General features: G+C 64.2%; 33 protein-coding genes. 16 read left to right on the top strand and 17 right to left on the bottom strand.

The window, feature by feature from the left end; genetic code table 11:
- From SE91_RS19300 to SE91_RS19330, 7 genes are all read right to left on the bottom strand, one after another.
- On the bottom strand, window positions 1-9,231 hold a 9,231-nt coding region (locus SE91_RS19300), incomplete at its 3' end, for a non-ribosomal peptide synthetase (protein WP_082813761.1).
- A 42-nt stretch (window positions 9,232-9,273) separates the two neighbouring features.
- Entirely contained in the window at window positions 9,274-10,242 is a 969-nt protein-coding gene (locus SE91_RS19305) for a TauD/TfdA family dioxygenase (RefSeq protein ID WP_061851205.1), read from the bottom strand.
- Entirely contained in the window at window positions 10,211-10,966 is a 756-nt protein-coding gene (locus SE91_RS19310; RefSeq protein WP_082813762.1) for a thioesterase II family protein, read from the bottom strand. Before SE91_RS19310 ends, SE91_RS19305 begins: the two co-directional genes overlap by 32 nt.
- Before the next feature lie 21 nt (window positions 10,967-10,987).
- Complete coding sequence (locus SE91_RS19315) at window positions 10,988-11,215, bottom strand: MbtH family protein (RefSeq protein ID WP_061848704.1); 228 nt, start codon at window positions 11,213-11,215, stop codon at window positions 10,988-10,990.
- A 380-nt stretch (window positions 11,216-11,595) separates the two neighbouring features.
- Entirely contained in the window at window positions 11,596-13,980 is a 2,385-nt protein-coding gene (locus SE91_RS19320) for a TonB-dependent receptor (protein ID WP_061848705.1), read from the bottom strand.
- 386 nt (window positions 13,981-14,366) lie between these two features.
- The gene (locus tag SE91_RS19325) at window positions 14,367-15,389 is read right to left on the bottom strand and encodes a glycoside hydrolase family 5 protein (protein ID WP_082813763.1); all 1,023 of its coding nucleotides are present in this window, start codon (window positions 15,387-15,389) and stop codon (window positions 14,367-14,369) included.
- Window positions 15,386-16,696: an O-antigen ligase family protein gene (locus SE91_RS19330; RefSeq protein WP_061848706.1), complete on the bottom strand. Its 1,311-nt coding sequence runs from the start codon at window positions 16,694-16,696 to the stop codon at window positions 15,386-15,388. The genes SE91_RS19325 and SE91_RS19330 overlap by 4 nt, the downstream gene beginning before the upstream one ends.
- Window positions 16,697-16,922: 226 nt before the next feature.
- Between SE91_RS19330 and SE91_RS19335 the strand changes: the two genes are divergently transcribed.
- Complete coding sequence (locus tag SE91_RS19335; RefSeq protein WP_061848707.1) at window positions 16,923-18,059, top strand: GNAT family N-acetyltransferase; 1,137 nt, start codon at window positions 16,923-16,925, stop codon at window positions 18,057-18,059.
- Window positions 18,060-18,088: 29 nt separating this feature from the next.
- Here the strand turns inward: SE91_RS19335 and SE91_RS19340 are convergent, their stop codons facing one another.
- Window positions 18,089-19,312: an FAD-dependent oxidoreductase gene (locus SE91_RS19340; RefSeq protein ID WP_061848708.1), complete on the bottom strand. Its 1,224-nt coding sequence runs from the start codon at window positions 19,310-19,312 to the stop codon at window positions 18,089-18,091.
- A gap of 76 nt (window positions 19,313-19,388) precedes the next feature.
- Complete coding sequence (locus tag SE91_RS36385) at window positions 19,389-19,688, bottom strand: hypothetical protein (protein ID WP_156489677.1); 300 nt, start codon at window positions 19,686-19,688, stop codon at window positions 19,389-19,391.
- Between the two features lie 87 nt (window positions 19,689-19,775).
- Between SE91_RS36385 and SE91_RS19345 the strand changes: the two genes are divergently transcribed.
- Complete coding sequence (locus tag SE91_RS19345) at window positions 19,776-21,122, top strand: lipopolysaccharide biosynthesis protein (protein ID WP_061848709.1); 1,347 nt, start codon at window positions 19,776-19,778, stop codon at window positions 21,120-21,122.
- 42 nt (window positions 21,123-21,164) lie between these two features.
- Here SE91_RS19345 and SE91_RS19350 read toward each other — a convergent pair whose 3' ends face one another.
- Complete coding sequence (locus SE91_RS19350; protein WP_061848710.1) at window positions 21,165-23,255, bottom strand: exopolysaccharide transport family protein; 2,091 nt, start codon at window positions 23,253-23,255, stop codon at window positions 21,165-21,167.
- 284 nt (window positions 23,256-23,539) lie between these two features.
- On the opposite strand from SE91_RS19350, the gene SE91_RS19355 reads away from it, so the two are divergent.
- Together SE91_RS19355 and SE91_RS19360 are read left to right on the top strand one after the other, a co-directional pair.
- Window positions 23,540-24,715, top strand: a complete 1,176-nt coding sequence (locus tag SE91_RS19355; RefSeq protein WP_061848711.1) for a glycosyltransferase family 4 protein — start codon at window positions 23,540-23,542, stop codon at window positions 24,713-24,715.
- A gap of 29 nt (window positions 24,716-24,744) precedes the next feature.
- Window positions 24,745-26,289 carry a glucosamine inositolphosphorylceramide transferase family protein gene (locus SE91_RS19360; protein ID WP_061848712.1) on the top strand — a complete coding sequence of 515 codons (1,545 nt, stop codon included), beginning with the start codon at window positions 24,745-24,747 and terminating at the stop codon, window positions 26,287-26,289.
- On the opposite strand, the gene SE91_RS19365 is transcribed toward SE91_RS19360, so the two are convergent.
- From SE91_RS19365 to SE91_RS19395, 7 genes are all read right to left on the bottom strand, one after another.
- A complete protein-coding gene (locus SE91_RS19365; protein WP_061851207.1) occupies window positions 26,267-27,946 on the bottom strand; it encodes an FAD-dependent oxidoreductase in 1,680 nt (559 codons plus the stop codon). The two genes, SE91_RS19360 and SE91_RS19365, sit on opposite strands and share 23 nt — an antisense overlap.
- Window positions 27,947-27,992: 46 nt before the next feature.
- Complete coding sequence (locus SE91_RS19370; protein WP_008554528.1) at window positions 27,993-28,460, bottom strand: MarR family winged helix-turn-helix transcriptional regulator; 468 nt, start codon at window positions 28,458-28,460, stop codon at window positions 27,993-27,995.
- Between the two features lie 164 nt (window positions 28,461-28,624).
- Entirely contained in the window at window positions 28,625-29,572 is a 948-nt protein-coding gene (locus SE91_RS19375) for an ABC transporter substrate-binding protein (RefSeq protein WP_061848713.1), read from the bottom strand.
- 84 nt (window positions 29,573-29,656) lie between these two features.
- Complete coding sequence (locus SE91_RS19380) at window positions 29,657-30,694, bottom strand: ABC transporter permease subunit (RefSeq protein ID WP_061848714.1); 1,038 nt, start codon at window positions 30,692-30,694, stop codon at window positions 29,657-29,659.
- Window positions 30,687-32,210, bottom strand: coding sequence for a sugar ABC transporter ATP-binding protein (locus SE91_RS19385; protein ID WP_061848715.1), 1,524 nt, complete (start codon window positions 32,208-32,210; stop codon window positions 30,687-30,689). Before SE91_RS19385 ends, SE91_RS19380 begins: the two co-directional genes overlap by 8 nt.
- 130 nt (window positions 32,211-32,340) lie before the next feature.
- Window positions 32,341-33,786, bottom strand: coding sequence for a xylulokinase (xylB, locus tag SE91_RS19390; RefSeq protein ID WP_061848716.1), 1,446 nt, complete (start codon window positions 33,784-33,786; stop codon window positions 32,341-32,343).
- Between the two features lie 12 nt (window positions 33,787-33,798).
- Window positions 33,799-34,722 carry a LysR family transcriptional regulator gene (locus SE91_RS19395; protein WP_061848717.1) on the bottom strand — a complete coding sequence of 308 codons (924 nt, stop codon included), beginning with the start codon at window positions 34,720-34,722 and terminating at the stop codon, window positions 33,799-33,801.
- 107 nt (window positions 34,723-34,829) lie between these two features.
- Between SE91_RS19395 and SE91_RS19400 the strand changes: the two genes are divergently transcribed.
- The 12 genes from SE91_RS19400 to SE91_RS19455 form a co-directional block, all read left to right on the top strand.
- The gene (locus tag SE91_RS19400) at window positions 34,830-35,153 is read left to right on the top strand and encodes a Dabb family protein (RefSeq protein WP_061848718.1); all 324 of its coding nucleotides are present in this window, start codon (window positions 34,830-34,832) and stop codon (window positions 35,151-35,153) included.
- Window positions 35,150-36,229: a maleylacetate reductase gene (locus tag SE91_RS19405; RefSeq protein WP_061848719.1), complete on the top strand. Its 1,080-nt coding sequence runs from the start codon at window positions 35,150-35,152 to the stop codon at window positions 36,227-36,229. Before SE91_RS19400 ends, SE91_RS19405 begins: the two co-directional genes overlap by 4 nt.
- Window positions 36,230-36,233: 4 nt before the next feature.
- Window positions 36,234-37,601 (top strand): amidohydrolase family protein, encoded by a 1,368-nt coding sequence (locus SE91_RS19410; protein WP_061848720.1) that lies wholly within the window; start codon window positions 36,234-36,236, stop codon window positions 37,599-37,601.
- Between the two features lie 21 nt (window positions 37,602-37,622).
- Window positions 37,623-38,525 carry an NAD(P)-dependent oxidoreductase gene (locus tag SE91_RS19415; RefSeq protein WP_061848721.1) on the top strand — a complete coding sequence of 301 codons (903 nt, stop codon included), beginning with the start codon at window positions 37,623-37,625 and terminating at the stop codon, window positions 38,523-38,525.
- A 15-nt stretch (window positions 38,526-38,540) separates the two neighbouring features.
- Window positions 38,541-39,425, top strand: coding sequence for an intradiol ring-cleavage dioxygenase (locus tag SE91_RS19420; RefSeq protein WP_061848722.1), 885 nt, complete (start codon window positions 38,541-38,543; stop codon window positions 39,423-39,425).
- A gap of 55 nt (window positions 39,426-39,480) precedes the next feature.
- Window positions 39,481-40,875, top strand: coding sequence for an FAD-linked oxidase C-terminal domain-containing protein (locus SE91_RS19425; RefSeq protein WP_061848723.1), 1,395 nt, complete (start codon window positions 39,481-39,483; stop codon window positions 40,873-40,875).
- A gap of 10 nt (window positions 40,876-40,885) precedes the next feature.
- Entirely contained in the window at window positions 40,886-42,409 is a 1,524-nt protein-coding gene (locus SE91_RS19430; RefSeq protein WP_061848724.1) for a sugar ABC transporter ATP-binding protein, read from the top strand.
- Window positions 42,402-43,352: an ABC transporter permease gene (locus SE91_RS19435; RefSeq protein WP_061848725.1), complete on the top strand. Its 951-nt coding sequence runs from the start codon at window positions 42,402-42,404 to the stop codon at window positions 43,350-43,352. Before SE91_RS19430 ends, SE91_RS19435 begins: the two co-directional genes overlap by 8 nt.
- Window positions 43,349-44,326: an ABC transporter permease gene (locus SE91_RS19440; RefSeq protein ID WP_061848726.1), complete on the top strand. Its 978-nt coding sequence runs from the start codon at window positions 43,349-43,351 to the stop codon at window positions 44,324-44,326. Before SE91_RS19435 ends, SE91_RS19440 begins: the two co-directional genes overlap by 4 nt.
- Before the next feature lie 42 nt (window positions 44,327-44,368).
- Window positions 44,369-45,343: a sugar ABC transporter substrate-binding protein gene (locus SE91_RS19445; RefSeq protein ID WP_061848727.1), complete on the top strand. Its 975-nt coding sequence runs from the start codon at window positions 44,369-44,371 to the stop codon at window positions 45,341-45,343.
- Window positions 45,344-45,414: 71 nt separating this feature from the next.
- Window positions 45,415-45,702, top strand: coding sequence for a YciI family protein (locus SE91_RS19450; protein ID WP_061848728.1), 288 nt, complete (start codon window positions 45,415-45,417; stop codon window positions 45,700-45,702).
- Window positions 45,703-46,206: 504 nt separating this feature from the next.
- Window positions 46,207-47,081 (top strand): class I adenylate-forming enzyme family protein (locus SE91_RS19455; protein WP_197489487.1); only part of this gene is annotated, 875 nt, incomplete at its 3' end.

Genomic DNA, 47,081 nt, shown 5'->3' on the forward strand with positions numbered 1-47,081 from the left:
AACAGCCGCCGCACGCACGCCGCGCTGCTCGAGCAGGCGCGCCTCGATCTCTCCGAGCTCGATGCGGAAGCCGCGGATCTTCACCTGCTGGTCGGCGCGGCCGACATATTCGATCACGCCGTCGTCGCGCCAGCGCGCGAGATCGCCGGTGCGGTAGAGGCGCGCGCCACTGTCGCTGAACGGATCGGGGACGAACCGCTCCGCCGTCAACGGACGGCGGTTCAGATAGCCGCGGGCCTGACCAACGCCGCCGATGAACAGCTCGCCGGTGACACCGACGGGAACGATGTTGAGATCGGAATCGAGGACGTGCGCGGACCTAACACCGACGGGCCGCCCGATTGGTGCAGGCTGGTGAGATGTCAGCGCGGCATCGTCGACGATCCATGCCGTCGGTGCGATCACCGTCTCGGTCGGACCGTAAGCGTTGACGAGAAGATCGACGTCCACAGCATCGCGGAATGCCCTGACCCCGGTCTCGGACCAGGCTTCGCCGCCGACGATGCAGACCCTGATCGCCAAGCTGCGCCCGGTTTGCCGCAACGCCGCGCTCAATTGATCGGCATAGGCCGGCGGCAGGAAGATCGAGGTCACCGCATTGCGGGTGATCTCGCTGACGAGGTCGTCGACCAGGAGGCCGGGTTTCGAGGGCAGAACCAGCGATCCGCCCGTCATCAGCGGCACCAGCCATCGCTCGTGCGCGATATCGAAATTGATCGATGCTGTCTGGAACTCGCGGTCGCGCGAGGTCATGCGGTACAGCCGGCCGATCGCTTCGCAATGCATCGCCAGCGGCCCGCGCGCAACGCCGACCCCCTTTGGCAGCCCCGTCGATCCCGACGTGTAGATGACGTAGGCAAGGCTATCCGGATGGATTTCGACGTTGAGGTTCCCACTGTCGTCACCGACGGACGGCGTCGGCTCCTCGATGCAGAGCGCTTCGACCCCAGCTTCCCGCAGCACCGGCGCAAGCGGCTCGAGCAGCGCGCCTTGCGTCAGGACAAGCGCCGCGCCGCTGTCGCGCAACATGTAGGAGAGCCGCTCGGCCGGATAATCCGGATCGAGCGGCAGGTAGGCGCCGCCGGCCTTCAGGACTGCGAGTAGCGCGATGATCATGTCCGGGCTTCGGCTCAAAGCAATGCCGACCAGCCGATCCGCACCGAGATTCCAGAGCCGAAGCCGCCGTGCCAGCGCGTTAGCACGCGCGTTCAACTCGCCATAAGAGAGGCGTTGGTCGCCCCATAGGATGGCAACGGCGGACGGCGCCTGCGCGGCCTGCGCTTCGATATGCGTCACAATGTCGGCACAGGGCGATGCCGAGGTCAGATGCGCTGCGCCGCTCCATTCGAGAGTTCGCCGCGCGTCCCGATCGGCCGCCGCCCTGAGATCACCGACCACGCGCTCCGCATTCGCTGCGATCTGTTCCAGCAATCCATGCAGAACGTCGCGAAGGCGCAGGATCGCCGCCTCGTCGAATCGGCACGGATCATAATTGAATTCGATGTTCAGCCTGTCACGTGCGGCGAACACCGCAACCGCCAGCGCATAGTTCGTCGGGGTCACATGCGCGACACGTCCCAGCCGCGGGCCACCGTCCCCGCCCCGCAGCAATCCTCGGTCGATGGGATAGTTCTCGAACACCAGGATAGTGTCGAACAACGGTTGTCCCGCATGGCCGGCGAGACGCTGAATGTCGTAGAGCGGCGTCCAGCCATGCTCGCGCAGCGCCAGGTTCTGCTCCTGCAATTGGCGCAGCCAATCGCCGACGATTCCTTGCGGGTTCGGCGCATCGACGATCGGAAGCGTGTTGATGAAGAGGCCCACCATCTCTTCCGAACCGGGCAATTCGGCCGGTCGGCCCGATATGGTCACGCCGAAGCAGACCGCAGACTGCCCCGAATGACGCCGCAGCAGCTGTGCCCATGCGCCCTGTAGGAGCGTATTGAGCGTCACGCGTTCCTGCTTTGCAAATGACTTCAATCGCTCGGTGAGCGCCGCGTCCATCGAAAGTCCAACACTTGCGTGGCCTTCGGCCTGGGATGTCTTGGGAGCCGCCAGTGTGTTCGCAAGCCATGTGGGAGTCTCGAGCCCCGCCAAGGCCTCGCGCCAGAACTTCTCGGCGCTCTCGCGATCGCGGCTCTGCAACCATGCAATGTAATCGCGATAGCTACCCTGCACGGCCGGTAGCGTGCCGCCGCTCACCTGCTGCAACACCTCCGCAACCAGCCTTGCGGAGCTCCAGCCATCGACGAAGATGTGATGATGAGTCCAGATCAGCCAGTGACGGCTGTCATCCAGACGTATCAGGCGAATGCGCTGGAGGGGCGGCTGTGAAACGTCGAAGCCCATCTCGCGATCGCGCCGGGATGTCTCGGCCAGAGCGGCTTCCATATCCACACGCGATCCGTCGCGCCAGTCCTCTTCGACGAACGGCACCGGCACCTGGCGATACACCACCTGCTGCGCTGCGCCCGACAGGTTCTCCCAGACAAACCCGGTCCGCAGGGCCGCGTGCCGGTCGCTGACCGTCTGCCACGCGGCTTTCAGCTGGCCGGCATCGACGCCGAACAGCTCGAGCCCGACCTGATTCACATAGGCATCATTGGCACCGTCGCGCAGCGCATGGAACAGCATGCCCTGCTGCATCGGCGAGAGCGGATAGATGTCCTCGATACCGCGAAGATCGAGAGTCCCCGCCAACCGATCGAGATCAGCCTGGCCGAGCCCGGACAGTGGGACATCCGATGGCGTGAGGCCGGACGCCCCCTTGCAGCAATGCACGACCAGCTCGCGCAGCGCAGCCTCGTACTGCGCTGCGAGCCGCTCGACCGTCGCGAGCCGGTAGCGTTTGCGTCCATATCCGAACGATAATTCCAGCCGACCCTCACGCACGAGGCCCGTGATGTTCAGCCAGCCGCGCATCGGCGCCCTGGCGCTGCGCGAGGGACCTGCGCTCTCCGCTGCGAAGGTGAATTGCTGGGCGGCGCCGATACTTGCGTCGAACCGGCCGAGATAGTTGAAGACGATCTGTGGCTCCGCCAATTGCGCCAGGGCATTGCGCTGCTGCTCGGAGCCGATATGGCGCAGCACGCCATAGCCGAGCCCCCGATTCGGAATCGCGCGGAGCCTCTCCTTCACCGCTTTGATCAGTGACGCCTCGTCCGCCGCTGTATCCTTCAGCCGCACCGGGAATGCCGTCGTGAACCAGCCGACGGTGCGGGATACATCCGCGTCCGCGAAAATATCCTCGCGGCCGTGGCCCTCGAGCTCAACGGTGAGCTCGTCGTGCCGGCTCCAGCGCGACACCGCGCGCACGAGGCCGGCCAGCAGGAGATCGTTGACCTGGGTCCGATACGCGGCTGGCGCCTGTTCAAGCAGCTGCGAGGTCAGGTCGGCATCGAACACCAATGATACCTCGCCGCCGTCGCCGACGCGATCGACGTCGCCATGATCGTCGTCGCATGGCAGGCACACGCCGGCATCACAATCCAGCCAGTATGGCAATTCGGCCGCGAGCTCCGCGGACGCCGCATAGGCGTGCAGCCGCTCGCTCCACGAGGCATAGGAGTCGCTCTTCGGCGGCAGCGCGACGGAGCTGCCAAGTTGCAGCTGGTCATAGGCCGACGCCAAGTCTTCCAACAGGATCCGCCAGGATACGCCATCGACGGTGAGATGATGGATCACGAGCAGCAGCCGTTGGCTGCCATCCGCCAAGTCCATGCCGACGGCCCGCAGCAGCGGTCCCGTCGATAGCGAGAGACTTTGCTGCGCGGCGCGGGCGAGCTCAGTGATCTCCGTCGCGCCACCGGCACCCGCATGAATCCATAGCAGTTCGGACGACACCGGCGGGGGCCCCTGTTCCGCCCGCCAGGCGCCGTCCACCTGCCTGAACCGCAGGCGCAACGCGTCGTGATGCTCCACGAAGGCGGCGAGCGCGCGCCGCAGAGTTTCCCAGTCGACCTGCATCCGGGGCAGCAGCAGAACCGCCTGATTCCAGTGATCCCGATTGTCGATGTCCTCGGCGAAGAAGCGCGCCTGGATCGGCATCAGATGGCGCATGCCGGACCCCGAGCCGCCGCCGGCTGACGTTTTCGCCGCCGGCTTCTCCTTCTTGGTCGTTCCCCCCGATATGACGGCGACAGTCGCCAATCCGGCGACCGTCTGCTGGCTGAAGATCTGCTTCGGCGTCAGCCGGATGCCGCGCTTGCGCAAGCGGGCGATGATCTGCAAGCTCAGAATCGAATCGCCGCCAAGCTCAAAGAAATTGTCGTTGCGGCCGACTCGCTCTCGACCGAGCACCTCGCACCAGACCGCCGCGATCGCAACTTCAATATCCCCGGCAGGCGCGGCATAGCCAGCAGACGCCGCCTCTCCAGCGGGCTCTTGCAAGGCGCGACGATCGACCTTTCCATTCGGCGTCAGCGGCAGTCGCGCCAAGGTGACGATGTGCGACGGCACCATATAGTCTGGCACGATCGCAGCCAGCTGTTGCTTGATCGCATCGGCCTGCTGACCAGCGCTGCCCTCAGGCACGCAATAGGCGATCAGCTCCTGGCGATCGGAATTCGCCCCGATCTTGCGCGGAACGACTACCGCATCGTCGATCCCCGGCAGCGCCTTGATGACGCGCGCGACCTCGCCGGGTTCGACGCGATAGCCGCGCAACTTGATCTGGTCATCGGAGCGGCCAAGGAACATCAGCCGGCCTGCGCCGTCGCAGCGGACACGATCCCCGGTTCGGTAGAGACGCTCGCCGGCTATCCCGAACGGATCCGGCACGAAGCGTTCCGCAGTCAGGCCCGTGGCCCCGCGATAGCCGCGCGCCAGCCCGGCACCGCCGATATAGAGTTCGCCGGTGACGCCGATCGGCACTTCGTTCAGCGCGTCATCCAGGACATGAGCGCGCAGATTGGCAAGAGGCAGCCCGATCGGAACCAGGCCGTCCTCGCGTTCCGTGGCGCACTCATGCGTCACCGCACCGACCGTCGTTTCCGTGGGCCCGTAATGATTCAGAATCCGGCAGCCCGGCCGCAAGCGCCGGACTTCGTCCAGCAGTGCGCCATCGCACGCCTCGCCACCGAGGACGAGGGCATCGCGGGGGATAAGATCGGCCGAGCGCGAGGCCTGAAGCAGCCCTCGCAGATGGCTGGGCACGATCTTGAGAATGTCGACCTCGCCCTCGTGCATCGCCTGCGCAAACGCATCGGCGTCGAACACGGCCTCCGGCGACAGCAGATTCAGCGTCGTGCCGGATGCGAGCGCGCCGAACAGGACGGTGTGGCCGAGGTCGGCCGCCACCGTGGAGACCATCGCCATGCTCGCTGTCGGGCGGGGCTTCAGGCGTTGCAGCAGAGCCTGCACGTAATTGGCCAAGGCGCTATGCGAGACGCTCACGCCCTTTGGCGCGCCGGTCGATCCCGACGTGTAAATGACATAAGCAGTCTGCTCCGGATGAATCGTCCCGCCGACCGGCAGGCTCGATAGCTCCTCGCGCTCGGCTTCCGCCGCCGCATCGAGCACCAGGCAATCGAGCTCGCACGCGTCCGCCAGTTTCTCACCCGCTGCCAGCACGATCCCGATGCCGCCGTCGGTCAGGATGCGGCGGATGCGCTCCATCGGCCATTTCGGATCCAGCGGGACGTACGCGCCGCCGGCCTTCAGCACACCGAGCAAGGCGACGACGAAGGGCGGCGAGCGCTCGATCCACAGCGCGACCGGTGTCTCCCGCGCCACGCCCTTCGCGATGAGGGCGTGCGCGATACGGTTTGACCGCTGCTCGAGATCCGCAAAGGACATCTGCTCCCGGCCGCATCGGATGGCGATGGCGGCCTGTCGATCGGCGGTTGATGCGCGGTGCAGGCTGAGCACATCCGTGAAGCGGAAGGTCGCGGCCTCACTCGGCACGGCCTGCCGGTGCTCCTCGTCAATGACGAAGTCCGATATCCGCCGCTCGGCATCGTCGGCAATCTGGCACAGCATCGAGCTGAATTGCGCCGCCAGTCGCGCGATGGTCGGTCGATCGAACAGATCGGTGGCGTAGTTGAACGTCACCTTCATGCCGGCGGCGCCATCGATGACGTCGAGCGCGAGATCGAAATGCGAACCCGCAAGATCGATGATGTCGATGTCGGCGCTGAGCCCCTCGACGCCAGCGAAACCGCTCGGCGCGGACATGTAATTGAACTTCGCCTGGAACAACGGATTGTGGCCACCGCTGCGTTCGGGCTTGAGGCCGTCCACCAGCATCTCGAACGGAAGATCCTGGTGCGACAGCGCCTCGATCACCGATTCCTTGACCTGCTGCAGCAGCCTCGGGAAGCTCGCTTCGCTGGCAATCTCGGCCCGCAGCACCAGCGTATTGACGAAACATCCGATCAGCCGTTCGAGCTGCGCGTGCCGACGTCCCGCGATCGGCACGCCGACGCGCAGATCGTTCTGTCCCGTATAGCGATGGAGCAGCACCTGATATGCGCCGAGCAGCAGCATGAAGATGCTGACGCGCTGCCTTGCCGCGATCGTCCGCAGCCGGGCGGCGAGCGCGCCGTCGATGGCTAGACCGATCGTGTCGCCGGCATGGCTCTGGACCGCCGGGCGCGGCCGATCATGCGGCAACGCCAGGACCGGATGAACCTCGCCGAGCTTGGCGCGCCAATACGACAGCTGCCGATCGCCCTCGCCGCCCGCGAGCCAATTTCGCTGCCAGGCTGCGAAATCCGCATAATGAATCGCCGGGATCGGCGGCGCGCCAGCGCCCTGGCCGATGCCACTGCGATAGAGGCCGGCCAGTTCTTCCAACAGCACGTCGAGCGACCAGCCATCGACGATGATGTGATGAGCCAGCAGCAGCAATTCATGCGCGTCGTCCGCAAGCTGAAGCAGCACCGCGCGCAGCAACGGCCCGTTCACGAGATCGAATGGCTTGTCCAGCTCGGATTGCTTGAACATCGCCGCGCGATCAGAGCGCTCCTGCGCAGGATGAGACCGGAGATCCTCGTGCCGGATGCCAATGCTCATGACATCGTGGATGATCTGCGTTCCGCGTCCGTCCCTGGCGATGAATGTGGTCCGCAAAACCTCGTGACGACGGACGATTTCGCTCAAAGCGCGCGACAGCACGGCATGATCGAGCCGTCCCTTCAGACGGATCGTGCTCGCAACGGTATAGGCTGTCCCGGCCGGATCCATGTTCCAGAGGAACCAGAGCCGCTCCTGTGCGTGCGACATCAACGCGCGATCAGACGCGGCCGCCCAAGGGATCGGCGGCAGCGTCCGGGCGGCACCGGTCCCTGCCAGAGCATCGATCCGATCGGCGAAGGCGGTCAGCGTTGGCGCGTCGAAGAAGGTGCGCAGCTCGACCTCTACGTTCAGACGGTCGCGGATCGCAGCGGCGGCCTGGCCGGCGGCTATCGAATTGCCGCCAAGAACGAAGAAGTCGTCCTCGCGATGCACCGCCGCCACGCCAAGCGCATCGCACCAGATCGAGGCGACGGTACGCTCAGTAGCGGTCGCCGGCACCGTCAGCGATCCGCTGCCGCGGCGCCGTCCCTTCTCGAACACCATGAAGCTGTCCAGCGTGTTGTCGGCAAGGCGCGCTGCGCAGGCAGACCGCTGCAACTTGCCGCTCGTGGTCAGCGGCATGGCCTGCGGGTTGAGCAAGACGATCACGGCCGGATATTCCTGCGCCTGCCGCAGCACAGCCTCACCGATCGCATGCGCGAGCGCTTCCGGATCGCTGCGCTTGAGCACGGCGCGGCTGAACTCCGCTGCCAAGCCAATGGCCTCACGCCCGTCCATCTCGACGGGAAAAGCGGCAACCCGCCCCCTGCGGACGGATTCGACCTCGGCTTCGACGGCCTGCTCGACATCGGTCGGGTAGACATTCTGGCCGCGAACGATCAGCAGATCCTTGAGGCGACCGGCCACGACGAGCGCATCATCGCGAATGAACCCGATGTCGCCGGTCCGCAGCCAGCGCACGCCGTCCCGCTCGACGAAGGCTTGGCGCGTCGCCTCCGAGTTATTCCAATATCCCGATGCAACACTTGGGCCACTCACCCAGATCTCGCCGACCTCACTCGACCCGGCTACGGTCGATCCATCGACGCGCATGATGCGTGTGTCGTGGCCTGCGGCGGCTCGACCGCACGCCACGAGGTCGGTTCCCTCGCTCGCACTCGCGATACGACCCGCGGCGAGCTCCGCAGTATGGAGCGTATAGCTCACGGCCTCGGCCGTGATGTCGCCCGCAGTCACCAGCAGCGTCGCTTCGGCGAGGCCATAGCAAGCCGTCAACGCTCGCCGATTAAACCCGGCTCGCGCGAACCGGCCACCGAACTTCTCGAGGGTGGTCCGGCGGACGAACTCCGAGCCGGAGAACGCAAATTTCCAGCGGCTGAGGTCCAGCCGGCTGATTGTCTCATCCGAGATGCGGTCGGCGCAGAGTGCGTACGCGAAGTCGGGGCCACCACTCAACGTGCCGCCGTGACAGTCGATGGCTTCGAGCCAGCGCCGTGGCCGCTCCAGGAAGTTCCGCGGCGACATCAGCACGCCGGTAAAGCCCGTGAACAGCGGATTCAGAAGCCCGCCGATCAGTCCCATGTCGTGATAGAGCGGCAGCCAGCTGACAAAGACATCGTCCGGCGTTCCGCCACAGGCCGCTTCGATGGCACGCTCGTTGGCCGCCAGATTGCCATGGGACACGCAAACGCCCTTCGGCTGCGAGGTCGAGCCGGACGTGTACTGGAGGAACGCGATCGCATCGGCGGCGGGTCTCGTCTCGCGCCAGTCCGCCGCAAGATCAGGCGAAATCGTGTCCACCGCAACCAGATGCACGTCGCCGAGTTCGGGCAGCGCCGCTTCGATGAGACCGCCCAGAGCCGTCTCCACCAGGATGAAGCGCGGCGCGGCATCCCGCAAGATGCAGTGGAGACGTCCTGCATAACGCTCGGGACCGCCCTCCGGCGGATAGGCGGGAACGGCGATCACGCCCGAATAGAGGCAGGCATAGAATGCCACAGCATAGTTGATCCCGCTCGGCAGCAGGATCACCGCCCGCTCGCCCGCGCCGCCCATCTGCTGCAACCACGCCGCAAGCGCCCTGATCCGCGCGTCGAGCGCTGCGAACGTCAGCTCGCCCGCGACGTCGTCGCCTTCGAGGAACCGCAACGCCACCTTCTCCGGTCGCAAGGCAGCGTGCTCTCGCAAACGTTCGACGAGGTTGGATCTGTCCATGTTCTCGAATTCCTGTTCGGCCGCGCCGAAAATTCCCGCCGATCACCGCTGCCGATGAGCTTCCGCCATGGCGACGATCACCTTGCGCGGTCCCTTGAATGGGGCACGGGCGTGCGCGGTGAGCATGTTGTCGAGCATCACGACGTCGCCGGCCTGCCAGGGAAAGCTGATCTTGTGCGTCTCGAGAACGGTCCGAACCGTCGCTAGCGTCTCATCCTCGATTCTCGAGCCATCGCCATAGAACACGTTGCGCGGCAGATCGGCTTCGTCATCGACCACGTCGAGCAGGCTCTCGCGCACCTCCGGCTCGAGATTGGAGACGTGGAACAGATGTGCCTGGTTGAACCAAACCGGGTCACCCGTGACCGGGTGCTGCGCCGTGCCCTGACAGATCTGGCGCGTGCGGAGCTCGCCATCTTCCTTCCACTCGCATTCGATATCGTGTCGAGCGCAATAGGCCTCCACCTCCGATCTGGAATCCGTGCCGAACACCTGCTCCCAGTCGACGTCGAGGCCGTTGCCGTAGTTCCGCACATACATCACGCCCTTCTCGGCGAACCGTTCGCGAATGGCCGTCGGCATGTCGCGATAGATGGCGCGACTGTCGGCGATCGGTGTCTCCCCGCCTTCGAGCGCCGGCTGCATGCAATAGAACCAGATCTTCATCGGCCAATCGCGGGTGTAGGCCTGCTCGTTGTGCAGCGGGATGTGTTGGTGCGGCGGATATTCCGTGGACGTGTAGACCCCGGAGGTCACCTGCGAGCGCGGCGTCGATCCGAACTCGTAGGTGAGCAGTGGGTGGCCGAAATCGGCCGCGAAGGCCCGAAACGCATCAGGACCGTCGAGCGAGAAATCACGGAACACGATGCCGCCGCTGTCGGTCAGGTACCGGTCGATCGTCTCGCGCAGCATCGGAAGGGCTTCGCCCAGCGGCTGCCCGGCCTCACCTGCCTTGAGCAGCATGGGAAGAGTTTTGCCCTCAATGAGTGGCTGGACGGAGAACGCGCTCATGATCATCGCTCCGATGCAAACCGATTGATCGCCCCGATAGCCGGGCCAACGCTGCGCCGATCCGGTCGATCAGCTCAGCCTGCTGCGTGTGAATGAAGAAGTGATGCCCCGGCAGGATGTCGAGCGCGAACGACGCCGAGGTCTCCTGGCGCCAGGCCTCGAGTGCCTCGCGGCCGGTTTCGTCGTCCGCTCCGCCAAACACGTGCACGGGGCACGGCAGCGGACGCCGCGGCCGGTAGACATAGGCTCCGCACATCAGGAAATCGGCGCGCAACACCGGCAGCGCGGATCGCATCAGCTCCGTATTCGACAGCGCCTCGTCGGGCGTGCCCTGAAGATTGCGCAGCTCCTGGATCAGCGCTTCATCGCTTAGCGGTTGGCGCCACTTGCTGCCGTCCCGCACCGCGGGCGCTTCCGCGCCCGAGGCGAAGAGAATGGCTGGCGCAGGCGCCCCGCGATCGAGCAGGCCGTGCGCAAGCTCGAACGCGACCACCGCACCGAGGCTGTGCCCGAACAACGCATAGGCCCCATCGAGCTGCGGGGCGAGCTCGCTCGCGAGCTGAGCTGCCAACTCGCGCGGATCGGTCGCCAGCGGCTCGTCCATGCGCGCGCCACGCCCTGGCCACTCTACCGGCCGAACGTCGATCCACGACGGCAGCAGCCTGCGCCATCGCGCATAGAACATGGCGCTGCCGCCGGAGTAAGGCAGACAAAGAAGCTGCATCGGACGACCGGACTCCGCTGACTACGTCGACTGCCGAGGCGACGAGCCGTCCATGAACTTGCGCAAGCTGAGCGGACGCATGTCGGTCCACACCTGTTCAATGTGGTCGAGACATTCCTTCTTGCTGCCGGTCTTCCCCACTGCCGTCCAGCCGGCCGGAATCTCCTTGAACGTCGGCCAGATGGAATATTGCTCCTCACGATTGACGACGACGGTGAAGGTGACGTCGTCCCTGTCGAACACCATCATGGCTCGGTCCCCTCTTCGGAAAGCGAAAGCAGAGACGTTTGACTAGGTCAGATGCCGACGAGGGTCAAAGCAATATCGACGCTACTTTTTTTAAGACCTCAAAATTGGCGACGGACGAGCACAATGCAACCTCCGCGCTTGCGCACCAACACGCGGGAAAATATCGCGATTTCAGAACACGACGCGGATTGCTGCAATTCTAACTGCGCACGGAGGAACTTCTACGATGCGGCAAGATCGCCTGTTATGTCGCGAGCGGTGTTTCATTGTGCTGTCATCAGTCCCGACAAGTGCAGCTGGCTGACTATCGATCAAAGAAAAGGCCGCCGCGGATGAGATCCGCGGCGGGCAAGTATCGGAAGTGTCGTAGGACGCTGTGTTCAGAAATTGAACGTCGTCGACAGGAGGTAGGTGCGTGGGGCACCGAGTGTGAGCACGTTGCTGTAGGCGGACGCCCAGTAAGCCTTGTTACCAACATTCTCGATGTTCGCGCGTACGACGATCGGCTTTCCATTCCAAGGCGATAGGAAAGTGTAGCGGGCGCCTATATCGACACGCGTCCAGTCTGGCAGCGCGACCAAGTTGGCCGTGTCGTAGTACTGCGAACCGGTATAGATCACGCGCCCTGTAAGCGTCAGTCCCGGGACGAACCAGGTATCCCATTCCGCGCCGATATTGGCGCTGACCGTCGGAACACCGATCGCGACCTTGCCGTCCGTATTGCTGCCGTTGGCCGCTCTGGGGGTATCGATCTGTCTGCCGTCAATCAATGTCACGCCACCGAGCAATCGAATATCGGGCGTAATTTCGCCAAACACGTTGAGCTCGGCACCGACATTGCGTTGCTTACCATTGGGCAGTTGGTACTGCAGCCCACCTATGAAGGTCGAGATGATGCTGCGCTGCTCGATCTTGAAGAAACTTACAGTCGTCGTGAACCGACCCGTGTCGAACTTCACGCCGCCCTCGACCTGCATCGTCTTGTTGGGCGCAAACACGTCGCCGAGGTTCCTGAAGTTCGCGCCCGTTACGACATGAGGCGTCTGAAGGCCTTCGACATAATTGGCGTACAGCGAAATGCTCTCGACCGGCTTCACGACAAGGGCGTAGGCAGGTGTTATCACCGACGCCTCTTGATAAGGCCTGCTACCTGTGCCCGGGGCGATAAAATTCGTAACTCCGGTGCCTGCCGTCTGATGACGCGCAGCGATGGTGAACTGAATACGATTATTCAACATAGACATCGTGTCAGCGATGCCGAAGCTTTCAAGCTGCGCATTGGTTCTCTGGTTCGCGGCGAGCACGTTGAAAACCGGCTGAGCGAGATTGGTCGGCTCGTTATACAGATTCCAGTAGAGCACACTCTGCGTCGCCGGCGACGGATTGAGCGGCGTCACGACTCGCTGCCTATAAGTTCGATCATTGATCGCATAATTCATGCTGACCGCATGATTGATGGGGCCGGCGTCGACATTCGCCCGAAGACCTGCTTCCCCCGCGTATGTCTCGAATCGCTCGCTGCCGGCAAGTGGATTCGATCTCAGTCCACCGAGCTGGAAAGGACCCGTATTAGCCCCTGGCACAGCATTACTGATGATGGGCGATGGGTACTTATAGTTGATGTTGCTGTCGTGATAGCCGAAGGCGCCGTAGGCAGTCAGCCAATCAAAGACGTCAACCTCTCCACGCGCAGTCGTGAAGAAATCCGTCGGTTCGTAGTAAGCCCACGGCACCTGGAAATTAGTTCCAGCTTTCGGCGGTGGCGGAAGAATGGGAGAAGCAAGACTGAAGAAGCGCAATGGCGGCTTGAGAACGTCGGCCTGATACCCAATGTCGGCTTCGAATCGGGCGTTCTCGCCTCGATAGTCGAGCCCCAGCACCGCATTGCCGAATTCGTCCCTCTGGCGATTCCAGGGCGTATTTCCATTTGAATAGGTGCTGTTCAGCCGCACACCCCACTCCTTATGCTCGCCGTAGCGCCGACTGACATCGATATGCTCACCAAACTGCGACTTCGACGAATATGTCCCGGTGATGCGGGTGATATCCACGTCAGGTGCGTGCTTGGTAATCAGATTAACCGTGCCGCCAACCGCGCCGCCACTCGTCGCTCCCGTGCCGCCTATCGTCATACCATTGAGCACTGCGCTGGGCCCTTTGAGGACCTCAACTCGCTCGATGAAGTTGGCGCCGGTGGAGTAGTACGGCGCAATCCCCGCAAGGCCATTCAAGGCAAAGTCGCCACTATCGTAGTAGAAACCACGTATAAACAGACTGTCTGCACCGCCGCCTGCGGCCTGGACGACGCGAACCGAGGGATCATTCGCCAGGACATCACGGATCGTTCTCGCCTGCTGATTCTGTATCAGCTCCGCCGTGTAGCTCGTCTGGTTGAACGGCGTATTCATCACGCCGCGATTGCCGAGAAACCCGAGACTTCCGCCGGTTGCGACCTGGCCGCCTGCATATGCCGGTGGCACCGTGCCGACCGTGCCGGTCGCGGGCACCACATAGGGAACGGGCGCCGCCTGGCGCGGAGCCGCCGCGGCGACCGATCGCTGTCCCCGCGAGGCGCGCGTCGACTGTGATCTCTGGACCGGCTGATGAACTCTTGGCTTGGGAGCATCCACGGTCACGGGCGGCAGATTCGTCTGTGCAAGCGCCTGCTGTAATTCACCTGACGATTCCAGTGACAGCGCGAGATAACTCACCGCTCCCAGCGATAGCGTCCGCACGATTTTCCTGGCCGAGAGTTCACGCCTCATTATTGCACCCCAATTCCCACTCGCAAGCACGTCCCCCGCGCTTCCTAACATACGAGGGTGCTGCGAGAAGGGATTGGGAACTAGAAGTTATCTAAGGTTGTACGGCTAACCATCACGATAAAAGAATCGATGTCGACGTCGAACGACGTCATGGATCATCTTCGAAGACTTCTAATTTCAAATCGTTCTAATCATCGATTCGCATGCGACACTGCGTCATATCGTGATGAATTTGCGATCCAGTCGAACAGGTTGCGCATCGCCCACATGAATACTCCCGCACCGATTGCTATCGGCACACCGCGGAGATCGCGACGCCATTGGTGCGATTTGCAATCCTCTCGCCGTATGAAGACCAGAGTCGTACAGGCAACAGAAGCGCCGGCTCAGCGCAGCAGCGGAACCAGCGCACGCAAAATATCAGGCTTCCAGGCCTGACGCGCGCTGTCGAAAGCCGCGAAGTCATGGTCGAACTGCCAATATGCCCACGACCAGCCGAGCCTGTCGGCGCTCCTCGCCACGAATGACAGGTATCTCAGGCGACTGTCGGATGGCGCTCTCTCATACACCCCGAACTCGCCGAGATAGATGGGACGCTTCTCCTTCTCCGCCCACAGCCTGACCTTGTCGAAGTCTGCGGCGGCCTTCGCTTCGTCGTTCCGGCTGCCCCAATCCAGCGGTCCAATCTTCGAGAATGTTTGCGACCATGGCGCGCCCTGATGCGTGAACTTAATCGGCGCGTAGTAGTGGAACGTCACGATCAGGTTGCGGTCGTCGGTTGGCAGAACCAACTCTTCGATGGGAATCTCATCGACATTGAGAACGGCGGCGATGACCGGCCGATCGGGATTGGTGCGTCGGATGATCTCGAGAGATTCATTGAGAAGCGTATTCCAGCTGGACGACGTCATTTGTCCGCCCGGCTCGTTCAGGACCTCGAAGACGAGCGTCGGATATCTTCCGGCATAACGCTCGGCGATCTGCCGCCAGAACGCCTTGAGCTTCGGTGCGCATTCGGCAATGTCGCGCTGGCAGATGTGAGTATCGTGCTCGTCGAGGATGGGAATGAGGCCCCGCGCAAGCACTTCCTCGATGACGGTGTCGAGCCGCCTGAGAACGATCTCGTCCAGCACGTTCTCCGGGCCCATGAACTTGAACCCGAAGAAATTGATCCTGACGTGCGCGAACCCGGCCTTCTTGATCGCCGTCAGATTGTCGAGGCGGAATGGCGCGCTCCGACCGCCCTCCCAGATGCCGTCATAGCCGAGAATGTTGATGCCGCGCCCCAACTTCGGGACGTTACGGGAAGCTGCCTGCTCGGCGCCGTGGGCGGCGGACGCCGCTGAGAGGAAGAACGCCGCCACGGCGAGATTGAGGCCTCGCAGACAGGCAGTCCGGATGGCGGTCATCTCGCGTCCATCTCCACAGATTGCAATTCCGGTTCGGGCACGGGCCTGCACGTGGCAAGGAGGAACGCGACCAGGAGGACCGAGGTGAACATCGTCGAGCGAATAAACGTCGTCTCCGTGAAATTGGTCTGAAAGCTGAGGACCACGAATCCGGTGATGAGCGCGCAGTGCGATCGCTCGATCGATCTCGTCGAGATCAGGTACAGGATCTTGTTCGAGAACAGAAGGACGCTCGCGGCGAACAGCACATATCCCAGAAACCCGGTCTCCATCAGGATCGTGATGTAGCCACTGTGATAGTTGTCCAGCACCCAGCCGTGGTTCTGCTCGAAATAGTCGTAGATCGACGGCACCGTCCAGAAGCCGTTGATGCCGAAGCCGAGCAGTGGCGCATCGTCGAAATGGCTGATGGCGTAGTGCCAGATGAAGGTCCGCTCGGTGAAATCGATCTTCGCATCGCCGACATGAATCGAGTCATATCCGGTGACGTAGAAATACAAGAACAGGATGCCGGCCAGAATGCACATGACGAACGGCAGGGTTGCATAGACCCTCATGCAGCCGACCGACCACATCGACGTCACGAGCAGTGCACAGGCTGCCAGGGCGACGGCGCCGGCCCCGCGCGATTCCGACGCGAGGACGCACGTCGAGGCCACCAGGAAGACGACGAGAAAGGCGAGCCAGCCCTGCCCGGTCATCTTGCGATAGCAGGAAAAGAACATCAGATACGCGCCGACGAAGCCGAGCGTCTGCTTCGATTCGTAAACACCCTGCCATTGCCCGCTGTGCATCCAGGTCTGGTCGATCCCGATATCGGGGATGGCAAGCGCACAGAAGGTCGACGCGGCGACCAGTATGAAGAGCCCATGAGACGTGGCCCTCACGATCTCCTCGATGTCGATGCGCGTGGCGAGGCAGAATGCGCCGAAGGTCGTCATCGCCAGCGCCGCGCTCTTCATGAGCGCGGTCGCGTTCAGGCTCGACCAGAATACGGATACGACCGCGAAGGTGTAGAAAGCGAGCAGCGCGATCAAATCGGGATTGAACTGCAACCGCAGGCGCGGGCGCACGAAGGCGCTTGCATAAATCAGGACAGCCCACATCAGCAGCGCCACGGCCTGTTGCACGAAGGTCAGTTCCGGCGGCAGAAGCTTGGCATTGAAGATCCCCATCGACGCCACCACGTTGACCGTGATCGAGCAACTGATTGCGGTTCTGGCGATCTTCTCAACGCCAACGCTGCGCGTCTCCCAGAACGCGCTATCGAGTGTCCCGGAATCCACCTCGGTCTGCAGGCTGGCCATGAACCGACCTTCCTGAGGCGCGGTTAATAATTTGCTAGCGCAGGCCGATCTCCGGCGCTTCCAGCCTATCCAGGATGGGATTTTAAGATTTTGGTAACGATATGAGACCTGGGGCGGTGCATTCATGCAAATCACACCGCGACGGTATGTCGCTCGTAACGACCCTGCTATAAAGCCCGGACCGAGCTCGATCGAATTTCGAATTGTCCGGTTTCCTTGGCTACCCATGAACAGACCTAGCAGCACATTCGATATCGCCATCGAGCACACGTTTGACTTTGCGTCCCCGGAATACGCTGAGCTGTTCGACAACTCCGCCGCCACCGCGTTCCAGCACCCGCTCTGGCTGCACAGCCTGTACACCAGGCTAGCGCCTCATGCGGGTGCCACGCCTCTCATTGCCGTCGTCCGCCATCGCAAGACCCATGCGCTTGCGATGGTGCTGCCTCTGCTGCGGATCCAGCGAGGTCCGATACGGACCGTCGAGTTCGCCGACCTCCGCGTCTCCGATTATCTGGCGCCGGTTTGCAGCCCGGAGGTGTTTTCCCAACTGCTCGAGGATAAGAGCGCATGCGCGGAGCTTCAGCGCCTCCTCCGCCCTTTCGATCTGCTCCGCATGACCAAGCTGCCCAACGGGCGGCTTCCGATCGAGACCCTCCTGGCCGCGCCCCGTCGCATCTCGATGGACACCAATGCCTACGCGACCGTCCTCATCACGCCGTTCGAGCAGTGGCGGGCGAGTGCGATCGATCGCTCCTATCAGAAGGAGCTCGCGAAGAAGTATCGTCAGCTCCAGAGGAAGGGCGCGTTGAGCTTCTCCTGCTGCAATGACGGTGCCTCCACACGCGACGCGTTGGAGGTGATGAAGAGATTCCGCGGGCCGCGGTTTCAGTCACAGGGCGATGGAGACCTGCTCCAGCGCCCCGAATATTTCGATTTCTATTCCGACGTGGCGCTCCGCGGCCTCGACTCCTTCGTGCGGCTCTACGCCATGAAGATGGACGGCGACGTGATCGCCGCGGTACTCGGTTTGTCGCACCAGGGCACCTACCACGTCATCATGAGCGCCTTCGATATCGACGGATACAAGAGCCAATCCCTGGGCGCGCTGATGTTCGAGCAGGTGGCGAGGGATTGCATCGAGCGCGGAGATCAGATGCTCGATTTCACCATAGGCGACGAACCCTACAAGAAGCTGTTCGGCGCGCAGCCGTCGCCGATGTGGGCGGTCACGCAGGCCGGCAGCACCGCGGGCACCGTTGCGCTGTTCGCCCTGAAGCAAGCTCCTTGGCTCAAACTCGCCGCCAAGCGCATGTCGGAATTCAGGATCCAGCCGCCCCATACCTCGACCCCGACGCGCTGACGAGCGTGCGGCGCCGACGACAGCAATGCTCAGGCCCGAAGTGCGCTGCGGACCTGCGCGAGCCAGCCTGGCCGCATCTGCTCGACCTGATGGGTGAGACTGCGCCGCAGGAAGTGCAGCCGCCGCCGCACGTCCCAGCCAATATCGTCGCGTGAGGTCAGGGCCTGGCGGAATCGCGCCATCTTCAGCGATTGCCGGTCTGCCGCGAGCTTATCGCGATCGGCGTAGAACTCCGCGATCTTCTGCCGGTCCATGCCGGGAGTTGAGAGCCACCGCGGTGCATATTCGGTGCAAAGACGCTCGACGTCCACCAGCAGGCGCGCGACGCCGGTTCCGGCGGCGGGACAGTTGGTCTGGAAGGCATCGCCGATAAGCACGATTCCGGGCTGAAGATGTCCCTCGACGACGGAGAGGTCCATCACCCAGTTCTGAACGCGGTCGATCACGCGGAAATCGCCGAGATAGGTCTGTAGTCCCGGCAGCAGGCGCAGAACCGTCGCTTCCGTGTCGCGGCGCAGCTCGCGCATGATGGGATCGGTCGGATCGCGGAACATGAACAGATTCGCTCGCATGCCCGCGCGCACCGGAAACAGGCTGAGATAGTCGACGCCGTCCGCCGTGCGCTCGCCGTAGCAGGTCAGCGCCTCGAAATCGAACGGCGCACCGTCGCGCCGGGCGATCGTGAATCCGAAAGAGACCGAATGGCCCGCAGCCAGCACGCGCCGCCTGATGCCGAGCTTGTAGCTGAGAGCTCCGGCCATGCCCGTGGCGAGAACCACGAGGCGCGCAGTGAGCCGCCGTCCGGAAGCGAGTTCGAGATGCTGGATGTCGTCGCTCGAGCTGATCGCAGTGACCTCGTCGACGATCAGGCTGGTTGGATCGGGCATTTGGCTGCGCGCCATGGCGACGAGATCGGCGTAGGGAAGCCCGTAGGCTTGACCGACGCTGACGTCGACCACCTTGCCCTCCCTGATGTTGAGCACGCGATCGTATGAACAGGCAACGCTCGCGAGCCCACGGATGAAGCCCAGCCTGCGGAACGCGTCCAGCTGCGGGCCTCCGATCTTCTCGACCCGGAATTCGCCCGGATAGACGGCGCGCTTGTCCACCAAAGCAACGCGATGCCCTGCCCGCGCGAGAACCGCCGCCGCCAGCGATCCCGCGAGGCCGCCGCCGACGATCGCGACATCTGTCGCGATCGTCGCGCTCCCGACAGCGTCGAACGACTCGGACACGGCTCTCTCCAACGTCATGGTGCAGGCTCCCACGGTTAACGCGGCCCCATGTGCAATGTCCTCGCCTGATGTCGCATCAAGGCGCCGAATGCGATCACTTCCGCAGATCGAGGTTAATGAGCCAATAGACTGATCTGGACACGCGAAATCCCGGCCCGGACTTTGCTCGGGAGGCCCTGCAAAGTTCACGCTTTGGCAGATCGGCGGCCATTCCGGCGAGCCGTTCCGCATTCAAGCGGCTGATCGCACCTTCTTCAGTCGCCGATGCGGCCCAGTGCCGCCGTTCGGTCAAACCGGGCTTTGCTTGATCTGGGACAATGGAGACGGCGATGTACCATCGTGAAGCAATCGACTTGGCGGCGGCGCCGCTTTGGCCAGCTGAATCCTCGACCACGTATTAACACTCGCGGTTATTCGGCATGCTAGGCTGGCGCCGGTATCGGAGCCTATCTCTTCAGGGGAGACTCGCCCCTTAATCCCCATGATCCAATCCATCATCCAGTTCATGCGGCGCGATGTGACGCGCGGTGTCGCCGGGACCATCCTACTCAAGGTTGGTAGCGGCGCATTTGCGTTTGCGTTGTTCTCGCTTGCGGCGCGGACGATGTCGCCGGATGGGTTCGGCATGTTTGCAACCTGGCTTTCGGTCGCTCAGATTGCATCGGTCGTGGGCCTGGTCGGCCAGGAAGCCCTCCTGGTGCGCTTCCTGAATGAGTATCAGGTGGGAAATCGGCTCGACCTCACCAAGGGTATCCTGCGGTCGAGCCTGAAGATCTCCTCTCTCGCAATGCTGATCGTGATCGGCGCGATCGCGACGGCAGCGTACGTGAAGGGGGACTGGTGGCTGCTGATCCTCGCTGTGTCCGCCTATACTGCGGTGAATGCAGGGCTGATGCTGGGCAGCCAGGTTGCGCGCTCGCTGGTCAGTATCCTGATGGGGGAAGGAAACAGGGAGTTCTTCTGGCGGGTCGGCGTCGTCCTGTTCCTGCTCGCAATCCTGTTAGGCCATGGCCGGCTCGATCCCGCCGAATTGTTCGCGGTCATGACGATCGCCATGACTGTCGGCCTCGGGGCACAGGTCGTTTCAGTCGCAAGAGCTCTGCCGGATCTCAGCGGCACGGCGGCACGCTACGAGCCGTCGCGCTGGAGGTCGAGCGCGCTGCATTTCTGGATCGCGTCCGTTCTCGAAGCCGCGAACCAGTATTTTGACGTCATTCTGGTTTACTGGATGCTGGATCCGGCGACCGCCGGGGTCTATTTCGCCGCCTCGCGCCTTGCCAACATCTTCGCCATGCTGTCGGCAGCGCTCTACAGCTTCGGTGCGCGCCGGCTTCCTTCGCTGTACTTCAGCAAAAACCATCGCGAGTTCGAGCGGACGCTCAAGCTGATGGCGGAGGTGACCGGGCTTTGCGTGATCAGCGGCCTTGTCCTGATCTGGATTGGCGGCCCCTATCTTCTCAACCTGTTCGGGCCTCATTTCGCCGCGCAGCACTGGGTCCTGATCGTGCTCGCGATCGGAACGGCGATTCAGGCAGCTGGCGGTCCGTCTGCGGCGATATTGCAGCTCACCGGCCACGAGCGCATCTATGTTCCCGTCGTCGCAGCGAACGTAGGGCTGCGACTTGTCGGATTTGTCGTGCTGATCCCCTGGCTGGGCGTGCTTGGCGCGGCGATCTCCGCCACGGTGTCGCTGTCGCTTGCGACCATCGCGCTCAATGTGCTGTGCCGCCAGCGGTCCGGAGTCGATCCCTCAATTCTCGCGCTGTTGCGCTTTGGCGGATCGAAACGCGGCACCTACGCAGTCCACGGCGCCGACACGAGCGATTAGGATCGAGCTCAAACGCCGCAAGAACGGTGAGCCCGGCGACCGTCAGCCGACCAAGCCGAGCGCTTCACCGCGCCGTTGAGCCGACGACGGATCTGCGGGCACGTGATTGACGACGATACCGGTCGGCACGCCGCCGAAACGGGAGAGCGCCGCCGTCACCCTGCGCATCGCGGCTGAATCGATTGCGTCTTCGCGACCGACCAGGACGACCAGATCGGTACGAGCAGCCAGGGCCGCCACCTCCGGCTGCAAGGCAAGCGATGTTGCGTGCACGATGATCAGATCGAATTCCGAACGAATATCGTCCGCGGGCGACGGCTGGGGCAGCCTGCCGGCGCTCAGAAGCTCGTCGACGCTGCGGAAATCTGCCGTGGTCATGCCGTCTGCCGGACCCATGGCCGACGCGATCTTGGCACCGCCGAGGTCCGGCTCGACACGGATCAGGACGCTCAGCTTGCCGCTATTCACCGCCCACCGGTTCAGCGACCGTGCGACCGTGTTGCCGCCGGCACGCTTTCCGACCGACATCACGAGAACGACCTTCCCCAGAGAGCCCGGCAATTTCTCCAGCCTGTCGAAGAGCGGCAGGAGGTGGGGACCGAGATCGAGCTCCACCGCGGACACCGGTCCTTGCCAGATATTTCGCGGCGCTTCGGCGGGCACGAGGTCGGGAATGCGAGTCCACACGGGCGGACGCGGCCACGCTTCAGCTTGGCGTGGAGCCGGCTCGGGATCGCGCGCATCAGGAACCGATTTGTCCGGCCCGCGCCCCGTTGCGACGACGACCGCGGTCGATGTCAGCAGCGAGCCGATCGCGAGCGCGGCCAGCAGCAAAGGCAGCGGCGGAAGGGTCGAGCGCAACGGCGGAATGGCAAGCGAAGCGACCTTGGTCTGAGAGCTCTGCAGCAGGCGCTGCTCGTTCGTGGTCTTGGACCGCGACAGGAATTGCTCGTAGATGTTCCTGTTGGCCTCGGCGTCGCGCTGCAGCTCCTGGAGCTTCACCAGGGCCTGACCATCGACGAGGAGCTGCGATTCAGCCGCCTTCATCTGGCTTTCGAGCGCCTTCTGCTGATCGCGCTGGGCCTCGTATTCCGACTTTGCGGTGTCGATGCCCTTCTTCCGTTCGACCTCGATCTGTCTGTTGAGGTCGTTCAGCTGGCCGTACGACATCACGAGATCGGGATGGCGATCGCCGAGCACCGCGCGCTTCTGCGCAATCTGATCGTTGAGCGCCGATCGCTGGGCTCGCAGCGCGCTGAGGAGATCCTGCTTGACGGGACTCTCGACATTCGCTTTCACGTCGCGCTGCGCCTGCTCGTAGCGAGCTTTGGCCTCCTCGGTCCGCGCGCGCGCAGCAGCCACCTGCTGCGACAGCTCGGTCACCCGCAATTGCTGGGTCGTGGCATCCTTGCCGGCGTTGACGATCCTGTGCTCCAGCTTGAACGCGGCGACGGCGTCCTCCGACGCCTTCAGCCGGTCGCTCAAAGTCTTCAGCCGGCCGCCGAGCCAGTCCGCGGCCTCGTCGGTGGCTTCGCTGCGGATACGGCTCTGTCTGGCGACGAACGCCTCGGCAATGGCGTTGGCGTAGTAAGCGGCCCGCTCCGATCGGTTCGAGGTGAACCGGAAGGCGATGACATAGGTCAGCCCACGACGGGAAATGTCGAGGCGGTTGCGGAAACGCTCGAGCAGGCGCGCAGGATCGGTGTATCCGCCGGAAAGGTCCGGATCATCGCGCACCTTGAGCTCTTCGATCAGCGGCTTGAGAAAGCCGTCGGACTTCGCCACTTCGACCAGACTTTGCAGCGCGGCGCTGTCCTGTCCAATGCCCGGCAGGACGTCCTGCTCCGTCGTTATGCGCTGCTCGCGCGGATCGACGACGACCAGTGCGGTCGCGGCATAACGGGTCGGGATCACCAGCAGAACGACTGCGCCGAACGCGAAGATCGCGAGAGCGAGCGTCAATATCCGCCGGGCATTTTCGCGAAGGAAGGCAAGCGAAGCGGCCACAGTCAGCGCGCCGCGAGCGCGGGGGGCGGTCCTGCCGGCCGCACCGTTCGACGAATTCCGCTCCCACGACGCGGCAATGCCGGTCGATCCGGAACTTGTCGGGTCTGCGCGGCGACCGAACGTCATGGACTTTACTCGGATTCAACTGGCGAACACTGTTCAGTGGCCTGCTCCACCGTAAATATCTATGGTTAATCCGGGGTTACCCATCCCTCGCGCGACCATGACCAATTGGTTAATGCGCTCGCTTCGCTTGCCTTGAAAACCACCAGGATTCTCCGGCGACAACACTGTTCCGACCTCCGATGCATTAACTCCGTTTGTTGCTAGTCGATGTCCGCCGGATGCCCGCATGGTAGGTACGGGATCAAGCAAGGTGAAAATTTCGTTTCTTCAGCGGGTCGGGATCCGTGCTCCATTACCAGCCAAACAAGGAGTTGGGCGAGACGACGGCGACAGCTCTCACCCCGTCCGGAGGCAACGGACGGAAGCTGCACGTCCTTCTCGTACAGACCCAGGCCGAAAACGCCGGCGCTCAGGAGATCACCAGGCTGCTCGGCGCCGGTCTCTCCGCGCGCGGTCACCGCGTCACCAACCTGTTCTTCTTCCGCAAGTCGGATTCATTCGACGAGCCGCCCAATACGCTCTATTGCGCCCCGGGCCGGCCGGGGCATCCGCTGGCTCTGCTGCGAATGCTGTGGACGCTCGGCCGCCATATCAGGACAACCGGGCCCGACGCCGTTCTGACGTTCCAGCATTTCGGCAACGTCATCGGCGCCGGCGTGTCGCGCCTCGTGTGCCGCGCGCCCGTCATCGCCAACCAGGTTTCGTCCGCGCTGTCGATGAGCTGGCCGGTCCGCACAGCCGACATCGTCATGGGCAGCCTCGGCTTCTTCGACCGCATCACGCTCAATTCGAAGGACATGGAACGCGAATATTCGCGTTATCCCGGGGCCTATCGGTCGCGCATGGTCCACGTGCCGCACGGCTTCGACGACAAGGCGCTCACCCTGTCGAAGGAAGCTGCACGTCAGGAATTCAATCTGCCGAGGGATCATATCCTGCTCGGCTGCGCGGCACGCCTGCATCCGCACAAGCGACTGGATGCGGCGATACGTCTGTTGCCGGATGAACCGTCCTGGCACCTCGCACTGGCCGGACAGGGCGCCGATGAAGCCCGGCTGAAGCAGCTGGCTGACGATCTGAAGGTGTCGGACCGGCTGCATCTGCTCGGCGAAATCCCGCCGCGCCGGATGGCGGACTTTCTCGCCTGCCTGGACGTGTTCGTGTTTCCGACGCAGGCCGAGACCTTCGGCCTGGCCGCGGTCGAGGCCGCAAACGCCGGTGTTCCCTCCGTCGTCACCGACCTTCCCGTGCTGCGCGAGGTGCTGTCGTTCGAAGGAAAACCGACGGCCCTGTTCGTCGATGCGTCCGACCATGCGAAGATGTCGGCAGCCGTCTCCAGCCTTTTGACGGATCAGCAACTGAGCGACGAACTGCGACAAAACGCCAAAGGCCTGCGGCTGCGCTATTCGGTAGATGCCATGGTGGAGGAATACGTTCGGCTTCTCAGCCAAGTCATTTGACGGGGCACCTTGGAATAGATTGGCTCGACATGATCATCGAGTTTCGCTGTGAACGTGAGCATGCGCGGCGATGGATGGACCGCGAGACGCTGTCGGTCGACGGCAAGGATGTCCCTGTTCAGATTGCTTGGACGGCGACGGCGCAGCCACGCCCCGGCGGCCTGGACGCACTGTTCGAACTCGAACGCCTGGTGTTGCACAAGGGCAAACGCAACGGCGCCGGCAAGCTGAACATCATCCCGGACCGCACGCCGGCGCGCACCGGCACGCCCGACGTGGTCGTCGATTTCACCGGCGGCGCCCGGGATCCCAAATGTCCTGCTCGGCTGTATCTGCGCCCATTTTTCAATGGAACCGCAGGTGAAAACGCTGCGTTCGCCGCCATTCTCGCCGGTGATCTTCCGGTGATCGAGATCGTCAACGACTTCGATGGTGCCGTCCTCGATCGCGGTCACCCTTCCGGAGAGATCGCAGCCGGCCTCAGCGGCGCGCTCGAAACCGTCATGGCGCGAACCCTCACCATGGTGGCGGCCATCCTGTCGGGGCGCCCGCGCATCGTGCCCCACTTGGCGCGTCCAGCCGGAGACGGCACCGGCCGCCACCCGGCGGCATATGTCGCGCGCGGCCTCGCCGTATCGATTGCCAAGGAGATCTATCGGCTCTGCTGCTATGCCCCGCATTGGCATATCGGATGGCGCTTCAATGACGGCCCAGGCGTCTGGCAAAGCGGAAATCTGTCAGGACCAGGCTGGAATGTCCTCGGCGATCCCGGCCATCGCTTCTACGCCGATCCGTTTCCCATCACATGGCAGGGGCAGACTTTCGTCTTCTTCGAGGATCTCGATCACCGGGTTGGAAAAGGCACCATTTCTGCGATCGAGTTCAACGATGCAGGCCCGGTGGGCGATGTTGTGCCGGTGCTGGAGGAGCCCTGGCATCTCTCCTATCCGTTCCTGATCGAGGACGATGGCGCGTTGTGGATGATCCCGGAGAGCTCGACCCATGGCGACGTCGCGCTCTACAAATGCGTTCGCTTTCCGGACAAGTGGGAGCGGCACACCACGCTCCTGTCCGGCCTCGAGCTCGCCGATGCCACGATCACCCGGCACAACGGCCTGCACTATCTGTTTGGAGCCTGGCGCGACGGAACGGGCGGCTATTCGGATTCGCTGGCGATCTATTACGCCGACCACCTCCTCGGCCCCTGGTTGCCCCACGCCAGCAATCCGGTCCTGATCGATCGTGCGACCACACGACCAGCTGGAAATTTCGTCACCATCGATAGCAAATTGTGGCGCCCAGTTCAGAATTGTGCCGACGGCTACGGCGCAGCGCTTGCGCTGGCGGAAATCGTCGAACTGTCGCCGACGACATTCAGGCAGGTCGTCCGCCACGCCATCAAGCCCGGACCGGCATGGCCCGGCCGGAAGCTGCATACGCTGAACCGCTGCGGCCGGCTCGAGGTGATCGACGGGTCGCGTGTACAACCCAAGACCAGCGCCTTCGCGAGCAAGTCTCCGTCGGCCGTGTTACGTGCGCACGCCAATCCTTCTACTGTCCGATGGCGCGGCTAAGGACGCCTCCAATCGTGCCGGCTTGTGACGCGCCGCCGCGCCAGGCCACGATCTGGTCGGGGCGTATCAAAGCAAGATCCGCCTCGTAAACATCGCGCATGGATTCCGGCAGCGTGACGAGCTTCACGTCGACCCCGAGCATGCGGACGGCGTCAGCGACTGCCGCGTCAGCCGTTTCGACGTCGCCGAACTGAAGCAGGGTCCACTCGAACCCGAACAGGTCATACAGGGACACGCCGCCTTCAAGCCACGCATGCGGTGCGCGGCCGCCGGGGCAAGCACTCGGGACATAGACGTTCGCAGCGTCGGGCGGCGGCTGGCTGCCATCGGAGATGATGATCGGCGAGCCGTCATAACGTCCGCCGAACGTGACGCCTGGAATGTTGAATTCGGCGCGCGCGTGCCGTTCGAGATAGGCACCCGCAATCCGCCGTGCCTCATCGCCCTCGTCCGTCGCATCCTCGATCTCCGGCGCGGGCGCGAACAGGCCGAGGGAGTCGGCAAAGCGCCGCGCATAATCCGTGTTGCGAAGCGCTGCCGGACGCCGCTCGATCTCGTAGCTGTCGAGCAGCGCGACCGGGCTGACGCCCTTGACGACGCTTGCGAGCTTCCAGCCGAGATTGACCGCGTCCTCGATCGCGGTGTTATAGCCGAGCCCTCCCGTCGGCGTGAACAGATGCGCGGCATCGCCGCCGAGGAAGACCCTGCCACGCTGCATTCCGTTCGCGACCAGCGCGTGGCCAGCGGTCCAGGTCAGGAACGACAACACCTCGCAATCGATCGGCGCTCCGCAGGCGCGCTGGAATGCGGCCTTGGCCTCGTTGACCGTGATCGTACTTTCGTCTTCGCCCGGCCGGAGCTGGGTGTGGAACGCGAATTCGTCGCGCCCGTTCACCGATGCCATGAAGGCGCGGCGATCGCCGTTGAAGCAATTGTACATCCACGCCTTGGCGTGTGGGATGCTGGCGTAGAAATCGGGCGAGCGGACATAGACCGCCAGCATGCGACCGCCCATGAAATCGCGCTGCATCCCGGTCTCACCTCCATAGGTGATGCCGAGCGATTGACGAACCATCGAACGCGGCCCGTCGGCGCCAACCAGGAAGTCGGCCCGGACCTGAAAGCGACTGCCATCGTCGAGACGCTCGATGTCGCCGACGATGCCGGCATCGCTTTCGACGTAACCGATGAGCCTATGGCCATAATTCAGCTTGATGCCGGGCAGCCGTTCGGCGTGGCGGCGTAGCACCGCTTCGACATATTTCTGCGAGACCCGATGCGGCAGCTCCGCGGCACTCCAGGAGCCTGAAAGGCCCTTGACGAGCTCACCTGCCCGCGACGATGACGGCAGCGCGAACCGCGCCAGCTCATAACCTGCGTAACGCGTGAAATACGCAACGTCGGTCGGATAGTCCGCAGGCAAGCCCTCCCGCCTGATCTCGTCGGCAAAGCCCATCCGGCGGTAATGCTCCATCGAGCGCGCCTGCGTCGCATTGGCCTGCGGATTGAACGCCGTGCCGGGTTTTTCATCGACCAGGATCGCGGACACGCCGCGCCGGCCGAGCTCGTTGGCCAGCATCAGTCCGCAGGGGCCCCCGCCCACGATGAGCACCGCGGCCGTCAGACGTGTCTCCAAGACGCTTCTCCCTACCAGCATCATCGTGCATGGTAAGGTTGCCTGACGAAATCGTCAAGCCGCCTGACTAATCGGCATCATCCAACGTGTCGAACTCCGCGCCGTAGACCGCGAGCCCTTTCAGAATCGCATCCATCGTGGCCTTGCCGAGCTCTGCGCGCATCTCCTGCTCAGCAATGTCGACCGCATCGCGGAAGGCATCGAGCCATTTGCGCCCGGCCGGGGTGAACATGACGATGCGCGCGCGCCGGTCGGTCGGATCGGCGACGCGATCGACGAGACCGAGCTCGGCGCATTGGTCGACCAGCTCGCCCATCGCTTGCTTGCTCATGGAGGCGCGGCGGGCAAGCTCGGTGAGCCGCGTGCCCTCCACGTCGAGATTGCGCGTGAGGCCGACATGCGCGATGCGCGTTTCGTCGTGGCCACGCTCGCTCATCAGTTCGAGCACGCGGCCCTCGAAACGCCGCACCGCGTTGTTGAGCAGGCGGCCGACATTGGCGTGCCGCCACGCGGTCCCGGATGTTCTTGCCTTCACGAGCTATGCTTCCGAATCGAGCGATCGAGATCGCGCCAAGCTAACACAAGAGGCAGGCCGGCGACGTTCGCATGACCGATCATCGCACATGAGTTGGCGGACGGCGTCGATCAAGACGCCGCCCGTCATCGCGCATCTAGGCGTTACCGCTACGTGGCGGCGATCTACTGAGAACGATCCGACGTCCAGCCCTTGTACTCGGCGACGTTGTCCCTGGTCACGAGCTTGGAGGGCAGGAGTTCGACCGTCGAGGCCGGTTTCTGGCCATTGAGAATGCCGACACCGACCTGAACGGCCCGCCGCGCCATGAAGAACGGATCCTGCGAAGCCGAGGCCTGGATCTGCGGCGATTGCGGATCCTTCAGCGCAGCCTCGATGTCGGGCGCGCCGTCGACCGCCGTGATGACGATGCCGGTGCGGTTCTGCTGGCGCGCCGCAAGATCGGTGCCGATCGCCTGCGGATCGTTGATGGCGAAGATGGCGTCGATCTTGGGGAAGCGGGTGAGATAGCCCTGCGCGACGGTGAGACCGCCCTCGCGCGAGCCCTTGCCGTCCTGATCGCTGGACAGCACCTTGATGCCGGGATTCTTCGAGAGCACATTCTTGCAGCCGACGACCCGGTCAATCACGGCGGAGACCTGCGGCCCGTTCTCGATGATGACGTCGCCCTTCCCTCCCAGTTTGTCGACGATGTACTGGCAGGAGATCTCGCCCGCCTGGACGTTGTTCGTGGTCACGGTGGCGTCGGCGCCTTCGGCCGCAGTGTCGACCGCGACGACGACAATGCCCGCTGCCTGCGCCTTCTTGATCGCCGGCCCGATCGCCTTGGGATCACCCGGATTGAGCAGGATCAGGTCAACGCCGGCAGCAATGAAATTGTCGATCTGGGTGACCTGCTTGCCGAGGTCGTATTCGAAGCCGACGGTCGTGATCTTCACATTGGGATTGGTCTTCTTGGCCTCGAACTCGGCGCCCTTCGACAGCGCGACGAAGAACGGGTTGCCCATCGATCCCAGCGAGACGCCGATCGATTTGAGCTCCTTGGCGAAGGCTGGCGCGGTGCTTAGGGCAAGCGCCATGGCGGCGCCGGTAAGCATGATCGTCTTCAACATGGACTTCCTCCCTGGTCTGTCTTCGTCCCCGGCGCGGCAGACCAGTTGCCGCAACGGAACTTCGCATCAGGTTCTGGCGGAGCCTTAGGTTCTGGCGGAGCCTTGCAGCCGGTAGCGGTCCAGCGCCACGGCACCGATGATAACCAGGCCCTTGATCACATATTGCCAGATGTCGGAGACACCGATGAGGATGAGGCCGTTCGAGAGCACGGCGATGATGAGCGCTCCGACCAGCGTGCCCCAGATCGAGCCGATGCCGCCGACGAAGGAGGTACCGCCGAGGATCACGGCGGTGATCGCGTCGAGCTCATAGGACTGACCGAGCTGGAGGCCGTTGGCCGCGTAGAGCCGCGCCGCCTGCATGGCGCCGCCGAGCCCGGCGAAAAGTCCGGAGATGCCGTAGACGAAGATCAGCACCGCCCAGACCTTGATGCCGGCAAGCCGCGCCGCGCTTTCATTGCCGCCCACTGCATAGATATGCACACCGAGCACGGTCCGGCGCAGCACCAGCCACGAGACCAGGATGACCAGCAAGGCGATCACTGAGAGCCACGGGACCGAGGCGATGCCGGGGATGAGCGTCAGCGAGCCGTTGCCGATGAAGGCGTAGGGAATGGATGGATTGAACACGGTGGTGTCCGCCCCGAGCAGCCGTGCCAGACCGCGAACCGCCGTGAGAGAGCCGAGCGTGACGATGAAAGGCGGCAGGCGGAGCAGCGCAATCAGCGCGCCATTGACGATCCCGAAGCCGAGGCCCGTCAGCAGCGCCGCTGGCAGCCACAGCATCCCGAGCTCCGGCAGCTTGGACAGCGTCAACCCCGCCATCGCGGAGGCCGCCAGGATCGAGCCGACCGAGAGGTCGATGCCGCCGGTGAGGATGACGAAGGTCATCCCTGCGGCGAGCACTGTGTTCACCGCGGCTTGCTGCAACACGATGCCGAGATTTTGTCCGGTGAAGAAGCGTCCCTCGGATAATAGATGGAAGCCGATGCAGAGGATCAGCAGCACCGGCAGCATGCCGAGCGCGCTGATCAGCACCCTCACCCGCTGGCGCCTTGTCTCAGCGGCAGCACCGTTCGTCGTCGGGGCGGGCTGGACCTCCGAAGCACCATTCTCAGGCATCGAGTTGCTCCATCCCGGTGGCAAGCGCCATGATGTCTTCTTGTGTCAGGGGCGCATTGGAGCCGCGCGTCACCTCACCGGCGATGCGCCCGGCACGCATCACGAGGACGCGGTCGCATATGCCGATGATCTCGGGCAGATCGGACGAGATCACGAGGATCGCGGTGCCAGCCTTGGCCAGATTGTCGATGATCGAATAGATCTCGGACTTGGCGCCGACGTCGACGCCGCGCGTTGGCTCGTCGAGGATCAGGACCTTCGGCCCGATGGCGAGGAGCCGCGACAACAGCACCTTCTGCTGGTTGCCGCCGGACAGTCCACCGGCGGGGACGCCGACATTGGCAGCGCGGATGCTGAGCCCCGCGAACGCCCGGTCGGCCCGCTCGCGCGCCTTGTCGCGGTCCAGGAACCAGCCGAGCTTCGCATCGCGCGCGAGCACGGCCAGATTGATGTTGTCCAGACATGACATGTCGAGAAACAGGCCGAGCGCCTTCCTGTCCTCGGTCAGATAGGCGATGCCGGCCTCGAGTGCCGCACCGGGGCTACGGATGTCGATCGGACGCCCCTCGAGTTCGAGATGGCCTGACGTTCGCGGCGTAGCGCCGATGACGAGATGCGCAAGCTCGGTGCGGCCGGCGCCGATCAGGCCGGCGATACCCACCACCTCACCTGCATGCACGGTAAGCGAGCAACCCTTGACGCGCTGGCCATCGGCGATGTCGATCGCCGCGAGCACGGGATGCCCCCGCCCCGCCTCCGGATCGTGATCCTTCTTGTAGAACGATGAGACATCACGCCCGACCATCAGCCGCACGATGGTGTCGGCGCGGATGTCGGGCTTGTCGAGCGAGCCGACCAGCCGGCCGTCGCGCAGCACGGTGACACGGTCGCCGAGCGCGTAGACCTCATCCATGCGATGCGAGATGTAGATGATGGCCAGTCCCTCGGAGCGGAGCTGGCGGATCAGCGTGAACAGCCGCTCGCTTTCCGCGGCCGACAACGACGTGGTCGGCTCATCCATGATCAGGATCTTCGATCTCGCGTGCAGCGCACGCGCGATCTCGACCAGTTGCCGCTGGCCCATGGAAAGATGCGCCACCAGCGTCGATGGCAGGAAGTCTGCGCCCAGCCGTTTCAGGATCGGGCCGACGCCCTCGCGCATGGCGCCGCGCGCCAGAAAACCTGATCGCGACATCTCCCGTCCCAGGTAAATATTCTCGGCTACGCTGAGATTGGGAGCCAGCGACAGTTCCTGGTAGATGATGGAGATCCCGGCGGCGCGCCCGCCGAGCGGCCCTTCGATCTGCGCCACCCTGCCCTCAATGCGGATCTCGCCGCCGGGATCAGGCCTGTAGGCGCCGGACAGGATCTTCATCAGCGTCGATTTTCCGGCGCCGTTCTCACCCATCAAGGCATGGATTTCGCCGGCATAGACCGTGAGATCGACTGAGCGCAGCGCCTTGATGCCGAAGAAGGACTTTGAGACCCCACGCATCTCGAGGATCGGATCGTTCATCGTGCCTCCCGGCGCACAATGCGTTTCCCACCCGCGTCTCGATCTTCGTGTCAGCGCGGCTCACGCATTAAACAAAACGTCGCAGGACAGGGCAATACCGAATACGCGGGAATGCAACGTCGGGGCGAGGCTAGTGGCGCGGCCGATACAGTTCGCGCCATGCGCGAAGGCGTTCGGCATAAGCATCGGTCAGCCCAGTGTCAGGTTCGAACGACTCGATGCGCTGCGGTCGTGTGCACACGGCCGTGATCGCCTCACCGGTGACAGCAAGCCGCCCCAATCTCGCCGCACCGAACGCCGCGCCAGTTTCACCTCCGGCGAAGCGACGGATCCGAACATTCAGCACGTTCGCTAGCACCGCGAGCCAGAACGGAGACCGCGAACCACCGCCGATGACGTCAGCTTCCGTAATCGCAATACCGGCATCCGCGAGCGCATCGCGGCAATCGGCCAGCGCGAAGGCGACACCCTCGAGGACCGCCTGCACGATCGCCGCGCGATCTGTGCCATGGCTCAAGCCATCGAGCATGCCGCGCACGTCGGGATCGTCGTGCGGGGTGCGCTCACCGGCGAGATAAGGCAGGAAGCTCACGGGCGACGGTCCGTGCGGACGCGATCCAAGCGGCGCCAGCAGTTCGGCCTCGCTGATGCCGAACAGACGCGCGGCCCAGGCGAGGCACGAGGCCGCCGAGAGGATCGCGCCGGCCTGAATCCACATGCCGGGAATGGCGTGGCAGAAGGTGTGCACCGCGCGGTCCGGGTTGGCGGCGATCGCGTTGGTCGGTGCCATGATGGCACCTGAGGTTCCCAGCGACACGAACGCAGCTCCCGGCCGGATCGCACCGATGCCGATGGCGCCCGCCGGATTGTCGCCGGCGCCGCCCGCGATCACTGGCTCTCCGGTCATGCCCCAGCGCCGCGCGAGCTCGCTGCGCAATGTCGTTGCGGGCGCACATCCCTCGACCAGACGAGGCATGTGATCACGCGACAGGCCGGTCGCCGCCAGTGCCGCGTCCGACCAGTCCCGGCGCGCCACGTCGAGCCAGAGCGAGCCCGATGCATCGGAGACGTCCTCGATGACTTCGCCTGATAGCACCAGGCGCAGATAAGCCTTAGGCAACAGAACGAGCTTCGTCGCCGCAAATATCTCAGGCTCGTGCGCTGCGATCCACAACAGCTTCGGCGCGGTGAAGCCCGGCATCGCCTTGTTGCCCGTCGTCGCCCGCAAGGTGGGCCACCGCTGCTCCAGGACGCGGCACTCGGCAGCAGCGCGTCCGTCGTTCCAGAGAATGCAGGGCCGCAACGGCCTCAGGCTCGCATCAAGCAGCGTGGCGCCATGCATCTGGCCGGACAGTCCGATGCCTTTGACGGCCGCGAGCGCGCCGGCATGCGACGCCTTCAGGGCATCCAGGGTGGCAAAGGTCGCATCGATCCACTGCGCGGGGTCCTGCTCGGAATAGCCCGATTGCGGCGAGACGGTCGCGATCGGCCGGCTCTCGCTTGCAATGACGCGCTGGGCATCGTCGACGAGGATGGTCTTGACCGCAGAGGTGCCGAGATCGATGCCGAGATACATGGATCCTCCCGCTCACTTCGCCGCGTCGATCCAGATTCCGGGCTGCGAATGCTCGCGGATGTGGCTGACCAGGAAGTCGGAGAATACCCTGATCTTGGCGGGCAGCCTGACGCGGTTCTGATAGGCGATGTTCATGGTGAGCAGCGGCAGCTCCCAGCCGTTGAGGACGGGCACCAGCCGCCCGGCCGCGATATCGCTCTGCACGATGTACAGCGGCTGGATCAAAATGCCGAGCCCCGCGCGCGCCGCACCGCAGATGATCTGGCCGTCATTGCTGTCGAGCGTCGGCGCGATCCGCACCGTCTGCGTCGTGCTGCCCTTGCTCAGCCGCAGCGAATAGGGATCGTTGGCAAGGTTGTAGATCAGCATGTTGTGGCGCGCGAGATCGGCCGGATGTTCGGGCCGGCCGTGCTTCTCCAGATATGACGGAGCTGCCGCGAGCACACGATGCATCTGGCCGATGCGGCGGACGACGATGTTTGAATCCGGCTCGTGCTCCCTTGTGCGGATCGCGACGTCGATGCCGGCTTCGATGAAGTCCAGATAGCGGTTCGCGCTGATGATCTGCACGCTGAGATCAGGATAGAGCGCGCGGAATGCGGGCAGCATCGGCGCGAGATAGATCATCGCGAAGGACAGCGAGCTCGTCACGCGCAGCATGCCCTTCGGCGACAGCGCGCGGTCGGAGACGGCGTCCTCGGCTTCGGCGAGCTCGTTCAGGAGCGTGCTGCAGCGCTGCAGCAATTCCTGTCCTGCTTCGGTCAGCCATTGCCGGCGCGTGTTGCGCTCGATCAGCCGGACCGCAAGCCGCTCCTCCAGCGCGCTGAGGTGACGGCTCGCGGCCGCGTTCGACATCCGCAGAATTTCGGCCGCTTTGGAAAGGCTGCCGAGCTCAGCGGTTTTGGAGAAGACCTCGAGTTGGAGCAGCCGGTCCATTTTTGCAAAATTAGGAAAAGAGACTTACAAATTTTGACCTTTATTTCCGATTTCTGCAAGGCAAAATGGCACCAACAAAGCACAATTGCAGGCGAGGAAATCAGGAAATGTCGGGCCCGATCAGGCACATCGTGATGTGGCGGCTGCGCGGGGAGAGCCCCGAGGAGCGCTCCGCCGCCCGGGTCAAGGTCAAGACCCTGTTCGAGGGCCTCAAGGGCCGGATCGACGGCCTCACCCATATCGAAGTCGGCATGGACGTCAGCGCGGTCGATTACGCCTGCGACGTGGTCTTGTTTTCCGAATTCACCGACCAGGCGGCCCTGGCCGCCTACGCCAACCATCCGGAACATCTGCGCGTGCGCGAGGCGCTGGGCGACTTGCGGATCGGGCGCTTTCAGGTCGATTATCCCATCAAAGAGACCGGCGCATGATCGGTTCGTTCACCTTTGAAAACCTGCCTTGCCGCGTCGTGTTCGGCGGCGGAACGCTGGCCTCCGCCAAGGCTGAAGTCGAGCGGCTCGGCGGCAAGCGCGCGCTGGTGCTGACGACGCCGCAGCAGGAGGCGCAGGGCAAGAGCCTGGGTGCGGCGCTCGGTCCGCTCTATGCCGGCATCTTTCCGGGCGCCACCATGCACACGCCAGTCGAGGTCACGGAACGTGCGCTCGCCGCGATGACGGCGTGCGAGGCCGACTGCGTCGTCTCGCTCGGCGGCGGCTCGACCACGGGCCTCGGCAAGGCGCTGGCCTTGCGCACCGGGATCAACCAGCTCTGCATCCCCACCACCTATGCCGGCTCGGAGATGACCCCGATCGTCGGCCAGACCGAGAACGGCCTGAAGACCACGGTGCGAGACGCAGCGATCCTGCCGGAGACCGTGATCTATGATGTCGACCTCACCCTGACGCTGCCGCCGGGCCTTGCCGCGACATCCGGCATCAACGCGATCGCCCATGCGGTCGAGGCGCTCTACGCGCGTGACACCAATCCGGTGACGTCGCTGATGGCGGAAGAAGGCATCCGCGCGCTCGCGCGCGCCCTCCCCGCGATCGCGGCCAAGGCCGACGACCGCGAGGCCCGCACCGAAGCGCTGTATGGCGCCTGGCTGTGCGGTGTCTGCCTAGGTACGGTCGGCATGGCGCTGCATCACAAGCTCTGCCACACGCTCGGCGGCACCTTCGACCTGCCGCACGCCGAAACCCACACCATCGTGCTGCCGCATGCGCTGGCCTACAACGCGCCGGCCGTGCCCGATGCGATGGCGCGCATCTCGCGCGCGATCGGCGCGGCCGATGCGTCGCAGGGACTTTTTGACCTCGCAAAGCGGCTGGGCGCGAAACTCGCGCTGCGCGACGTCGGCATGCCCGAAAGCGGTATCGACAAGGCGGCCGATCTTGCCGTGACGAATGCCTACTGGAATCCGCGCGCGCTCGACCGGAATGCCATTCGCGACTTGATTGCACGCGCCTGGGCCGGGGAGCCGCCTGTTACCATCAAAGCTGCGGCTTGAGACGATGCGGCGCACGCTGATCAGATCCGCGACCGTCATCAGCATGGATGACGCGATCGGCGACCTCCGTACCGGCGACGTGCTGGTCGAGGGAAATCGTATCGTTGACGTGCGCCCATCGATCGACCTCGGCAGCGGCGAGGCGGAGATCATCGATGGCACGGGACGCATCGTCATCCCCGGCCTCATCAACGCACACATGCACACCTGGCAGACGGGCTTGCGCGGCTACGCCGCCAATTGGACTCTGCTGGAATATTTCCGCCGCATGCATGCCGGGCTTGCGACCGTGTTCCGGCCCGAGGACATCCACATCGCGACGCTGGTCGGCGCGCTGAACCAGATCAATTGCGGCACTACCACCCTGGTTGACTGGTGCCACAACAACCCGACGCCTGATCACACCGACGCTGCCGTGCGCGGCCTGATCGATAGCGGCATCCGCGCCGCCTTCTTCCACGGCTCGCCAAAACCCGAGCCGAAGCCGGCCGAGCCGCATTTCTCGGAAGTGCCGCATCCGCGCCGCGAGGTCGAACGGCTGCTCGCAGGTCCGCTCGCCGACGGCGATGGTCTCGTCACGCTGGGACTCGCCATCCTCGGCCCGCATTACTCGACGCTCGACGTCGCCATGCACGATTTCCGCCTGGCGCGGGAGCTCAAGCTGATCGCATCAATGCATCAGGGCGGCGGGCCGGCCAAGACACCCGGCGGCTGGGACAAGCTGATCGAGGCTGGCCTGGTCGGCAATGGCATCAACATCGTCCATGGCAATGATCTGCCCGATGATCTCCTGGACCGGATGGTCGATCTCGGCGTGTCCTTCTCGGTGACGCCTGAGAACGAAATGATCCAGGGCCACGGCTTCCCGATCACCGGACGCCTCGTGGCGCGCGGCGTGCGGCCGACGATCGGGATTGATCTGGAATCCGTGCTGGCGGGCGATCTCTTCTCCGCCGCTCGCGTCGCGCTCTCGATGCAGCGGGCGCTCGACAATGCGGAGTCGCGCAAGACCAACGGCACCATCCCGGCAACGACCACGATTCCCGTCCGCGAGGCGCTGCGCTGGATCACCACGGAAGGCGCGCGCATGCTCGGCCGCGAGCATCAGATCGGCTCGCTGACGCCGGGCAAGCTCGCCGACCTCGTCATCATCAACGCCTCGGACCTCAACCTCTTTCCCGTGCATGATCCCGTCGCGACCGTCGTGATGCAGACGAGCCTTGCCAATATCGAGGCCGTCATGATCGGCGGCGCCTGGAAGAAGCGCGATGGCCGGCTGCTGGTTGACGGGCTGGAGGCCAAGAAGCAGCTTCTGGCACAATCCGGCCAGCGGCTGGTGCAAGACATCGAACGACAGGGACGCGCTGCCTGACGGCGCCAATGGACAAGAACAATGACTGACGCTTCGAACAATGTTGCTTTCGTCGGGATCGGCAAGATGGGTCTCCCGATGTCGGTGCTCGTCGCCAAGGCCGGTTATTCCGTCACCGCGTTCGACCAGAGCGCGGCGCGGATCAGCGAGGCACGTACGCAAGGCATTGCGATTGCAAAATCCCCGGCCGAAGCCGTGAGCGGCAAGGCGGCGGTCGTCACATCCCTGCCCGACGATGCCGCCTTGCGCAGCGCGCTGCTCGGCCCGACCGGCATCATCGCCGCGATGGCGCCCGGTGCTGTTCTCATCGAGACCAGCACCGTGAGCGTCGAGGCTTCGACCGAGGTCGCAGCCGCCGCACAGGCACGCGGCATCGCCTATCTTCGCTCGCCGGTCTCCGGCAATGCCAGCATCGTGCACACGGGCGCGCTGACCTGCTTCGTCTCGGGGCCGAAGGACGCCTTTGAAAAGGCAAAGCCGCTGTTCGCCGCCTTCACCCGCGCCCAGACCTATCTCGGGCCGGCCGAGGAAGCGCGCTACGCAAAACTCTCGGTCAACCTGATGATCGCGGTATCGGCGGCGATGATGGCTGAGAGTCTGGCGCTGGCGCGCAAGGGCGGCATTGCCTGGCAGGACATCCTGAAGGTGCTCGACGACAGCGCAGTCGCCTCGCCGATGGTGAAGTACAAGACCGCGCCGCTGCGGACCCGCGATTTCGAGTCAACCTTCTCCTGCAAGCAGATGGCGAAGGATCTCGACCTGATCCTGGGTGCCGGCCATGCCGTCGGCGTGCCGCTGCAGCTCGCGGCGCAAGTGCGCGAGACCTATGGCTCGCTGGTCGCACAAGGCGACGGCGAGACCGACTTCATCGCGACCGTCAAGCATCTCGAACGGCTGTCCGGCCTTGGCGAGCCGAAGCTGTGATCAACGGAGGCCTCCATGCGTAACTTCAACGAGAACACGATCACAGACGCCGTATTGGAGCGGATCGCGGGCGCAACCGATCCGCGGATCAAGGAGGTCAGCGAGGCGCTGGTGCGTCACCTCCACGCTTTCGTCCGCGAGGTGCGGCCGACCCAGAAGGAATGGGAATACGGCATCGACTTCCTCACCCGCACCGGCCACATGTGCAACGACAAGCGCCAGGAGTTCATCCTGCTGTCGGACACGCTCGGCGTCTCCATGCTGGTCGACGCAATCAATCACCCGGTGCCAGAAGGCGCGACCGAGACCACGGTGCTCGGCCCGTTCTTCGTCCAGGCCGCGCCGGAGAAGGACAGCGGCGCTGACATCTCCGGGCCGATGGAAGGCGATCCGATGCTTGTCACCGGCTCGGTCTCGACCGTCGACGGCAAGCCGCTGGCGGGTGCCATCGTCGACGTCTGGCATTCCGACGATGACGGCTATTACGACGTGCAGCAGCTCGACGCCATCGGCGATCTCGCGATGCGCGCCCGCTTCCACACCGATGCCAATGGCCGTTTCCATTTCTGGTCGATCAAGCCCGCGGCCTATCCCATCCCGCATGACGGCCCGGTCGGCGAGATGCTGGAGGTGCAGGGCCGCCATCCCTGGCGCCCGGCCCATGTGCACTTCATGATTTCAGCGCCCGGTTTTGAGCAGCTCGTGACGCACGTGTTCGTTGCGGGCGACCAATATCTCGACAGCGACGTGGTGTTCGGCGTCAAGGACAGCCTGATCCGCGAGTTCGTCCGTCATCCCGCCGGCCGTGCGCCGGATGGTCGCATGGTGGACAGCGCGTATTTTCATCTCAACTACGATTTCGGCCTGAAGCAGCTCGCGAGCAACGCGAGAGCCGCTTAAGCTGAACGACGGACCAAACAAGAGTCCGGCAACAGGGAGCAGACAGGAGCTGAGGATGGGACCGCGGGTCAGCACGGGCATATTGGCCGAGCGCCTCACCGGCATGATCGGTTCGCGCGCGAGCGTTGCGCGCGGCGTGCTCGATCAGCATGGGCAGAGCGAGTCGCATTATCAGAGCCTGCCGCCCGACATCGTAGTCTTCCCTGAGACCACGCAGGAGGTCGCCGAGATCGTCAAGCTCTGCGCCGGCGCCGGCATGCCGATCGTCCCGTTCGGTGCCGGCACCTCGCTCGAAGGCAATGCGGCCGCGGTCGCAGGCGGCGTCTGCTTCGACTTCGCGCGCATGAACAAGGTGCTCGCGGTGCACGACAGCGACATGGACGTGGTGGTGCAGCCCGGCATCACGCGCAAGCAGCTCAATGCGGAGCTGCGCAACACCGGGCTGTTCTTTCCGATCGACCCCGGCGCCGACGCTTCGATCGGCGGCATGACCTCGACCCGCGCCTCCGGCACGATGGCGGTGCGCTACGGCACCATGAAGGACAACGTGATGGCCCTCGAGGTGGTGCTGGCCGACGGCCGCGTCATCCGCACCGCCAAACGCGCGCGCAAGTCGGCTGCCGGCTACGACCTGACGCGCATGTTCGTCGGCGCGGAGGGAACGCTCGGAATCATCACGGAGATCACGCTGAAGGTGCATCCGGTACCGCAGGCGATCTCGGCCGCGGTCTGCAGCTTCGACACTCTGCACGATGCCGTTGATACCGCGATCTCCGTGATCCAGTCCGCGATCCCCGTCGCGCGCATCGAACTGCTCGACGACGTCATGATGCGCGGCATCAACGCCTACGCCAAGCTCGGCTATCGCGAGGCCCCCACTCTGTTCTTCGAATTTCATGGCTCCGAAAGCTCGGTCGCCGAGCAGGCCGAGGCCGCGCAGGCGATTGCTGCCGACCATGGCGGTCACGGCTTTGCCTGGGCAAAGGCGCCGGAAGATCGCAGCCGGCTCTGGCACGCCCGCGACAACACGCTCTATGCCGGCCTCGGTCTGCGGCCCGGCGCGCGCGCCGTGATCACCGATGTCTGCGTACCGATCTCGCGGCTGGCGGAATGCCTGACCGAGACGCGGCGCGACGCGGACGAGCACGGCTTTACCGCACCGATCGTCGGCCATGTCGGCGACGGCAATTTCCACATGCTGATCCTGATCGATCCGGCTAGGCCCGAGGAAGCCGAAGGCGCCAAGGCGCTGCAAGCCCGCATGGTTGCCCGCGCCATTGCCATGGACGGCACCTGCACCGGCGAGCACGGCATCGGGCTCGGCAAGATCGATTATCTCACCGATGAGCTCGGCGAGACCGTCGATGTGATGCGGTCCATCAAGACCGCGCTCGATCCGAATGGACTGATGAACCCCGGCAAGATCTTTGCCAGCGGAGCCAAGACATGAGCAACAAGTCATGAGCGACGCGCTTCCGATCGAGGTCACCTCGCCCACACCGCTGCTGGAGCTGCGCGGCATCAGCAAGGAGTTTCCCGGCGTCAAGGCGCTGGACGACGTGTCCTTTGCCGTCTACCCCGGCGAGGTCCACATGCTGCTGGGCGAGAACGGCGCCGGCAAGTCGAGCCTGATGAAGGTGCTGTGCGGCGCCTACCGCGCCGACGCCGGCGAGTTCTACCACAAGGGCGAGAAGGTCGTGATCTCCTCGACCGTCGATGCGCAGAAGCTCGGCATCGCCGTGATCTTCCAGGAATTCTCTCTGGTCCCCTATCTCGACATCGCCCAGAACATCTTCTTGGGGCGCGAGCCGAAGGGCCGCATTCCCGGCACTATCGACCGCCGCAGGATATTGACCGAGGCCAAACGCGTGCTCGACAGCATCGGCTTCGACATCGATCCCTCCACCACCGTCGACAAGCTCGGCGTCGCACAGCAGCAGATGGTCGAGATCGCGAAAGCGATCAGCCAGAACGCCCGCATCCTCGTCATGGACGAGCCGACCGCGGCGCTGTCGGACCGCGAGACCGAGCTCCTGTTCGCGCTAATCGGGCGGCTGAAGGCGGACGGCGTTTCCATCGTCTACATCTCGCACCGCATGGCCGAGGTGTTCGCAATCGGCGACCGTATCACCGTGCTGCGCGACGGCCGCCGCATCGACGGCGTGCGGCCCGCCGAGGTCACGCCGGACCAGCTTGTGCGCATGATGGTCGGCCGCAACGTCGACATGACCTATCCGCGCAGTTTTGCCGACAAGCCGGGCGAGGTGCTGCTCGAGGTCAAGGGCCTGAGCGCCTCGACCGGCATCTCCGACATCAACATCGAGGTGCGCCGGGGCGAGATCGTCGGCCTGTGCGGCCTGGTCGGCTCCGGCCGCAGCGAGGTCGCGCGCGCCATCTTCGGCGCCGATCCCGTGACGTCAGGTGAGATCATCTTCGACGGCAAGAGCATTTCCGGCGAGCCGGATCTCGCCGCCCGCAGAGGCATCGCGCTGATCCCGGAAAGCCGCAAGAGCGAAGGGCTCGCGCTGCTACGCTCGGTCAGCGATAATCTCGTGGTGTCCGCGCTTCGAAAGCTGTTCCCCAGCGGCATGTTCGACCAGCGTGCTGCGCTGCGCACATCCGACGGCCTGATCCGGCAATTGAGGATCGCGACACCGAGCGCGCGCCAGACCGTCGGCCTGCTCTCGGGCGGAAACCAGCAGAAGGTCGTGATCGGCAAATGGCTCGCGGCCGGCTCAAAGCTCTTCATCTTCGACGAGCCGACGCGCGGCATCGACATCGGCGCCAAGTCCGAGATCTTCGCGCTGATCGACCGCCTCGTCGCGGAGGGGGCGGCCGCCTTGATGATCTCGTCCGAGCAGGTCGAGATCTGCCATGTCTGCGACCGCGCCTATGTGATGCGCGAAGGGCGCATCGCCGGGCACCTGACACGCAACGAACTGACCGAGGAGAACATCGTGCGACTGGGGATGCATCATGCGTGAAGCCGCGGTTGTTTCACAGCCCAATCCGCTGCAGCGCATTCCCGGCGTTGCCATGGTGCTGGTGCTGCTGATCGCGCTGTTCGGCGTGATCGCGCCCGGCTTCCTGTCGGTCGCCAACCTCTCCAACGTGCTGGTGCAGTCGACCATCCTGACCATGCTCGCGCTGCCGATGACGCTGATCATCATGACCGAGGGGCTGGACCTGTCGATGGGCGCGGTGCTGACGCTGACCTCGCTCTGCGTCGCGATCGTGTCGCTCGCGACCCACTCGATGTTGCTGGGTCTGGGGGTTGGCCTGCTGGTCGGCACGGCCTTCGGAGTCGCCAACGGCTGGCTGGTCGCGATCGTCGGCATCCCGCCCTTCGTCGCGACGCTCGGCACGCTCGGCATGGCGCAGGGCCTGTCGCTGATCGTCAGCGACGGCCAGAGCGTGGTCGGCATCCCCCACAGCGTGCGCGACATCTACTCGGCGACGCTTCTGGGCATCCCCGTTCCGATCGTGATGGCGGTGGTGACCTATGCGGTGTTCCACGGCCTGCTCTATCACACCCGCTTCGGCACCTACATCTTCGCGCTCGGCGGCAACCGCGAGGCGCTACGCTATGCCGGTCTCTCACCGAACAAGCTGCTGATCGCGGTCTACGCGATCGGCGGCGCCATGGCCGGCATCGCCGGTCTGTTGATGACGGCGCGGATGAACTCCGGCCACCCAACCGCCGGCCTCGGGCTCGAGTTCGACGCCATCGCGGCCGTCGCGGTCGGCGGCACCTCGTTCGAGCGCGGCAATGGCTGGCTGCTCGGCACGCTGCTCGGCGTCCTTTCCGTCGGCGTGCTGCGCAACGGGCTGAACCTGATCTCGCTGCCATCCTCCGTGCAGGTCGCGAGCGTCGGCGTGCTCGTCATCCTCGCCCTGTTCCTCGACGGCCTCAGGAGCCGCGCATGACCGACATCACCAAGGACGCCATTGCGCCGCCCCGCTCCTTCCTGTCGCAGGACGCGATCCAGCTGTTCTACCGGCTGCTTGCAGCGCTCCTGATCTGCGCGGTCCTCGCCGTGCTCAGCGATTCCTTCCTGAGCCTCGGCAACATCCTCAACGTGCTGCGGCAAGCGAGCCTGACCTTCTTCATCGCCTCCGGCCTGACGCTGGTGGTGCTGACCGCAGGCCTCGATCTCTCCGTCGGCGCCAATGTTGCCCTCTCCGCCTGTATCGCCGGCACCGTGATCCACAAGACCGGCTCGCCGGCCCTCGGCATCCTCACCGGGCTTGCCTGCGGCGGCATCGTTGGCCTGCTCAACGGCATCATGGTCACCGCACTCCGCATCCCCTCCTTCATCGCCACCTACGGCATGCTCTGGGTGCTGAACGGCCTCACCTATTGGTACATGGCGGGCGAGACCCTGCACGGCTTCCCCACCGGCTTCCGCCAGATCGGCAGCGGCTATCTGTTCGGCCTGCCGATCCCGGTCTATCTGCTGCTGGTGTTCCTCGGGATCGGCACGTTCTTCGCGCAACGCACGATCTGGGGGCAGGAGATCTATGCCATCGGCGCCAATCCGGTCGCGGCGCGGCTCTCCGGCATTCCGGTCGCGCGCCGCCTGCTGCTGGTCTACACGGTGTCCGGCACCATGGCGGGACTGGCCTCGATCATCTTCCTGTCGCGGCTCAATTCGGCCGAGGCCGATATCGGCGAGAGCCTGACGCTGCCCGCAATCGCGGCCGTGCTGATCGGCGGCACCTCGCTGTTCGGCGGCGTCGGCACCGTGTTCGGCACGTTCATCGGCGCGCTGATCCTGACCTTGGTGCTGAACGGCATGAACCTGCTCTCGGTCAGCGCCAACTGGCAGCCGCTCGTCACCGGCGTCATCGTCATCCTCGCGGTCTGGCTCGACATGAAGACCCGCCGCCGCACGCAATGAGTTCTTGAGGTTCCAACAAGCAAAATGAGGGATGGAGGCAACATGAAACGGAAACTGGGCTATATGACGCTGCCGCTGCTGATGGCGGCTGCGTTCACCACGCAAGCACATGCGGACGGCGAGACCATCGCCGTCTTCACCAAGAACCAGACCAACCCCTTCTTCCAGACGGTGCGGGTCGGCGCCGACAACATGGCGAAGACGTTGAACGCGAAGACGCTGCAGTACATCCCGACCAAGCCGGACTCGATCCCCGAACAGCTCAGCCAGATCGAGGACGTCGTGGTGAAGAAGCCGAGCGCGATCGTGTTCACGCCGGTCGACTACAAGGCAATGGTGCCGGGCGTCGAGAAGATCAACGAAGCCAAGATCCCCGTCGTCAACATCACCGACCGTTCGGCCGGCGGCAAGTTCCTGTCCTTTGTCGGCGCCGACGATTACAGCCTTGGCCTGGAGACCGCGCGCTTCCTGCTCAAGTCGCTGGGCGGCAAGGGCAACATCGTGATCATCGAGGGCGTCAAGGGCTCGCTGACCAATGTCGACCGCGTCCGCGGCTTCAACGACGCGCTGAAGGAGGCTCCCGGCGCCAAGCTGCTGGCCTCGCAGCCCGGCAATTACCAGCGGCTCCAGGCGCTCCAGGTGATGGAGAATTTGATGCAGTCGAATTCGCAGATCGACGGCGTGCTCGCCGCCAACGACGCCATGGCAGTCGGCGCGATCGAGGCGCTCGACGGCGCCAACCGCAAGGCGCAGGTGATCGGCATCAACGGCACCAAGGAGGCGATCGACGCGATCAAATCAGGCAAGCTGCTCGCGAGCGGCGACTACAACGGCTTCGCGCAAGGCTGCCTCGGCACCATGATGGCGATCCGCTCCTTGCGGGGCCAGCCGGTCATCAGCGAGATCGTGCTGAAGCCGACCGTCATCACCAAGGACAACTACCAGCCGTTCGACGTGCCGCTGGAGCAGCGGACCTGCCCGACCTTCGAGGACGCCGGCAAGCTCAGCGCGAAATAAACCGATCATCACGAAACCGGACGGCCGCGCCTGCGGCCGTCCCAACAATTGAAGCAAGACACGGAGACACCATGCTGTTCGCCATTCACGCCGTCGACCGCGCCGGGGCGCTGCCGACCCGGCTCGCCAATTACGACGCCCACAAGTCCTTCCTGAGCGACACCTCGCGCTTCGGCGTCAAGATCGTGATGTCCGGCCCGCTCGTGTCCGACGATGGCGGGACGATGATCGGCAGCCTGTTCCTGATCGAAGCGCCCGGCCGCAATGAGGTCGAGGCCTTCAACCGCGCCGATCCCTTTGCCGCAGCGGGGATCTGGGAAAAAGTGACGATCACGGGCTTCCTGCGCCGGCAGGGTTGAAGCCGGCCACATCAAAAGTGCGAAAACAACCCCATGCACAGTAGAATGGGGTTGTTTTAACTTACGAATTTCCGACTCAGTCAGCTTTGACCCGTCGGGCAAAACAGCGGCATCATGGCATCGTCGCAGGATTGCCAGTCCTGCGCGTCTTCATTCAGGCTTGATGCAAGAACACCCGCCGTTGCGACGGACGGCGTCGGCGTGCGTCCACGCTCACTAGCCGCCGGCTGCATATCACCCCTCCCGCTTTGGTGAGGGCTCGCCAGCAGGTCAGCGCAAGTCAGACTCTTCCGTATCACCCAAGCTTTTGGCGCGCGACGAGGATTGCGTCGCGCCAACAATGCTCGGTGCTTGACAAGCCGTGTTCAGCGGAGGGAAGCGCATGCCGTCACTCGTGATCTCGCCTCGCAGGTTTCTCTCGTGACAAGCGGGCGACCCGAATGGCCGGCGGTCTCGCTCGACGAAACCTACCGCATCCTCACAGCTCCGGGCGCGCCGTTCGAGATGGAAACGATCGACGTCGCTGGTCGTCCCGTCCGGGTTTACAAAAAAGCCCACCGCGACCTCCGCACGATCTTCGAGGCTAGCAAGACGTGGGGTGATCGCACCTTCATCGTCTTCGAGAACGAGCGGCTCTCCTTCACCGAACACTATCGCGCGGCATCCGCGCTGGCGCGGCGGTTGGCCGAAGATTACGGCGTGAAGAAGGGGGACCGCGTGGCCATTGCCATGCGGAATTTTCCGGAATGGCCGATCGCGTTCTGGGCGGCAACGATCATCGGCGCCATCGCGGTGCCGCTCAATGCCTGGGGAACCGGGGAGGATCTTGCTTACGGCCTGCGCGACTCCGGCGCGAGCATCGCCGTCGTCGACGGCGAGAGGCTGGCGCGCCTCAAGCCGCTCATGGCCGATCACGCCGCCGCCCTGATCGCGGTACGAGCTGCGCCGGAAACTCTGGGCGAAGCGACCGCGCTGGAGGATCTGATCGGGGCGCCGTCGCAATACGGCACCCTGCCGGACCGGGCTCCGCCCGACCGGAACATCCATCCCGACGACGACGCGACCATCCTCTACACGTCGGGAACCACCGGCCGCTCCAAAGGCGCGCTGGGCACGCATCGCAACATCATGTGCAACCTCGTGAACATCACGTTCTCGGGCGCACGCGCTGCGATCCGGCGCGGCGATCCTCTGCCTGCACCGCCGGAGGCGCAGAAGGCGGTTCTGCTTCCGGTCCCGTTTTTCCACGTCACGGGCTGCCACTCGATCATGATCCCGGCCCTGGCGAACGGCTCGAAGATCGTGCTGATGTACAAATGGAATGCGGAAGCGGCGCTCGAGCTGATCGAGCGCGAGCGAATCAACGGCGTGTCCGGCGT

Source organism: Bradyrhizobium sp. DOA1, from assembly GCF_001593325.1.
Taxonomy (GTDB): domain Bacteria; phylum Pseudomonadota; class Alphaproteobacteria; order Rhizobiales; family Xanthobacteraceae; genus Bradyrhizobium.

Coding starts and splice junctions, on each gene's coding strand:
- SE91_RS19445 (WP_061848727.1), top strand. CDS start 44,369: ATGAAACGGAAACTGGGCTATATGACGCTGCCGCTGCTGATGGCGGCT.
- SE91_RS19315 (WP_061848704.1), bottom strand. CDS start 11,215: ATGATGGTGTTCGACAGGGACGACGTCACCTTCACCGTCGTCGTCAAT.
- SE91_RS19450 (WP_061848728.1), top strand. CDS start 45,415: ATGCTGTTCGCCATTCACGCCGTCGACCGCGCCGGGGCGCTGCCGACC.
- SE91_RS19340 (WP_061848708.1), bottom strand. CDS start 19,312: ATGACGTTGGAGAGAGCCGTGTCCGAGTCGTTCGACGCTGTCGGGAGC.
- SE91_RS19365 (WP_061851207.1), bottom strand. CDS start 27,946: ATGCTGGTAGGGAGAAGCGTCTTGGAGACACGTCTGACGGCCGCGGTG.
- SE91_RS19395 (WP_061848717.1), bottom strand. CDS start 34,722: ATGGACCGGCTGCTCCAACTCGAGGTCTTCTCCAAAACCGCTGAGCTC.
- SE91_RS19440 (WP_061848726.1), top strand. CDS start 43,349: ATGACCGACATCACCAAGGACGCCATTGCGCCGCCCCGCTCCTTCCTG.
- SE91_RS19305 (WP_061851205.1), bottom strand. CDS start 10,242: ATGAGCGCGTTCTCCGTCCAGCCACTCATTGAGGGCAAAACTCTTCCC.
- SE91_RS19420 (WP_061848722.1), top strand. CDS start 38,541: ATGCGTAACTTCAACGAGAACACGATCACAGACGCCGTATTGGAGCGG.
- SE91_RS19345 (WP_061848709.1), top strand. CDS start 19,776: ATGATCCAATCCATCATCCAGTTCATGCGGCGCGATGTGACGCGCGGT.
- SE91_RS19430 (WP_061848724.1), top strand. CDS start 40,886: ATGAGCGACGCGCTTCCGATCGAGGTCACCTCGCCCACACCGCTGCTG.
- SE91_RS19380 (WP_061848714.1), bottom strand. CDS start 30,694: ATGCCTGAGAATGGTGCTTCGGAGGTCCAGCCCGCCCCGACGACGAAC.
- SE91_RS19330 (WP_061848706.1), bottom strand. CDS start 16,696: ATGGCCAGCCTGCAGACCGAGGTGGATTCCGGGACACTCGATAGCGCG.
- SE91_RS19310 (WP_082813762.1), bottom strand. CDS start 10,966: ATGCAGCTTCTTTGTCTGCCTTACTCCGGCGGCAGCGCCATGTTCTAT.
- xylB (WP_061848716.1), bottom strand. CDS start 33,786: ATGTATCTCGGCATCGATCTCGGCACCTCTGCGGTCAAGACCATCCTC.
- SE91_RS19350 (WP_061848710.1), bottom strand. CDS start 23,255: ATGACGTTCGGTCGCCGCGCAGACCCGACAAGTTCCGGATCGACCGGC.
- SE91_RS19415 (WP_061848721.1), top strand. CDS start 37,623: ATGACTGACGCTTCGAACAATGTTGCTTTCGTCGGGATCGGCAAGATG.
- SE91_RS19320 (WP_061848705.1), bottom strand. CDS start 13,980: ATGAGGCGTGAACTCTCGGCCAGGAAAATCGTGCGGACGCTATCGCTG.
- SE91_RS19335 (WP_061848707.1), top strand. CDS start 16,923: ATGAACAGACCTAGCAGCACATTCGATATCGCCATCGAGCACACGTTT.
- SE91_RS19385 (WP_061848715.1), bottom strand. CDS start 32,210: ATGAACGATCCGATCCTCGAGATGCGTGGGGTCTCAAAGTCCTTCTTC.
- SE91_RS19425 (WP_061848723.1), top strand. CDS start 39,481: ATGGGACCGCGGGTCAGCACGGGCATATTGGCCGAGCGCCTCACCGGC.
- SE91_RS19410 (WP_061848720.1), top strand. CDS start 36,234: ATGCGGCGCACGCTGATCAGATCCGCGACCGTCATCAGCATGGATGAC.
- SE91_RS19325 (WP_082813763.1), bottom strand. CDS start 15,389: ATGACCGCCATCCGGACTGCCTGTCTGCGAGGCCTCAATCTCGCCGTG.
- SE91_RS19400 (WP_061848718.1), top strand. CDS start 34,830: ATGTCGGGCCCGATCAGGCACATCGTGATGTGGCGGCTGCGCGGGGAG.
- SE91_RS19405 (WP_061848719.1), top strand. CDS start 35,150: ATGATCGGTTCGTTCACCTTTGAAAACCTGCCTTGCCGCGTCGTGTTC.
- SE91_RS19360 (WP_061848712.1), top strand. CDS start 24,745: ATGATCATCGAGTTTCGCTGTGAACGTGAGCATGCGCGGCGATGGATG.
- SE91_RS19435 (WP_061848725.1), top strand. CDS start 42,402: ATGCGTGAAGCCGCGGTTGTTTCACAGCCCAATCCGCTGCAGCGCATT.
- SE91_RS19375 (WP_061848713.1), bottom strand. CDS start 29,572: ATGTTGAAGACGATCATGCTTACCGGCGCCGCCATGGCGCTTGCCCTA.